Below are 55,266 nucleotides of genomic sequence, written 5' to 3' on the forward strand. Positions count from 1 at the left end.
GACCACCCTCGACCTCGGCTACGCCCCGCCCTACTCGCCGGTCTGGGATCCGGTGCTGGTCGCCGCCCGCAAGGCGGTGGCCGCGGTCCGCGCCGCCGGGTGGTGAGGCGGGCCCTCAGCCGAACAGCTCGAGCAGCTCGGCCTGCCCGAACATGGTCGCCGCCGCGCGCGCCGACGGGCTCCCGGCGTCCGGGTCCGCCCCGCGGGCGACCAGCGCCCGCACCACCTCGGTTTCGCCTTTGAACACGGCTCCGGCCAGCGGCGTCTGCCCGCGATCGTTGGCCAGGTCCGGGTCGGCACCCCGCTCCAGCAGCACCCGGACCGCGTCGACGTGCCCGTGGTAGGCGGCCAGCATGACGAGGGTGTCCCCGCGATCGTTGCTGAGATCGACCGGCACCCCGGCATCCAGGTAGCCGGCGAGTCGCGCCGCCGCGCCGGTCCGGGCCAGGTCGAAGATCCGGCCGGCCAGCTCCACCACCTCGGGGTCGGGAGTCTCGCTCACCGGTTCATCGTGACAGAGCCTCCAGCGCCGTCCGTGCCCGGCCGAGGTCGGCGGTGAACTCGCGGTACGCGGCCGCCCGGTCCGGCGCGCGCAGCACCGCCGACGGGTGCACCGTGGCGAGCACCGCGTGCTCCGGCAGCTCGATGAGCTCGCCGCGCCGCTCGCTCACCCGGAACCCGGTGCCGAGCACCGCCTGCGCCGCGATGGCGCCGAGGCAGAGCACCAGCCGCGGCCGCACCGCGCGCAGCTCGGCGGCGAGCCAGGGCGCACAGGCCACGATCTCGGTGCGGCCCGGCTGTTTGTGGATCCGCCGCTTGCCGCGCTCGGTGAAGCGGAAGTGTTTGACCGCGTTGGTGAGGTAGCAGCCGTCCCGGTCGATGCCCGCCTCGTCCAGCGCCCGGTTCAGCAGCGCGCCCGCGGGCCCGACGAACGGGTGCCCGCTCCGGTCCTCCTGATCGCCCGGCTGCTCGCCGATCAGCAACACCGCGGCATGCGCCGGCCCCTCGCCGAACACCGTCTGCGTGGCGTCCCGGTGGAGCTCGCACCCCCTGCACCCGGCCGCGGCCGCGCGCAGCTCCGGCAGCCCGGCGCCCTCGGGCACGAATTGCGCCGCACCCGGCGCCTTTCCGCGAGCGGCCATGGCCGGCCCCCTCTCGTCGAGTGTGCTCGCTGTACCCGGGCCCCCGAGCCGGAAACCGCGGCGCTCACCACCGGAATAGCAGGAATGAGCGGGCGCGGTGAAGGTATCCGCAGGTATGCGGTTACGACGGAGCGACCCCAGCGGGCCCGGCCTGCGACGGGTGCGTCGCGGCAAGGGCTTCTCGTACCACACCGCCGACGGCGGCCCGGCCGACCCGGAGGACGTCGAGCGCATCCGCGCGCTGGTGATCCCGCCCGCCTGGAAGAACGTGTGGATCAGCGCGCACCCGAACGGCCACATCCAGGCCGTCGGCACCGACGCGGCCGGGCGCAAGCAGTACCTCTACCACGAGCGCTGGCGCTCGGCGCGGGACGAGGAGAAGTTCGACCGGGTGCTCACGCTGGCCGCGAAGCTGCCGACGGTGCGCGAGCGGGTCCACGCCGACCTGGGGCTGAGCGGGCTGCCGCGGCGCCGGGTGGAGGCGGTCGCCGTCGACCTGCTCGACCGCGGGGTCTTCCGGGTCGGCGGCGAGGAGTACGCGGAGGAGAACGGCACCCGCGGCGTCGCCACCCTGCTGCGCGAGCAGGTGACGGTGAGCGGCGACGCCATGCTCTTCGACTACATCGCCAAGAGCGGGGTGCACCGCCGGGTCCGGGTCACCGACGCGCGGCTGGCGCGGGCGGTGCGCTCGCTGCGCCGCAGCCGCTCCGGCTCGGACCGGCTGCTCGTCTACCGGCAGGGCGACGCCTACCGCGAGCTGCACGCCGACGACATCAACGCCCGCTTCAAGGAGCTCGCCGACTGCGAGTGCAGCGCCAAGGACCTGCGCACCTGGCAGGGCACGGTGCTGGCCGCGGTTACCTTCGCCGCGCTCGGCCGCCCCGACTCCGAGCGCGGCCGCAAGCGGGTGCGCAAGGAGGTCTACGAGGCGGTCGCCGAGGCGCTCGGCAACACCCCGACCGTCGCCCGCGAGTCCTATGTCGACCCGCGCGTGGTGCGCGCCTGGGAGAACGGCGACACCATCGCCAACGCGCTGCCGCGTGCGGAGAAGCAGAAGGACGAGGACGCCCGCCGCGATGTCGTCGAACGGGCGGTGATCCGCCTCCTCCGCGACCGCGACCGGGCGCGCCGCGCGGCCTGACGCGCACCGCCGCCGCGCAGCCTGACGCGCACCGCCGGCCGGCGCGCTCGTGCCGCGGCCGCGGTCGGCACGGGCGGCTGCGGCAGCGCTCGTCAGAGCAGCCCCAGGTGCCGCGCCCGATCCAGCGCGCCGGTGCGCGAGTGCGCGTGCAGCTTGGTGTAGATGCCGCGCAGATGCGTCTTCACGGTGTTCACCGAGATGCCGAGGTCGGCGGCGATCTCACCCGCCGTCCGCCCGGAGGGCAGCCGGGCGAGCACCTGCCACTCGGTCTCGGTGAGGCCGTGCTCCGCCCGCCCGCGCCCACCGGCCGCGTGCCCGCGCACCGCCGCCACGAAGGGGTCCCGGTGCCCGAAACACCCCGCCGTCTCGTCCAGCATCCCGATCACCCCCGGCACCTCGAGGAACGGCCGGACCAGGTGCTCCGGCTCGGCGAGCTCGACCGCCGACTCCAGGCAGCCGCGGGCGCGCGCCTGCATCCCGGTGGCCCGGTGCGCGGCGGCGAGCAGCAGCAGCGCCGTCACCCCGGTCACCCGCGGCACGGCCGTCCCGGCGATCGGCTCCAGCAGCGACCGCACCGCCTTCGGCCGCCCGGCCGCGTGCGCGAGCGCCGCAGCCCCGACCGCCACGTCCGGCAGCTCCCCGAGCCGCTCGCGCGCGCGGTCGAGCAGGCCGCGCGCGGCCACCGGCTCGTGCACCGCGAGCAGCTCCCACACGGCGTGCCGCACCAGCCCGCTCACCACCGCCGGGCGCGGGTGCCGGTCGAGCAGCGCGAGCAGCTGCTCGCGCAGCGCGGTCACCGCCGCGTACCGATCGTCGGCCTGTCCGCAGCGCATCAGCAACCCCAGCACCAGCGCGTGGCTGCCCGCCACCGGATCCGCCACCCCGGCCGCGTCCGGCCGCATCGCGAGCACCCCGTCCAGCGCCGCCCCGCCCTGCTCCGCCCCGCGCAGGTACCCGGAGAAGGCGAGCATGGCGCGCGCCTGGGCGACGTCGGTCACCTCGGGGACGCCGTGCCGTGCCGCGCAGTCCAGCGCGTACCCGGCCCGCCGCCGCATCCCGCCGAGATCGTCGGCGAGCCCGGCGGCCATGGCGAGCCGGGTGGCCGCGCGCACCACCAGCCGCGGCTGCCCGGTGCTCTCGGCCAGGGTGAGCGCGCGGCGCAACAGCTCCTCGCCGCGCTCCCGGCCGCCGTCGAGCACCGCCAGCGTCGCCCACTGCACCGCCGCGTAGCCGTCGATGTCCGGGTGCGCGGTGCTCGGCGGCTCCGCGCCCGGGCTCCGCGCGCCCGCGTTGACCAGCGCCGCCTCCAGCCCGGCGGCCCCCGCCAGCGCGGCCACCCAGCCGGGCGGCGCGAACGACGGGGTCCCGCTCCTGGTGGCGAGCACGTCGAGGTAGGCGACGGCGTTCGCGTTCTCGCCGCGCACCAGCGCGTCCACCGCGCGCAGCGCCCAGACGAACGGGTCGTCGGCGAGCAGTGGCCGCTCCCTGGTCAGCGGGGTCAGCAGGCTCGGGCCGTCGCCGGCGAGCACCACCGCGGGGCCGCTGGTGCGCAGGTAGCCGCGGATCGGCTCGTCGTCCGGCTGGGCGAGCAGGTGCGGCAGCGCGGCCGAGCTCAGCCCGGCCGCCTGCAGCCACTGCGCGGTCACCAGGCGCAGCCCGGCCGCGCGCTCCCGGCCCAGCCGGTTCACCTCGGCCAGCAGGAAGGCGCGCAGCAGCGGGTGGTAGCGGTACCAGAGCGTGCCCGCCGCGCCGGTGCGGGTGAGCGGGAAGCCGAGCCGCTCCAGCCGGTCGAGCAGGTCGCCGGTGTCCGGCCCGGCCAGCAGCGCGGCCAGCGGCTCGGTGAACTCCTCCGGCACGCTGGTCAGCACCAGGAAGTCGCGCACCGCGGCGGGCAGCGAGTCGAGCAGCTCGCCGATCAGGAAGTCGGAGACCGCGGCGGCCGGCCTGGCCAGCACCGCCAGCGCGGCGCTCCGATCGCCGGGGTAGGCGTCCAGGTAGAGCGCGGCGATCCGGACCAGCGCGGGCCAGCCGCGGGTGAGCCGCATGATCGCGTCCAGCTCGGCGGGCTCCGGCGGGCAGCCCTGCGCCGCGCAGACCAGCGCCGCCTCGGCCTCGGTGAAGGCGAGCCGGTCCGCGCCGAAGCGGCGCATGCGCTGGTCCGGCATGGTGTGCCAGCGCAGCGGCGGGTCGAAGCGCCCGGAGAGCACGGTGACCAGGGTCGGCGGCGCCAGCCGGAGGAACTGCTCCAGCCCGGCCAGCACCAGCGGGTCGTCGATCAGGTGCACGTCGTCGATGACGAGCACGGTGTGCGGGGCATCGTCGGGCCTGGCGGCGAGCAGCGCGGTGAGCGCGCTCGCCGGGGTGCGCTGCCCGGCGGTGGGGTCGGGCAGGCCGAGCCGCGCCGCCAGCACACCGGCGAAGGCGGTCACCGCCGCGCGCTCCGGGGTGACGGTCAGCAGCGCGACCGCGAATCGGCTCTGCTCGGCCCACGCGGTGAGCACCGAGGTGCGGCCGCTGCCCGCGGGGGCGCTCAGCACCAGTACCCGCGCCGCGCCCGGCCGGACCGCCGCCTCGATCGCCGCGACCAGCGCGGGCCGCGCGATCGTGCGCGAACCGACCGTGCCGATCCGGGTCGAGAGCACCATGCCGCCTCCTCGGACGGTCCATCGAGCTACTTCCGGGCAAATCGTTCCTCGAAAAGTGAAGATACCCCGTTTCCGCTGGTAGCAATAGAACTCACCCGAATCGGGTGATGTGCCCGGCGGGTCGGGGGAGGAGATTCGGCGACACCGAACACCCACCCGACGAGAGGGGTCTCCCATGACACACGCAGGCGAAACCGGACACCCCGTCCGCCAGGGCTTCGCGGCGGCGACATCGATCGCGGCCTCGATACTGCTGCTCGCCGTCGCCGTGCTCTCGGTGCTGCAGGGCATCTCGGCGGTCGCGGACGATTCGCTGTTCGTGGTCGGCCCGGACTACGTGTACTCGCTCGACACCACCACCTGGGGCTGGATCCACATCGTGCTCGGCGTGCTGCTCGGCATCGCGGCGGTCGGGCTGATGACCGGCGCCACCTGGGCCAGGATCACCGCGATCGGGCTCGCGGCGCTCTCGATCGTGAGCAACTTCCTCTGGCTGCCGTACTACCCGGCGTGGTCGCTGCTGGTCATCGCGCTGGACGTGGTGGTCATCTGGGCCGTCGCCACCTGGCGCCCCGAAGCGGGCTGAGCCAGGACGCACGACCGGCGGGTACCGGGGCCTCGGCTCCGGTACCCGCTTCCCGTGTGCGGTGGCCGCCCGGCCCGAATGAACGCCGGGGAACGGGGTAGCACCGAAGGCGAGCACACGGGCAGGAGCAGTGACGGCCATGACCGGAAACGAGGGTGGTCCGCGACCACGCGGCGACCGGACCGGCGATCCCGAGGGCGACGCCTGGAACTGGCAGGCCCGCGGCGAGACCCCCACCGAGCGGCTGGACCGCAACTTCGGCCAGCTGCTCCAGGAGCTGCGGGTGCTGCAGACCGGCGTCCAGCTGCTCACCGGCCTGCTGCTGATCCTGCCCTTCCAGGACGGCTTCGAGGAGCTCGGCGCCGCCGAGCGCGGCATCTACCTGGCCGCGGTCACCTTCGCCATGACGGCGACGGTCGTGCTCGTCGCTCCGGTCGCCTGGCACCGCGTGCTGTTCCGGCGCAGGCGGCTGGAGGACGTCGTCTCGGCGGCGCACCGCTGCGCGCTGGTCGGGCTGGTCCTGCTCGGCCTCGCGCTCACCGCGGTGGTGGTGCTGATCGTCGCGGCCGTGATCGGCATGATCGCGGCGGTGCCCGCGGGCATCGGCACCGGGCTGCTCTTCCTCACCGTGTGGCTGCTGGTGCCGCTGCGACACCGGCGCACCCCGCTCGACCCGGACCGGCGGGAGCCGGCCCGCGGCCGCACCATCCGCCCCGACCCGCGCTCCGGCGACGACGCCGCGCACCCGGTCACCACCACCGTCGACGTCACCACCCCCGACACCGCATCGACCAGCAGGACCTCCCGCGCCAGGCGACGCTCGGGGCCGCTGCCCCCGCCCACCCGGCGGTCGGGCGGCCGCGACGGCCGCTCCGCCGACCGGAGCGGCAGCGCCCCGAACCCGGCCTGACCCCCAGCGCGAGGTCCGGAACAGGCAACCGCATGTCCCTGCGTCCGCACTTCCCCCGCGACCCCCGCGGCACCCGCCCCGCCGCGCGGCCGCGCCCCCGCTCCCGCCCGCCCGCCACCCCGGCCCGGGTCGAGCTCCGGGTCGCGCCCGACCTCTCCCAGCTCATGACGCTGCGCGCGCTCGCCGAGGCGGCGGGGCTGCAGGCCGGGCTGAACACCGCCGAGACCATCGATCTCGGCCTCGCCGTCGACGAGGTCGCCACCGCCCTGATGGCCGACCCGGCGCCCGGCTCCACCGTGTGCTGCGTGCTCGCCGTCGACGCCAGGCGGATCACGGTGCGGATCAGCGGCGTCACCCGCGCGGAGTCGCCGCTCGATCCCGGCCACTTCGGCTGGCACATCCTGTGCTCGCTCACCGACCGCGCCGCCGTCGACCAGGCGCCGTTCGACCCGCACCGCGGCGGCTACCCGACCGTCGTCGACTTCGGCCAGCAGCGGCAACGGCTGCTCCGCGCGGTCCGATAGTCGAGGTTTCATTTCGGGACTCACGGGAATATCGCGATCACCACCGGGTGCCCGGTGGCGGATCGATGCAGAGGAGAACGCCGTCATGACCCGTCAGTCCGGCACGAATCGAATCGGCTCGGAGCGCACCGACACCACCGACGACTCGGCTCCCACGGTCGAGTGGCCGGACCCGAGCCCGCTCTCCTCGTGGTGGCAGCAGGTAATGCGCGGGTCCGGCGCCGACGCCGCCGCGGCGGGCGCGTAGATGGAACCCCGCTCCGAGTGGCGCACCGGCACCGTCGCCTGGTTCGACGCCGCCAAGGGCTTCGGCTTCATCCGCGCCGACGACCACGCCGAGGTGTTCGTCGAGTTCGGCAGTATCGACCAGCCCGGCTACCGCACCCTCGCCGAGGGCCAGCAGGTGCGGTTCACCAGCGTGCAGGGGCGCACCGGCGCCGAGGCCGCCGTGGTCCGGCCGCTCGGCGCCGAGCACGAGCTCGCTGCCTAGTTTTTCAGGACAGCCCCGCCGCCAGCGCGGGCCAGGAGCGTTTCAGGTCGTCCTGCCAGTACCCCCAGGAGTGCGTGCCCTCCGGGGCGATCTCCACCGTCGCCGGGATGTCCAGCTCCGCCAGGCGGTTCGCCAGGTTCCTGGTGCAGTACGCGGTGCCCGCCTCGATGACGCCACCGATCACGATCTGGTTCGCGAGCTGCTCCGGATTGTTCGGGTCGCCCATCATGAAGGGGTCGCCGAGCCGGTCGTAGCGGCCGGGCAGCCCGGAGCCGCTGGAGATGTAGAGGGTGGTGCCGCGGAGCTTCTCGGCGTGCACGAGCGGATCGTTCGCCGCCCAGCCCGGCGCCTCCGGCGGGCCCCACAGATTCTCCACGTTCCCGCCGCCCCAGGTCTCCACCGACATCCGCACCAGCCGGTGGCCAACCGGATCGCTGGTCTGCGCGCAGCCGCTGTAGGCGCCGACGCTCCGGTACAGCCCCGGCTTGGTGATCGCGAGCAGCAGCACCGAGGTGCCCGCCATGGAGATCCCGGCGATCGCGTTGCTGCCGCTGGTGCCGAGCGCCGCGTCGATGATCGGCGGCAGCTCCTCGGTGAAGAAGGTCTGCCACCGGTTCACGCCGAGCACCGGGTCCGGCCGCTCCCAGTCCGCGTAGTAGCTCCAGCGGCCGCCGACGGCGGTGACCACGTTGACCTCCTTGTCGGCGAGGAAGCCGAGCGCGTCGGTCTTCCCGGCCCAGGTGGCGACGCCGTCCTCGCCGCCGCCGCCCCCGTTCAGCAGGTAGAGCACCGGGCGCGGCACCGAGGTGTCGGCCGGGCGCTGCACCTCGACCGGCACCGTCTTGCCCATGGCGGCGGAGTGGATGTGCAGCACCATGGTTCGCGCGTCCACCGGCTCCACCCGCTCGATCCGCGACCCGTTCGGCGCCGTCGCGCTCGCCGCGACGGCGGCCGGCTCCGCCGATGCCGTCGGCCCCGCCCCGGCCGCCGCGATCAGCACCAGCGCGATCGCCGCCACAACCCTGCCCCGCATGTGTCCTCGCTCCTCCCGGCCCGTCCGGTGACGTGCCCCCGCGCACACTCAACGCCGCGCGGTCGGGGGCGGCCAGCCCCCAAAGCCTCGTCCGGGGGAAGTGGGGGCACGGATTGGTGATCGCGCTCTCACTCATTGAGAACGCCATTTCCCTCCGTGCCCCGATGTGGTCTCATCGAACGGTGTTGAAGACCAGGTTCACCGAGGAATTCGGGATCGAGCACCCCGTCGTCTGCGGCGGGATGACCGCGATCGGCACCGCCGAGCTCATCGCCGCGGTGGCCGAGGCCGGTGCGCTCGGCTTCCTCACCGCGCTCACCCAGCCGACGCCGGAGGCGCTGCTGGCCGAGATCGGCCGGGTCAGGGAGCGGACCGACAAGCCGTTCGGCGTGAACCTGACCATCCTGCCCACCCGCAACCCGGTGCCCTACGACGAGTACCGCGACGCCATCGTGGCGGGCGGCGTGAAGATCGTGGAGACCGCGGGCGCCAACCCCGAGCCGCACCTGCCGATCTTCAAGGCCAACGGCGTGAAGGTGGTGCACAAGGCGGTCGCGGTGCGGCACGCGCTCAAGGCCGAGCGGCTCGGCGTCGACGCCATCAGCATCGACGGCTTCGAGTGCGCGGGCCACCCCGGCGAGGACGACGTCCCCGGGCTGGTGCTGATCAATGCCGCCGCCCGCAAGCTGAGCATCCCGATCATCGCCTCCGGCGGCATCGCCGACGGCGCCGGGCTGGTCGCCGCGCTCGCGCTCGGCGCCGACGCGGTCAACATGGGCACCCGCTTCGTCGCCACCACCGAGGCCCCGATCCACGAGAACGTCAAACGGCAGATCGTCGCCAACGACGAGCGCGCCACCCAGGTGATCTTCCGCGAGTTCCGCAACACCGCGCGGGTGGCGCGCAATGCCGTCTCCGCGGAGATCGTCGAGCTCTCCCGGCGTCCGGGCGCCACCTTCGCCGACGTCGCGCACCTGGCCTCCGGCGAGCGCGGCAGGCGCGAGGTGCTCGGCGCGGGCGACATGGACGGCGGGCTGTGGTGGGCCGGTCAGGCGCAGGGGCTGATCGACGAGGTGCTCTCCTGCCGCGAAGTGGTCGAGGGAATCGTCGGCGACGCCGAGCGGATCATTGCCGGGCGACTGGCGGGGATGCGGGGATAGTCCGGCGGAACAGCCCGTCCCAGCGCAGGTCGAGCCGCGCCCGCGCCGCCGCCGGCGGCAGCACCCCGAGCCCGCCGCGCTCGTCCTCGGTGAGCAGCTCCAGCTCGCGCAGCCTGCGCAGCCCGTCCCGGATCCGGAAGTCGAACCGCGCGCCCCACTGCTCGCGGAACCACTCCTCGACCCGCGCGTCCAGCTCCGCCCCGGAGAGCGGGGCGTCCGCCGTGAGCAGGAAGTAGTAGGCCAGCACCGCCTCCTTCACCTCGGACTCCTCCGCCGCCCCGAGCAGGTGGTGGAAGACCCCCTGGTCGTTGTCCAGGTTCCGGAAGTAGAGGTGCTCGGAGAGCGTCTTCATGAGCTGCAGCTTGCGGTTCTTGAACTTCGAGAACTGCCGCACCAGATACCCGCCGAACGCCGCGAGCCCCGCGCCCAGCGTGATCAGCGCGGCCTGATCCAGCCGCACCGGCTCCTCGCGCAGCCCCGCCCAGAACAGCAGGAGCAGCGCCACCGGCCCCAGCGAGGCGATCAGCTTGGTCGCGACGACGACGATCCCGGACACCGCCGCGGGCACCCCGATGAGCAGCTTGTCCAGCGGCCGCATCCGCACCCGCACCGTCGGGTAGAGCATCTCCAGATCGTTCTTCGGCACATTCTGGAAGAGCTTCAGCAGCACCCCGCCGTTCGGCCGACCCGCCCGCTCGGTGAACGCGATATAGACGAGAACCTTGGCGTAGCTGGTGAATTCGAGGTCGCGGCGGCGCAGCCCGAACAGCCACGGCACCCGCTCGGTTCGCTGCGACACCCCGCGCCGGAAGAACAGCGCCGTCTCGAACTCGCCCTCGTCCACCTCCAGCCGCACCTTCACCAGCGCGTGCTCGGTGAACGCCTGCCGCATCTCCGCGGCCGGGATCCGGGTGTAGTCGGCCGCCTCCGCCAGCGCGACCAGCTCGCGCTCCACCGTCACCCGCGCCGCGGCCCGCTCCGCCGACGTCGCTGGCCTGAGCACCCGCTCGTCCTCGGACGGGTCGACCACCTGGTAGGCGTCGAGCGCGGCCTCGCCGCGGTCGTGGAACTCGTGGTGCACCAGCGCGGCGAGCAGCCGGGCGAGGTCGGTGAACGGCCCGCGCTCGGCGTCGGGCAGCTCCGCGGCGCACAGCGCGATCACGGTGTTCTTACGGAAGGGAAGGAAGTGTTCGGCGAGCTCCACGGCGGAAAGCCTAGGGGTGCGCGGCGAACCGCTCCACCAGGCGGGTGACCGGATCCGGGCCGAAGAGCTCCGCCAGCCCGGCCGCCGATTCCCCGGCCGCCGCCGCGCCGCGCGGGAAGAGCCCCGCCTCGTACTCCGCCAGCGCGAGCTCGGTGGCGCCCGGGTGCGCGGCCAGCGCGCGGCCGAGTTCGGCGCCGTCCAGCAGGGCCAGGTTGGCGCCCTCGCCCGCGAACGGCGACATGAGGTGCGCGGCGTCGCCGAGCAGCGTCACCCCCGGCACCCGCGCCCAGCGGTGGCCCACCGGGAGCGCGCTGATCCGGCGCGGCACGAGCGCGCCGTCGGCCTCGGTGATCAGCGCGTGGAAGCACGCCGCCCAGCCGGGGAACTGCTCGAGCAGCGCCGTTTTCGCGGCCGTGGTATCGGCGAAGTCGATGCCGTCCAGCCAGTCTTCGGCGGCTCGGACCGCCGCGTAGACGTGCAGGCTGCCATCGGTCTCGCGGTGCGCGAGAAAGCCCTGGTCACCGCCGAGCGCGAGGAAGAATCCGCCGCCGACGAGTTCGGCGCTCGCCGGGTGCGCGGTGTCGGCGTCACGCAGGTCGAGTTCGACGAAGGAGACCCCGGTGTAGGCCGGGGTCGCGGGGGAGACCAGCGGCCGGATCACCGACCAGGCGCCGTCCGCGCCGACCAGCAGTTCCGTGGTGACGGTCGTGCCGTCCGCCAGGCGCAGCTCGTGGCTGCCGCCGCCGAGCGCCAGCGCCCCGGTGACCTTCGCGCCCCAGCGCACGGTACCCGCGGGCAGCGCGGCGAGCAGCAGGTCGCGCAGCTGCCCACGATCCACCTCCGGCCGCCCGCCGTCGGTGTCCGGCTCCGCCAGCGCGACCCGCCCGTCCCGGTCCAGCACGCGCATGGCCTGCCCGCCGGGGTGCACGATGGCGCGGAACTCCGCCTCCAGCCCCGCCGCCCGCAGCGCCGCCTGCCCGGACTCCTCGTGCAGGTCGAGCATGCCGCCCTGCCCCCGCGCCGCCGGCTCCGCCTCGCCCTCGAGGACAACCGCCGGAATGCCGGCGGAATGCAGGACCCGGGCCAGCAGGAGCCCGCCGAGCCCCGCACCAACGATGACCACCATGACAACTCCTCAGAACGTGTAGTGACTATGAATCTATAGTGACTCTACTTTCATAGCCGATGCAACCCCGGCCCTAGAATGCGAGGCATGACACACGCCGGGCGCCGGGAGCGCAAGAAGGCCGCGACCCGGCAGGCGCTGGCCGATGCCGCGCTGCGGTTGTTCCTGGAGCACGGCTACGACGGCGTGACCGTCACCCGGATCGCCGACGCGGCCGACGTCTCGCTCGCGACGCTCTTCAAGCACGTGCCGGACGGCAAGCAGGCGGTGATCTTCGATGACGGCGCCGAGCGCCGCGATGGCATCCTCGCCGCGCTCCGCGACCGCCCGGCCGGGCAGCCGCCGCTGCGCGCGCTGCTCGCCTTCTTCGCGCACCGCGGCCCGTTCGCCGCCGACATTCCGGCCGCCGTTCGCCGCCGCCGCGACCTGATCCTGGCCACCCCCGAGCTCGCCCGCTACCAGCGGACGCTCTGGCTGCGCGCCGAGATTCCGCTGGCCGAGGCGCTCGCCGCCGAGTCGGGCCGCGCCGAACCGGCCGCCGCGGACCGCGCCCTGGCCCGCTACCTCCTCGAGGCGCCGGAACTGGCCGCCGCCGAGCGGAATCCGCGCGCGGCGCTGCGCGAGATCTTCGAGCACCTCGAGTCCGGTTGGGCCACCGGAGAGGATTCCGCCACATCCCGGTAACCGGGGCCCGATCCGGACACAGACCCGTAACCGCGCGCCGTTGTCGAGGAAACATCAGGTCGCGAACGTATACAGCCATGAGTACAGAGCTGAATACGGCGCCACCGGATACGGCGTCGGTACTGAGCGACGAGTACGAGAGCGTCCCGGTGCCCGCCGCCGCGCGCCGCGGCCTGGCATCGGTGTCGGCCGTCTGGCTCGGCTTCCCGATGATCCTCACCTGCGCCGTCTTCGGCGGGCTCATCGTGTACTCGCTCGGCTTCTGGCGCGGAATGCTCGCCATACTGCTCGGCAACCTCGTGCTCATGGGCTACGTCGGCGCGCTCAGCTATCTGGCAGGGAAAACCGGGAAGAGCTTCGCGCTCATCGCCGTGGACACGTTCGGCCGCCGCGGCTATCGGCTGGTCTCCGGCTTCCTGGCCACGGTCGTCATCGGCTGGTTCGCCTTCCAGACCGGGCTCACCGGCTCCATCCTCGCCACCAGCCTCGGCTGGGACGAGCGGTTGACCTCGCTCGGTGCGGGCATCGGCTACGTCCTGGTCACCCTGCTCGGCATCCGCGCGCTCTCCGCCATCGGCGTCATCGCCGCGCCGCTTTACCTGGCGCTCGGGATCACCGCCGTGGTGCTCGCGCTCGGCGACTCGAGCTGGAGTTCGGCGCTCGGGTACGCCGGGGCGGGCTCCGCGCTGAGCCTCGGCGCCGCCGTCACCCTGGTGATCGCCTGCTTCATCGACTCCGGCACCATGACCGCCGACTTCACCCGGTGGTCGAGGAACGGCCGCGAAGGGTTCCTCGCCGCCTTCTCCGCGTTCCCCGTCGGCAACACCATCGCCCTGGTGATCGGCGGGCTCATCGTCGCGCTCGGCGCCGCCGCGAACCCCGCCGCCGACGGCGGCAACTTCCTGTCGATCCTCATCGACCAGGGCGGCTGGCTCGTCCCGGTGGCCGTGATCTTCGTCTTCGTGAACCTCGGCTCCGTCTGCGCGCACTGCCTGTACAACGGCGCCGTCGGGTGGAGTCAGCTCACCGGGCAGCGCATGCGGGCGCTGAGCGTCGTGCTCGGCGCGATCGGCGTGTTGCTCGCGGTCGCCGGCGTGTGGTCGCACTTCGAGACCTGGCTGAACCTGCTCGGCGTCATCGTCCCGCCCATTGGCATCGTGCTGATCCTCGACCAGCTGGTCCTTCGCCGTCGCGTCGATCGCGAGACAGCCTGGCGCTGGGAAGCCTTCGCCGCCTGGGCCGTCGGCGCCGGCGCCGCGCTCGCCGCCCACGAATGGGCGCCCGGGCTCTCCGATGCCGTCGTCGGCATGATCGTCGGCACCGCCGTCTTCTCCGCCCTGTCCCTGCGCAATCGAGAGGCTGTCACCGCATGACCAAGCAAGTGGACGCCCGCCCCTACACCTGGCCCTACGACGGGCCGATCGACCCGGCCGTCACCGCCGTGATCTGCATCGACTGGCAGGTCGACTTCTGCGGGCCGGGCGGGTACGTCGATGCCATGGGCTACGACCTCGCCCTCACCCGCGCCGGTCTCGCCCCCACCGCGCGGCTGCTGTCCGCCGCCCGCGCCGCCGGCCTGACCGTCATCCATACCCGTGAGGGGCACCGGCCCGATCTCGCCGATCTGCCCGCGAACAAGCGGTGGCGTTCCGCGCAGATCGGGGCGGAGATCGGGAGCGCGGGCCCGCAGGGGCGGATCCTGGTGCAGGGGGAGCCGGGGTGGGAGATCGTGCCCGAGGTCGCCCCGCTGCCGGGCGAGCCGATCATCGACAAGCCCGGCAAGGGCGCCTTCTACGCCACCGATCTGGATCTGGTGCTGCGCACCAGGGGAATTCGCAATATCGTGCTCACCGGGATCACCACCGATGTCTGCGTCCACACGACCATGCGCGAGGCCAACGACCGCGGCTACGAGTGCCTGATCCTCTCCGACTGCACCGGCGCCACCGATCCCGGCAACCACGAGGCCGCCCTGCACATGGTGACCATGCAGGGCGGAGTATTCGGCGCGGTGTCGGACTCCGCGGCGCTGATCGCGGCGCTGGAGGCGTGATCGACGAGCTCAGCCGCCGCCGAGAATCACCGCCCGGCCGTTGCTCGCCTGGACCGGGCGATTGGTGTGCGGGAATCGCGTCAGATAGCGCTCCACCTCGTCCCGGCCGACCGGGACCGGGTGCCGAAGCACCGTCCAGGCGACCCCCTCGGTGCACGGCGGCGTGGTGAGCGAGCCGGTGTAGCGGAACTGGGCGAGGTCGGCGGGTAGCACCTCGCGCAGGTCGAGCGGTCCCGCGGTGCGCACCCCGCCCGCCGGCGGCAACTCCCCGAGCACCGGACCGAAGGCCGATCGCTGCTCACCCGCCTCCAGGAGCACGCCGAGCACAGCGACGGCCCCGTCCTCGGCGACGTGCACCAGATGCAACTCCATCGCGGCGCCCACGCCCTCGACGGTGTGCTCGCTCGGAGCGTGGAAGTGGAACTGGGCCAGCGTGAACCGCCGCCCGTCCACGACGACGTACTGCCCGGCGTCCGGCGGTACGTTCGCCTGGATGGTGTGCCCGTTGTCGACCACCGGCAGCGCTCGCACCGGCCCGTACCCGATGTCGATGTGGTCGGCGGGCGCCACCCGCGTCGGATGGCCGAGGTCGATCGGCGACTGTCCGCCCCCCGTTCCGCAGACGCCGTAGCGGCCGTCGAGTTCCGCCCAGTGTCCGGGGCCCTCCGCATCGTAATCCCAGTGCGGGGGAGGGGATTCCCCGTGCTCGGGCCGCGCGCTCGTCGCGCCGCAACCCGGAAGGATCAGCAGGGTGGCGGCAGCGGCGAGCGCCCGGCGGCGGGTGATCGCGGGGCGGGGAACGGCGGCGGAATCGTCGAACCGTCGTGACATCGGGGGCTCCTCACGAGACGACCTTCGCCGCCCCGAGCACCCGGACGGCGCTTCGCGGCGGGGCTCGCGGTGCTGCTCCGTGCGCGTGAACCGTTCTGCGGAGCAGTGTGATTCGCGATTCCGCCGAAGTCAGGGTAGCCCGGCCCCGGCCGTCTCCGACAGTAGGTAGTAGAGCGACCTGTGTCACTGATCCGGTGCCGGTGACCCGGGATTCGGTGACCGAGACGGCGCCTTCCGCCGGTGCGGCCGACAGCCGGACGACCCTTCCGTCCGGGGTTCGCCCACGAAACGGAGCCGAATGTCGGGGTGCGTCAGTCCGAGTGGTCGAATCGCTGGCGTTGCCGGGCCCCGTAGGTCGCCGCCTTGACAGCCTCGTCGTCTTCCATGCCCGACCCGAGCGCACCGCCGAGGGTGGCGACGGCGGCGACCAGCCAGGCCATCAGCAACAGGGTCACCAGGCCCACGGGTCGTCCGGTGTTCTCGGTGACCATCTGCGGCGGAATCGTCCACCAGGCGGTCAGCAGCAGCAGGACGAACAGCGCGGCGTGGAAGACGACGACGCCGATCGTCAGGGAAATGACCGTCGAGGCGTTGTAGAGCACCGCGCGTTCCCGTTCGGTGCCCGAACGCGGGCGTTCCCACAGGCGGTGTTCGACGATGAGCCAGGCGATCATCGCCGCGGTGGCCAGGACGGTGACCGCGCTCAGTCGCCACGGCCCCATCGTGGCGGAGAGTTGCCACATCGTCGGGTAGGCCAGGCTCACGGCTCCGGTGGCGAAGGCCGCCATCATCACCTTCGACATGCCGGTCACCAGCCGCCACGGCCGGTTGGCGTAGACCATGCCCGCGAGCAGCCGTAGCCGGGACAGGGCCGAGGGTGCGAGGTAGTGGACGACGTCGTCGTCCTGGACGCGCCGCAGTGGCTTTGCCGGAGTCTGCTGTTTCCCAGGGCGGTTCGTCACCTCGGCCAGGACGGTGTGCGCCACGTCCCGCACCCGGCGCTGGATGAACGCGCCGCCCATGCCGGGAAGGGAGATCACCGCGAAGCGGTCCGGCACGCTGATGTCGGCCAGGACCGGTGTCGTTCCCTGGCGCCGGGGCAGATCGGTGAGGTAGATGACGACGTCCTCGGTCTCGCCACCCGGGTCGATGGTGTCGACGACCTCCGCGAACTCGGTGTGCTCGTCGATCGGGTACGCCTGGCACCGCACCGATACGTCCCAGTTGTCGGAGGCGGGGGTGTCCGAGAGCGAATCGGACAGATGTCCGGCGATCACCTCCGGGGCACCAGGATCGGCGACCAACAGAATTGTCGACTTTTGCCCAGCCATGGTGGGCTCCTACCCGCGCCCCGGGCCGCCAAACGGCCTCCGGTTCACGCCTGCACCGCGGAGAAGGCCGGGCGCCGAAGCGCTCCGCGCGCTATCGCTCGGAGTGCTCCGGGCGGTCGAGCAGCGCGGCTCGGCGGGTGAGGTCGGCGATCCGCTCGTCCGCCTGGCGTTTCTCCGCTTCGGCGGCAACCCTGGCCGCCTCGATCTCCGGGAGGACAACGCGGACGTAGTCGTCGTTCGTCGCCTCGATGGCCAGGTCGATCGAGGCCACGATCGTCTCCAGGGCGTGCTCCGGGACGCGGGCGTAGATGCTGTACCGCCCGCCACCGGAGGTGTCGATACCGACGCCGCTCGCCTCGTCCTGCTGCGTCCGCAGGTGGCCGGTGAAGCGGTTCTTCCACTCACCTGTCCGATCGGTTCCCGCGACCTTCACCCGGACCAGGATCTGATCGCCCGGCTCAGCTTTCACGTCCACGGCCCCGGCACGTTCGAACCTCTGCCATTCAGCCATTGTCAACTCGCTCCTGTGCTGGCCGGCTCGGAATGGGTGGCGGTTCTCGTCTGCCACCCGAGCGCGGCGGTCGCTGTCACAGCCCTGAGCGGGCCGGATCGTCGAATCCGGCGACGACGGGTTGCCACCGGATGGTTCCGAGCCTACGCCGTGCGCCCGATATCAGCCCTCTCGATGTTGTTGGAGTTTCTGCCGCACCCAGTCCACGACCGGTCGTTGCCGGGGCAGGGTGGAGTGCTCGAACGCGGAGCCGGGCCAGAGTTCGTCGGCGTAGCGATTCTCGACACCGGGCTCGTCGATGAACGATGCCGTCCCGCCGGGGGAGACGACAGCGTCGTGGCGTAGGGCGAGGATGTGGTAGTTCACGCCGGTGGCCGCGAGCGGGGGTCGGCTGTTCCGCTGCCTGTATGCCGATTCGGGCGCGGACATGTCCGCGCAGGCCGGGCAGACGGTGGCACGGAGCATATCGTCGACGGCGCCCGCGATACCCATGTCGTGAAGCAGGGCGGTTGTTCCGCTGAGGGTAGCGCCGTGGGTGGCCGGTGCGAGCATGACCACCGTGTGTACGTCGCTGGAACCCAGTCGCCGGGACAGGGCACCGGCCAGCAGGCCCCCTTCGGAGTGCCCGACGAGGTCCACTCGGGCGGATGCGGTGCGAGCGCGGACTTCCTCGACGAACAGTGCCAGCTCGTCCTCGGACTGCGCCAAGGGTGCCAGCCCGTTGAGTGCGTATCCGGTCGCGGCGTGCGCACCGTAGTTCTCGGCGAACAGGCAGGCGCCCTGTGCGGTGAGGTCGTCGATCTCCGCCCGCCAGTCCTCGATGTCGCCGACGATGCCGTGGATGAGGACGATCGGCCTCGGAAAAGCGCTGTCGGGCAGCGGTTTACAGTTCCAGTCGTTGACAGCGGGGATCGGCTCCGCCGCCGCGGTGGCCGAGACCGGACCGGCGAGTATCAGGGCCGAGCAGGCCAGCGCGACCAGGGATCCATGCTTCATCGGGAATTCTCCTGCTTGGTAGAACGCATGTCCCGACTCGTCAGCGTGGCTCGACCGACACCGGATCGCCGCAACTGTCGGGCAGCGCGATCAGTGAGCACGGCGCCGGTTGGCGCGTCGGCCGGTAGGTCGCGGGCACCCCGTGGTGTTCGGTGATCTCGCGGTAGGCCGCCACCGCGGGTGTCGGCCGGCGGGTCAGGGCGGGGTCGTGGACGGCATCGACGCTGTAGAGGCCGAATCGGGGAGCGTATTCACCCCACTCGTAGTTGTCGGTGAGGCTCCAGTAGTTGTAGGAGACGATGTCGATGCCGTCTCGGCGTGCGCGCTGAATCCAATAGACGGTGTCGCGGAGATGGTCGGCACGGCGGTACCCGTCGGCACGGTTCTGATCCGCGTCGGTCGCCAATCCGTTCTCGATGACCCGCAGCGGCTTGTTCGGATATTTGGCGGCGAAGTAGCGCAGCACGTAATACATGCTCTCCGGTGATTGCGGCAGATTCCAGAACGAGCCGCCCGAGGTGATGAACGACGGCAGTTCCGACGGCGCGATCGAGTAGTACTGGTCGACGCCGATGAAGTCGAAGGAATCGACCATGCGGTCGGAGAACGCGGCTTCCAGCGCCGGTTCCACGCCGGGAAGTGGAATGTAGGCGATGTTCGAGGAGACCTGGCCACCGGGCTGCACGGTATGGATGTAGGTGGTGATCGCCCGATGAGCCGCGATGATCCCGTCGACCATGAGCCCGGTGTTCGCCGGCGCCAGACCGCCGTAGGTCAATTCCCGCCGGACGTATTCGCTCGGCTCGTTGAAGGTGATCCAGATCGGCTCGGCCCAGGAGTAGCGATCGACGACTCGCCGCCCGAAGGCGGTCAGCTCCGCGGCCATCTCCGGGTTGTTCCACCCCCCGCGATCGACTGCCCAGCCCGGATGGACCCAGTGATTCAACGTGATCATCGGGCGCATGCCCGCGGCGACGATGCGCCCGATCACGGCATCGTAGAACGCCCAGCCTGCCGGGTCGTCGATACCGGGCCGCGGTTCGATGCGCGACCACTCCACCGACAGCCGGTAGTTGTCGACACCGATCGAGGCCGCCCTGGCGACATCTCCCTCGTACTGATGGAAGAAGTCCACGGCGTTTCCTACCGGCTCGTGCAACTTCCCTTCGTTGCCGTAGCGCAGGTAGTTCGAGTCCTGGTTGGAACCTTCGGACTGGAAACCGGATTGAGCGACCCCGAATTCGAAGTCCGCGGGTAACGCGGGAAGGTCTTCGGCCGCGGCGGGCGCCGCGAGGGCGGTGAGCGCGAGCACCGCGACCACGACAGACTGCACGACGGTGCCAACGGCCGATCGACGCATAACTTCCTTCGTCCGAATTCACGGATCCGCGTCGGGCACTCGGATTCGTTCACGTATCCAGATACGCTGATGTCGTCGGGTATTGTTCTGGACGGACCGAGCAGTGTCAAGGAGGCACCCGTCGGAGAGGGCCGAACATGCCCAGGTTGACCCGCGCCGAGAGCGTGCGGCGCACCCGCGCGATGCTGCTCACCGCCGCCGAGGAGGTGTTCACCGAGAAGGGCTTCACGCAGGCCTCCCTCGAAGACATCGCGGACCGGGCCGGGTACAGCCGAGGTGCGGTCTATGCGAACTTCACCAACAAGGAAGATCTGTTCCTCGCACTTCTCGGCGAGTGGCTCGATCGCGACATCGAAGAGAGCGAGGAGATCCTCGCCCCCGGTGGTGACGCGATGCAGACGGTCGACACCCTGCGCGGCCGAGGCGGCAATCGCTTCGCCGACCGCAAACGGTTCGTACTCATGCTCGAATTCCGGCTCTACGCCATGCGGAATCCGCTTGCGGCACAGGCCCTACGCGACTACGACCGGGTATCCCGGGACTGGTACGCGCGGTCGACCCGGCGGGTGATCGAGGGAATGGGGCTGAGCCTGCCCGCCCCCGCCGAGCACATGGCGCTGGTGGCACTCGCCCTCGAGCACGGTATGGCTCTGCTCGCCCACACCGACCCGGACGGGATTCCGCAAGAATCCTTCCTGGACGCGGCGACGCTGCTGGGCACGGCGCTGATCAGCGCCGCCGAGACCGAACGCCGGGCGCGGTAGGCAACCGGACCCGATCCTGTGGGGTGGTGGTCGGTGCGGCGTTTCGGTGGTCGCGTCGATGGGTTCCGGTCGGGATACTCGATGGTGTGATCGAACGTGCGGATGTCCCGCAGTCGGAACTGGACCTCGTCGAGCAGGTGGTCGGGGTGGGGGATCCGCTGGTTGTCGGCCGGTTCCGGTATTGGTTCGGTCAGCGGCGCTGGACGTGGTCGAGCGAGCTCGCTCGGATGCACGGTTACGCACCCGGCGAGGTGGAGCCGACGACGGAGCTGCTGCTGTCGCACAAGCATCCCGATGATCGCGGCCGTCTGGAAGCGCTGATCGTGTCGGTGGAGGACGGGGGCGCGTTCTCGAGCCGCCATCGCATCATCGATGTCGCCGGCAAGGTGCGCGAGGTGCTGGTGGTGTCCGAGCCGATGCGCGAGGAGGACGGCGAGATCGTCGGAACGCAGGGCTACTACATCGATCTGTCGAAGACCGCAGCGGAGTATCAGCGCGCCGCCCTGGATGAAACCCTGCCGCGAGTGCTGGACGCGCGCGCGGTGATCGAGCAGGCCAAGGGTGTGTTGATGCTGGCCTACGGGGTCAGCGCCGAGCAGGCGTTTGCGGTGCTGCGGTGGCGCTCGCAGGAGACCAACATCAAACTGCGCCGGGTCGCCGAACTGGTGATCGCCGAACTACCCGCGGTGGCCGGTGACGAGGTCAAACTGCGGGCCCGGCTCGATCATGTCCTGCTGACCATGCGCGACCCGGACACCACCCCCGCCACCTGAACGCGCCGCTCCGGGTCCGCATCGGCGAACTCGCGGACCGGCCCCGCGCCTTCCCGTGCTGGAATGCGGACGCGGGCGACCGTGTCGAAGGAGCCGGATCGGGGCAGCACGAACGTAGAGTGCGGGAACGACGGATGGAGTCGGTGTGTATGACTCTCGGCAGGGCGATCCCGCCGGACAGCCGGATCCGGCCGGTCGCGGCGGGGACGAATTGCGGCGGGGAATCGGTGCGGTGTGTACCTCGGCGGCACGGTTGACCGGCACCGATGGTGCCGCGGTCGCGGTCCTCAGCGCTACCTCGCAGGCGCGCGAGCTGGTGTACGCGACCGATGCCATGGCCCAGCAGATCGACGAGCTGCAGTTCACCGTCGGTGAGGGCCCCTGTGTGGACACCTACCGCCACGACCGGAGCGAACTGTGGCCCGACCTCGCTGCCGTGGCGGCCGGAGCCCGCTGGCCTGCGTTCAGCGCCGACGCGCTCGGGCTCGGAGTGCGAGCGGTTTTCGCGTTTCCGGTGCCCGGCGACCGGGGTGCGATCGGGGTCATGGAGCTCTACCGCTCCACCCCGGGCGCGCTCTCGGCGAGGGAGCGGCAATCGGCCGGGGCGTGCGCGGAAGTCGTCGGCGCGACGCTGCGCGAGGAATGGGAACGCCGCATCCGGGTGGCCGGTGGAGTACGGGGTGCGGTGGATGCCGCGGTGGAACGGGAGGAGGGAGCCGCCGACGGGTTCTCCAGGTCGGTGGTGTTCAATGCCGCGGGGATGGTGGCGGTGCAGCTGGCGATCGGCCCGGACGAGGCGCTGTCCAGGTTGCGGGCCTATGCCTATGCCCGCGGCCGTTCGATCAGCGGAGTCGCCGCCGATATCGTCGCCCGCAGGTTGTCGCTGCGCGCGCAGCGGGACAGCACTGAAGGGCAGGATCGATGAACACCGCGCAGATCAGGCTGGCGGTGGCCGAGCTCACCGCGGCCCTGACGGGTGACTTCGACGTGCCAACGGTGCTGCACTCGGTGGCCGGTCATGCCCGGGAGTGCTTCCAGGCGGTCTCGGCGGCGGTGATCCTGACCGATCAGCGCTCCGGCGGGTCCGGGGTGCAGATCGTCGCCGAGGCGATGCGGGACGGCTCGATGATCGCCGACCCGCGCCTGCACGTGGCCGGGCCGGGAATGGACAGCGCCCGCGACGGCGCGGTGGCGATGATCGGTGACCTGGACGAAGGTGGTGCGGAGCCGCACGCGGACGGATCCGCTACCCGGTGGGCGGACTACCGGGCACGGGCCCGAAGCGCCGGTCTGCGGTCGGTGCGCGCGTTCCCCATCACGGCCCTGACCCTGCCGCTCGGCTCGGTCGTGGTGCACGCCGACGAGCCGTGGGGAACCCTGCGCCCCAACGACTTCGGCCAGATCCTTGCCGACCTGACCGCGATCGCGCTTTCCACCGGCCGCCAGGACGGCCGGCTCGTGGCAGTGGCCGACACCATCGACGATGTCCTGGCCGGTACCGCCGTCATCGCCACCGCGACCGGAATCATCGCCGAGCACTTCGGTCTCGAGGTGGAATCCGCGCGCGCCCGGCTGCTGCGGCTGGCCCGCGCCCACGGCCGCACCCCCACCGCCCAGGCCGAAGCGCTCGTCGCCGCCCACATCCGGGCACCCGCGAACCCCGCCGCGAACCCGGCCCTGCGCCCGCCGCCCGATCTCCCGCCGCCGACCAGCATCCACCGCTGATCCAGCGGTGCGCACAGCCGGACCTCGAAGCTGCTGCGTGCTCGTGGAGCGGAGCGTGCGCCCGCACGGGCTGTATCCGGGCCAGGATCTGGTGCTCGGCGTGCTCTGGCACCACGATGGCCGGACGCCGGGCGAGGTGGCCGCGGCGCTGCATGTCACCACTCCCACGATCGTCAAGATGGCCGATCGGAAGGGGCGGCAAGGAACTGGAGGCGTTGTCGCCGCCCGCTCAGAAGAGCCGGAGATCGCCGAGGTAGAGCCGCCCGGCCACCGCGACCGCCGGCTGCTCGCTCGGGATCTGCCAGACCTCCCCGTCGCTGCTCCACACCGCGAGCGCCGGTGGCCCGCCGCTGTCGGTGGCCACGGCGACGCGGCTGCCGTCGGTGCCGAGCACGGTGCCCTCGGCCACCGTCCCTGGGATCACGTAGTCACCGGTGTAGGCGTCGACCACGCGGCCCGAATCGCTGGTGAGCAGCAGGGTGCCGACGCCGCGCAGGGGGAGCCGGCCCGGGGTGCCGTCGCCCGCGCCGAAGGAGCGGTGCTCCCACAGCACGATTCCGTTGCGCGGGCTGATGCCCGCGTAGGTCGTCTTGTCGCCGGAGGTCTGGATGGCGGTGGGCACCGAGGTCTCGGTGGGCCCCGAGCCGATGCCGGGGTGCTCGCTGGGCCGCCAGCCCTTCGGGAGCCCGGCCGTCCTGCCGCCGTCGCGATCGTAGATGCCGTCCTCGACGACGAAGCCGTCGAGGAAGACGTTCCAGTCGGTGTCGGCGATGCTCTCGGGGGTGTCGCGGCGGTAGATCTCCCGGCCGTCCTCCAGCCGGACGACCTGGAATCGCCAGGTGGACAACGGTTGCGCGGGGTCGGGGGCGGTGTTGAGCACCGCGAGGCGGGCCAGCTCGAAGATCTCGATCGTCCGGCTCGGTGCCGAGGGGACGAGCGGGGGGAGCTCGTGGCCCGCGGTGTCGAAGGCGCGCAGCGCCGGGGGCTGGGACCGGTCGCGTGGCTCGTCCCGCAGCGCGAAGCGGTCGCCCGCCGCGGTGAGGCCGTCGATCCGGCCTGCCGCGAGCACGGTGTCGAGGACTCGGCCGGTGGTGAGGTCGAGGAACAGCAGGGCGTCGGTGGGGACGGATGTGCCCCGCAACCGGCAGGCGGCCCGCTCCGCGACGACGACGCAGCGCTCCGGGCGTCGTTCGGTGCCCTGCAGCGGGATCGGCGCGGTCCCCGGGCGGCGCTGCCCGGTCTCGGCGTCGATGATGTCGAGCTGGGTGACGGTCTCGGCGGGGCCGGTGGGCCGGAATTCGCGGTGGAAGATGACGATGTCGGCGTTGCCGCCGAGCGCCGCGACCGTTCCCGGCCGGGAGCCGGGCGGGCCGTCGGCGGGCAGCGTCCAGATCGGGGTGGCCGGGCGCTGCGCGAGCGGGGGCAGCAGCGGGGTCACCGGGCGCCGGGGAAGCTGAGCGGCTTCCCGCTCGCCTGCGTGGGCCTGCCAGGCCCAGACGCCGAGCGCGGCGGCGGCCACCAGCGCCACCGCGAGGACGATCCAGCCTGCGCGGCGGAAGGGGTGGCGCCGCGGCGGTCCGCTCGGGGTGAAGGTGTTCCCCGGCTGATCCCAGCGCGTCGGGGCGGGGGCCCCCGGACCGGCAGCGGTCACGGCGTGCCGGTCCGAGCGCGCCGGACCGGGCGATCCCGGATCGGCGATGGTCGGCGCGTGCCGGTCCGAGCGCACCGGACCGGGATTGACCGTGGTGCCCGCGTGCCGGTCCGAGCGCGCGGGCGGCGGGGCCGATCCGGCGAGCGCCGCGGCGAGCGCGGCCGCGAACTGCGCGCTGGTCGGGTAGCGCTGCTCCGGAAGCTTCGCCATGGCCCGCGCGAACACCGCGTCCACGGCCGGATCGAGCTCCGGCCGCTGCGCGCGCACGCTCGGCACCGGCTGCTGCGCGTGCGCCATGATCACCGCGACCGGGTTCGTCCCGGTGAACGGCTGCACCCCGGTGAGCAGGTGGTAGGCGGTGACGGCCAGCGAGTACTGGTCGGACCGGGGATCGACGGGATGCCCCAGCATCTGCTCCGGCGAGGCGTAGGCGACGGTGCCGAGCGTCATGCCGGTCCCGGTGAGCTCCGAGTTCTCCGGCCCCATCCTGGCGATCCCGAAATCGGTGAGCAGGTAGTGGCCGGTCCGGGCCAGCAGGATATTGGCGGGCTTCACGTCGCGGTGGATCAGCCCGCGCGCACCCGCGTAGTCGAGCGCGCCGGCCACCTCGGTCACCGCCCGCGCCGCCTCACCGCTTGCCAGCCCCCGCGGCGCCGTCCGCAGCACCGCGGCGAGATCCACCCCGTCGATCAGCTCCAGCGCGATCCACAGCCGTCCGTCCGCCTCCCCGCGGTCGTGCACGCTGACGATGCCGGGGTGCGAGAGCGACGCGGCCAGATCGGCCTCGCGCTCGAACCGGCGCCGGTAGTTGTCGTCGGTGAGCTCGGCGCCGAGCACCTTGATCGCCTCGGAGCGGGGCAGGCGGGGATGCCGGGCCGCGTAGACCTCGCCCATGCCGCCCGCGCCGAGCGGTCGTTCGATCGTGTAGCCGGCGAATACCGACCCCGGCTCCAGTGCGGGCACCGCGCGTTTCCTCCCCGATCGGCGTGCTGTCGGTTCACACCGTATCGAGCGGCGGGAAAGGCGCGGGCCCGGGTCGGCTGTTGCGCGGAACCGGGCCGAGCAGCTCGAGCCCGTCGAAGAACCCGGGCCGCGGGGGCGTGGTCGGCTGCGGCGTCAGGAGGGGCCCGCCCGTAGCGCGGCCTCCACCGCGGCGGTCACCCCGCCGGTCCACGGCTCGCCGTGCCCGGGCAGTACGGTGCTCGCTCCGGTCTCGGCGAGCGCGGTGAGCGAGCGCAGCGCGACCTCGCTGTCGGCGGTGGCCGCGCCGGAGACGATCTGCGGGCCGGTGCGGCCGGTGTAGGGGTCGAGGGTGACCAGCGCGTCCCCGGCGAGCACGGCATCCCGGCCGGGCAGGTGCAGCGCGCAGTGCCCCGAGGTGTGGCCGGGGGTCGCGATCACCCGCGGCCGGCCGGGCACCGGAAGCTCCGCACCCGGCTCGAACGTGCGCACCGCACGCACCCCGCGCACGGCGAGCGCCCCGGCCGCCGCCATCCGGGCCAGCACCGGCACCGCGCGGGGGTAGCGCAGCGGATACCACAGCCGCGCGCGCTCGTGCCGGTAGCGATACGGGTGCGCGGTCAGGTAGCGCTCCGCGCTGTGCACGTAGATCGGTGTGCCCCAGCGCTGCTGGATCCGGCGCGCGGAGCCGACATGGTCGAAGTGCGCGTGGGTGAGCACCACCGCGCGCAGCTCACCCGGGTTGCGCCCCACCGCCCGCACCGCCGCGGCGATCCGCCCGAAGGTAGCGGGCAGCCCGGTGTCGACCAGGGTCAGCCCGTCCTCGTCCTCGATCAGATACAGGTTCACGGCCGCGTGCTCGAGCAGGTGCACGCCCTCGGCCACGGTGCGGTAGGTCATGGCGCCGCGCTACCCGCGCCTCCGCGGCGGCAAACCGGCGAGCGGGTTCCCCGGAACGGGACGAGGGCGGCCGGTGCGGTGTGGTGAATTCCCGCTGCCCCTGTGCAACGCCTCGAGTCATGGCTCGTCGTGGGTCAGGTAGCGCTGAACGGTCGGGCCGAGCCAGTCCACGATCTCCTGCCGGCCCATTCCGGCCAGCGGCGGAAAGCGGAGCACGAACCGGCACAGCGCCATGCCGAGGATCTGAGCGGCGACCAGCGCCGCGCGCTCCGCGCCCGCCTCCGGATCCGGACAGCTGCGGGTGACCACCGGCGCGAGTTGCGCGGCGAAGATCGCGCGCATCCGCTCGGCGGCGACCTCGTTGGTGACGCCGGTGCGGAGCAGGATCAGCAGCGTCTCGTCGCGTTCCCAGCGCTCCAGGAAGTGCGCCACCACCGCCGAGCCGATCTCGGCGCGGGGGATGGCGGTCAGCTCCGGCAGCTCCAGGTCGAACTCGGCCGCGGCGGCGAACAGCCGCTCCTTGCTGCCGAAGTAGCGCATGACCATGGCCGGGTCGATGCCCGCGTCGGCGGCGATGGCGCGGATGGTGGCGCGGTCGTAGCCGTCGGCCGCGAACCGCTCCCTGGCCGCGGCCAGGATGGCGGTCTTGGTCTCGGCGGATGAGCGTTTCACGTCAACGAGTGTAGGCCAACAGCTGTTGACTCAGTGGTCCGGTCGCTCTACCGTCAATGCCAACAAGCGTTGACCAAGGGGAGTGACCGTGAACGACATCGTGGACGTGCTGATCGTGGGCGCCGGGCCGACCGGGCTGAGCGCCGCCCTCGCACTGCGGCAGCGGGGCCGGAGCGTGACCGTGCTGGACGACAAGAACGCCGGGGAGAACACCTCGCGCGCGGCGGTGGTGCACTCGCGCACCCTGGAAATGCTCGAGCCCTACGGCGTCACCGGCGACCTGGTGCGCCGCGGCCTGCACACGCCGCGGTTCACCATCCGCGATCGGGACCGCGTGCTGATGGAGGTGCCCTTCGCCGGGCTGCCGACCGCCTACCCGTACACGCTGATGATCTCGCAGGCCGACACCGAGCGATACCTGCTGGAGCGGCTGCACGCGGCCGGCGGCACCGTGCGGCGCCCGGCCGCCGTCACCACGATCGGGCAGGAGGCCGACGGTGTCACCGCCACCCTCGCCGACCGCTCGACCCTGCGGGGCCGCTACCTGATCGGCGCCGACGGCATGCACAGCACGGTGCGCGAGCAGGCCGGGATCGGCTTCACCGGCGGCACCTACGCCGAGTCGTTCACCCTGGCCGATGTGAAGCTGGCTGGCGGGGTGCCCGCCGAGCAGGTGATGCTCTACTTCTCCCCGGCCGGGCTGGTCGTGGTCGCGCCGCTGCCGGACGGGTGGCACCGGATCGTCGCCACCGTCGCCGAGGCTCCGCCCGAGCCGGACATCGCCTTCGTGCAGCGGCTGCTGGACGAGCGCGGCCAACGCCGCGACCCGCTGCGGGTGCGGGAAGTGCTGTGGGGCTCCCGGTTCCGCGTGCACCACCGGATCGCCGACTCGTTCCGCAGCGGGCGCGTGCTGCTCGCGGGCGACGCCGCGCACGTGCACTCACCGGCAGGCGGGCAGGGCATGAACCTCGGCATCCAGGACGCGGTCGCCACCGCCGAGACCCTGAACCGGGTGCTCGCAGGCGAACCGGGCACCCTGCTCGACGACCTGGCCGCCTCCCGCCGCGAGGCCGCGCGCGCCGTCGTCGCCACCGCCGACCGGCTCACCGGCCTCGCCACCCTGCCCGCCCGGCTGCGCCCGCTGCGCAATGCCGTGCTCGGGGTCGCGGGCCGCACCCCGGCGGTGCGCAACCGGCTGGCGTGGCGGCTGTCCGGGCTCGACCGGCGTTAGACCACACCCGCTGATACTCGCCGGGCACCGCGAGCGGACATACCGGGACTTTCCGACCGGGAGCCGCAGTCCGATGCACGAGCTTCGGATGTCGGTCCTGGACACCGCGCCAGCACGCTCGCCGGCGAGCACCCGGCCTCCCGAGTCTCAGTGCTCCAGGGGGAGTTGGTCGCCGGTGGCGCCGGTTTCCAGGCGGGGGTAGTCGGGGTGGTCGAGGCGGTGGTGGACGTAGATCTGGTCGGCCCAGGGCGGGTCGAGGGGAGTGAAGGCGCGCAGCCCGAGGACCTGGCCGATGGGCCGGTCGGGGTTGGCGGTGTTGAAATCGGCGATCGCGGCGGCTTCGCCGATGTGGCGGGTGGTGCCGGGCAGGTCATCGAGGTAGCAGGTGACCCGGGGCAGCATGGGTTCGTGGGCGGGGCCGCGGAAGAGGTCGAGGGCGGCGGTGGTGGAGGAGTAGTAGTCAAGGTCGAGGCTGACGAAGCCGATGGGATGCTCGCGGAGCAGGGCTGCGCGGGTGCGGAGGTAGTCGGGCAGGGTTTCGGCGACTTCGCCGATGACCAGCTCGGCGGTGCCGAGGCGGGCACGCAGCCGGTCGTGGTCCATGGCGTAGAAGCCGGGGCCGAAGAGGTAGGGCAGATCGCGGCGGTCGGTGGCGGCGGGCATGCCCGCGCCGCCGTCGAAGCCGACCACCCGCACCGCGACGCCGGTGACACCCGAGTAGTAGCGGGCATGCTCGGCCAAGGCCAGCAACCCGTTGCCCCCGGCCACCCCGAACTCCACCACGGTGACACCCCGGTGGCCGAGCCGCGCGGCCAGCTCTGTTGCCCGGCGGACGCCGTAGGCGTAGTGCGGCCGCTCGACCAGCCCGAACCGGTAGGCCGCGCCCGCGCTGACGCCGGGCAGCCGCCGCAGCAGCCGGTTGCGGGCGGCGTGGCGGGTGCCGGATTTCGACCACTCCCACACCACATCGGCCAGCCCGCCGTCCGGCCGCCGACCGAACGGGTGCCCCTTTTGCGCAGTCGTGCGTGAACTCGCCATAACGCTCCATCTCCCCGACGAAACGATCAGCACCAGCCTCGCACACCGGCGACCCCGCCGCTCGCTGACGGTTCTACGGCGGGTGGCGAACTGCTCACGCCGAACTCAGGCGGGTGGCTCGACCAGTACGCCCATGGCCTGGTCGAGGAGTCCGGCCAGGGGTGTGGCTCCACCGGTAGCGGTCCAGGCGTCGGTCGCGGCGTCCAGGCAGGAGATCGCCGAGCCGACGAGGGCGTGCGCGCGCAGGTCGTCGGTGGCCGCACCGCCGAGCCGGCGGCGGATCTCCGGGACCAGGAGGCTGTGCCAGCCCTGCGTCTTCTCCCACTGGCGGGTCATCAGGGCGCAGGCGTCGTCGAGCAGCCGCATGAGATTCAAGAAGGGCTGGGGCTCATCGGCCGTCGGCTCGGTGATCACGTCGAAGCAGCGGCGCAGCGCTTCCCAGGGGGGCTCGTCGGCGGGGCGGCCGGCCAGCGCGGCGGCGATCCGGGGGCCGAACTCGCTCATTCGGCCGAGGACGAGCTCCTCCTTGGAGCCGAAGTACCGGAAGAAGGTGGTGCGCGACAGCCCCGCCTCGGCGGCGATCTGCTCGACCGTTGTGCTGTCGAAGCCCTGCTCAGCGAAGAGCCGGAACGCGATCTCGACGACCTCCTCGCGCATCGCGGCTCGCGTCCGCTCCCGCAGCGTGGGGCGCGCGGCCCTGGATATCTCGGCCATCCGACGAGTGTAAGACACCAACCCCAAGTGGTACTGAGTACCAGATAGGTATACAGTTCCGTTTGTTGCCTGAGTTTCCCCATCGAGGAGTGCCTCCCATGAGCAAGATCTGGTTCATCACCGGTTCATCCCGCGGCTTGGGCCGCAGGTTCACCGAGGCCGCGCTCTCGCGCGGTGACAAGGTCGCGGCGACCGCCCGCGACACCGACGCCCTGGCCGATCTGGTCGCCGCCCACGGCGACGCGATCCTGCCGCTGAGCCTGGATGTCACGGACAAGACCGCCGTGAGCGAGTCCGTCGCGCGGGCCCACGAACACTTCGGTCGCCTCGACGTCGTGGTCAACAACGCCGGTTACGGCCTGTTCGGCATGGTCGAAGAGCTGACCGAAGGCGACGTCCGCGCCCAGTTCGAGACGAACGTGTTCGGCACCCTGTGGGTGGTCCAGGCGGCACTGCCCTACCTCCGCGCCCGGGGCAGCGGCCACATCGTGAACGTGAGCAGTCTGCTCGCCCTCGCCGCCTACCCCACCACGGGCGGCTACAGCGCGGCCAAGGCGGCCGTCGAGGGACTCTCGGACTCGCTGGCCCAGGAAGTCGCCACCTTCGGCATCAAGGTCACCGTTGTCGAGCCCGGCCCCTTCGCCACCGAGTTCAACACCTCGTCCGCCCACTCCGTACCGCTGCCCGCCTACGACGACTTCCGGAAGACGGTCGAGGCCGGCTTCGCCGCCACCCCGAATCCCGACCCGGCCGGCGTCGGCGCGGCCTTGCTGAAAATCGTCGACGCCGAGACCCCGCCGTCCCGAATCTTCCTCGGCACCTTCCCGCTCCAGGTCGTCCCTCAGCTCTACGCCGACCGGATCAAGGGCTGGCAGGACTGGGCCGAGGTGTCCGCCGAGGCCGAAGCCGCCCCGGCGTAACCGGTCGCCAGGCGCGGTGGGGAGTGTGGGTTCGAACGCGTCGGAACGGCCCTCGCGGATCAGTCGCGGATCGTGACGGCGGGAAGCCGGTAGCTCCGGTCCAGGACAGCGGTTTCGGGGCCGTAGAGGCGCATGGTGAGGGTGAACGCACCCGTGGGGGCGGGCAGCCAGTTCGCTACCCCGATCGGGGTGGTGGGCTCGGTGTGCTGGATGTGGAGGGTCAGCGATCCGTCGGGGCCGGGTGTGAGGCCGTCGGTGGTGCTGCCGATGCTGAAGCGGTTGTGGTCGTTGGCTACGAACAGCATGTCCGCGTCGTAGAGCGCGAGGTTCCAGAGCACCGTCACCGGGGGGAGTTGCCCGGCGGGGAAGTGCAGCACGTAGTCGCGGCTGCCGTCGAGCGGGCGACCGTCTTCGTCGACCGAGCACGGCGGGTAGACGGCTTCGCTGGCCCAGTGGGATCCGAGCACGTATTTGGCCAGCGCGGCTCGCAACGCGAAGTCGTGGCCGGCGCGTCCTCCGGCGAAGTAGTAGCGCCACCCGTTCACGGTCTCGCCGACCGATGCCCAGCGCGCGTCGATGATCGCCTCGGCGGCCTCGCCCGCCCGGGCCAGGCCCCGCTCGGTCGCCTCGTCGAGCGGTGCGGGGTCGAACCCGCCGCCCGTGGTCAATCCGATCCGGCGGAACGATCCGATGAGCGCGTCGTCACGGTCTCCGGTGGTGGGCAGGAACCAGCGCATCGCTTGCCCGAGATGGTCGAACGGCCGCAACCGTTCGTCGGTGGTGTCGACGAGTTTCGGCACCACCGCGGGCTGCGGGTCCCGGGCGCCGAGGCCCTCGCTGAGGAACGCGGACAGGGGCAGCAGCCGGAATTGGCGTTGCACGGCGACCGCGGCCGGGGTGTCGGCCTCGCCGGCGACGAATACTCGCAACGCCGCGATCCCGGTGCGCGTGCGTAACCGGATCGCGGTGATGCCCGCGGGCAGCTCACCGTGGAAGTCGGGCCCGACCAGCGCGTAGGTGCCGGGCCGCGGGCCACGTGCGCCGCCGATACCGGCGAGGTACTCGTCGAAGGTGTCGCCGATCTGGACGATGTACCAGCGCGGTTCGCTCAGCACTGGAACGTGCAACACGATCGGTTCGCCGGCCAGTTGCAGATTGGCGTAACCGTCGAGGGTGACGTTGTTCGGGCTGACGACATAGCGGTCCGCAGCGGTCTTGACCTGCTCGAACAGACGGAACCGGTTGACACCGGCGGCGTGGGCTTCGACGCTGCCATAGTTGGTGCGGGCATAGCAGATCAGGGGATATCCCCAGGTCAGCGCTTGGATGCCGAGCGCGTAAGCGTGTTCTTCGACCGGATCCATGCCGGACGCCCTTCCTGTCGCCGCTACACCGTGCTGCCATTGCCGCACACCTGAGGCAGCGACCGCCTCACCCACACCGGATGAAATCCCGGCCCCGATCCAGCCCTGGCGCCCGCTCACCAGACGATCGCCGCGCGTCCCACCGGCGCCGGGCAGTGTTGCGAGTGTCATCGGTCTCGGAGCCAATGGTCGATGGCGTTACGCATTGGAGCCTTGCGATCGATGAAACGGACCGGGTCGGCGAAGCGTCAGAATTTACCCGTGTGATGTTCGATTTGGTGCCCGAGTTGCGTGCGGAACTCGGTGACGAATTTCTCCGTGAGCGGCGGCCACCCCCAGAAGTCGAAAGCGAGCGCGCCGAGCGCGAAGCCCGACGGCCACCCCCACTCGGTGACTCCGGCGGCCTCGCCGCACCCGGTACAGGTGACGCTGCCCGAGCCGGTCTGCTTCCACGCTTCGATGCCGTCGTGGAACGGCCGCCAGACCTCGGGGTCGGCCACCCACTGCTGCGGATAATCGATGATGGTGGTCGTCGCGTGACAACGCGGGCACCGTGCGGACTCCGGTTCGATCTCGCCCTGGCCGCCGTGGTGATCGTCGCGCCCGACAAGTACCGCGACCGGACCGGGAATCCAATCCGCGCCCCACTCCCCGGTGACCCGCTGCCAATCAGGCCCCGCCACATAGCCTTTGCCGACACCGAGGCTGTACATCCCCTCGCCGGACATCTCCCGCGTGAGCAACCGCCGCGCGATCATCCAGTCCACCATCCGCGCACCGAGCGCGGCGGCCTGCTCCGCCGTCACCTCGAGGTCGACGATCCGTTCGAAGAAATCACCCACGTTGTCTACCCAGACTCCTTGGCGCCACCGCTGAGAGTTTCCGCGAATCCGCACGCACGCGCAACGTGCGAGTCCTCAACGGCGACACTCCCTCGCGCACACCTGTTCGGTGAATTCGCTCGTCGAGGCCGGCGGTGGCGATGCCCGATTCGAAGGTCGCCGCGAGCGCGCGATTGCCCCGTTCCGGCATCCGTCGAGGAGACCAGCGTCGTGACCGCGTCGAGGACGAGGCTTCGGCGTTGAGGTCCGGGTACCAATCGCGCGACGTCTGGCGCGGGTTGGTGCTACATGTTCGCGAGCGTCGACACCAGAGCCAGGATGTGCGCGGCAGGTTGTGACCGTCCCGCGCCGCTGTGCCTGTTCGATCGCCTCGACCTCGGCTCGCATCGACTCGGCCACCGAGGTGCGCTGGGCGGAGTCGCCACGCAGCAGGTGGTACCACATCAGGAACCGCATGACCTGGGGATGGGCTCGACCGGCGTCGTAGAGGTGACCTGCGTACTCGGGCAGCCGATCGGCATCCAGCGGCACGGCCGCCACCGTCGTGTCCACGATCATGTCGAAGACGGCGTCGAACAGTTCGTCCTTGCCCCTGTAGAACGAGTACACGAACCCGCGCTGATTCCCGCGCGCCTGGCCAGACGGCCGATGCGCGCTCCGGCCAGGCCGAACTCGGCCAGCGCGGCATCGAAGAGTTGCTGCCGTTTCGCTTCGGGGTTCCTCGTGGACACATTCCCGACCAGACCGGACGCACCGCCCTGGTCACGGGCGCCACCAGCGGGATCGGCCTGGGCACGGCCCGCGTTCTGGCCGCCCGCGGTGCGCGGGTCATCGTCGCCGGTCGCGACCGGGCCAAGCTGGACGAGGCGGTCGAGGTCGTGCGCGCCGCGGCGGATCGCGGAAACCGAGACCATCGACCTGTTGTTCAACAACGCCGGGGTGATGAACCTGCACACCCGCCGCACCACCCGCGACGGGTTCGAGCCGACCGTGGGTACCAACCACCTCGGGCACTTCGCCTGCAACGCCGCGGTCTGGCCCACGCTGCGCCGCTCGGCCGGAGCTTGCGGGCGGTCCAGCATTCTGAGCGCCGTACTGCGCGCCGCGATGAGGTTACGTTCAGGAGCCGCTGAGTGATCGGTAGGCGAGCCGATCCGCGTAGAACGATCCGAGCCACAGTTCACCACCGACCTGTACGGCGCTCGCGGTACCGGGGAAGTCCGGCGTTGCCGGTCCGCTCGCCAGTTCCGTGACGGCCATCGTCGTCGGATCGATCGTGTCGACTTTGTATCCGCGCGAGCACTCGAGCAGCGTCCCTGCACAGGAGGGCTCAGCGTCGAGCATTCCCGCGGTGATCAAACGATTGTCGGCAGTCCAGTGCAGATTGTCGGGTACGAATCCTGCAAGCTGCACGGAGCGAAGCGGTGTGCCGGGATTGTCCCGCGCGAACTCGACAATGCGTCGTTCACCGACCGACACGACGTAGAATTTGCTGTCGTCCGGGGAAGTCTCGATTCCGTTGTTCCCCGCGAGTTCAGTACCCGGGAGCGCCTGGAATCCCGCCGACCCCGGGGTCCACATGTACACCGCGCCGGTGGTCTCGCCGGCGAGCACGTCGTCGAATGTCGTGCCCGGCATTTGGGGCACCGTGGCCAAGATGGTGCCGTCATTGAATGCGGCGACACCGTTTCCCTGCAGACCATTCGGCATGAGTACGCACCCTGTCCAGGTTGCGGACGGCGCGGGTCCGCGGGCGTCGAGATCGAAGACCTCGACCGACTCACGGCCGCCGTGGTTGATCGCATAGACGGTGTATCGGCCACTGTCGGTTTGCCGAAGGCTCAGCCCGTGCAGGTCGGCCTCCGCGGGATCCAAGGGGCCCGGACAGCCCGCGTACTTCGTCTGGTCCGCTTCGGCTTTCGGGGCGTCAGCCATGTACAGGTTGCTCACGGTCTTCCCGCGCGTGTCGATGAGGTGCAGACCGCTGCCCGGCTTCATCCCGCTGGCGAGTGCCCATTCGCTGTTCGGCACCAGCACAACGTCTTCCGGATTCGCGACATCGCAGATGAAGGTCAGCCCGCCTGACGGCGCACAGGAGTCGGTCGGCGCCGAATCGGACGAGTTCGATCCGCAGCCTACGACGGCGACCCCCAGCAGGGCGCCGATGAGAATGGTGAACATGCGTTTCAATTGCCTGGTCCTTTCATTGGACCTCGGTCGACGGATATCCGGCGGACTTCGCGCGGGCCGTCGACGTCACGGGCCGACGCCGGGTCTACCCGAGGCCTTCGATGCCGCCTCCGTACCGAGCCGGCAGTCAACGGAGGCGGCACTTGTGCGCACGGGCAGGAAGATCTATCGGAATATCGCACGGTTCACGACGACGGCGTGGTCGGGCGTCGCCCGCAATTCCTCGATGCGCTCGAAGATGACGGCCGCCGCCAGGTCGCGGCGCTTCGGCAGCCGCGCGGCCTCGGCCGACGCCAGCGCGGTGCCCAGCTCGTCACTGGTGAGGTCGGTGCAGTAGCAGGGGGCGCCGGGCTGCTGACGCCACGACTGCAACAGCGATCCGGCATCGAATCCGTCGAACCCGGTGTCGTCGACCAAGGCCATGCCCACCGCGCGCGCCTGCTCGTCATCGGCTGCGACCGGAATGGCGATACGTCCGTCGGATCCCGTTGGCGTGCCCTTCTCGGCGAACGAGTGTGACCCGATGGCGTTCCACGCCTTGACGATCGGCCTGCCGAGCTGTTCCGCGACCCAGAGGCTCTCGACCTGCCCGCCCTCGATGGCCTCGATGACGGAATCGCGCGAGGGGTAGTAGTTCGACGTGTCGATCACGACCGTCTCGGCGGGCACGTTTGCGAGCAACGGCGCCATCTCCGGAAGCCGGTTCAGCGGGATGGACAGGATCACCACGTCCACCTCCCGCACCGCCTCGGCCGCGGTCACGGCGCGCGCACCCGAGACGAGCAGGTCGGCACCGATCGTCTCCGGCCCCCGCGAGTTGGCCACCTTCACCTCGTGTCCGGCCGCGCTCAATTTCACAGCCAGGGTCTTGCCGATGAATCCGGTGCCGATGATGCCTATCCACATGTGGAACTCCTTGTAGTGGTGATGATTTCATCAACGGAAGACGTTCGTTCGACATGTCCGGTCGCGTGGGACACGCACGCACTCCACGATCGGGTCGGCCTGCTTCACCCGCACGAGTTACCTCCTGCACCGCGCCGCAGATAAAACGGAGGCGTCGTCCGTATTGGGTCAGCCTAGAACGGAGGCAGCCTCCGGTCAAGTCTCCATTTCGATCGCGCCGCGCTGAGCGCCACTTGACTGGATTCCGCCTCCCTTTTAAGCTCGGGTTATTCGGAGGCGGCATCCGCTTTCTTCGGCCGCGGGCCGACGGGAGTATCGGGAGTATCGGGAGGTTGAGTGGACGGGAGTGAACCGCAGGTCCGCAAGCCCCGCGCGGATGTCAAGCGCAACCGGGCGGCGCTGCTCGCGACCGCTCAGCGGCACTTCCGGCAGTACGGGGTCGGCACCTCGCTCGAGGCGGTAGCCAAGGAGGCGGGCGTCGGTCCGGGCACCCTGTATCGGCACTTTCCCACCCGGGATGCCCTGCTGGCAGCCGTGCTGCAAACACGCTCCGAGGAGCTTGCGGCCCGCAGGGCGGATATCGAGCAGTTGGGCGATGCCGGTGCGGCATTGGAGCAATGGCTGCGAGCCATGGTGGAGTACTTCAGCGCTTTCAGCGGGCTCCCGGAGCCGCTCATGAGCGCCGCCAGAGCGCAAGACCCGGACAATCCGCTCACGATTCCCTGCGACATCTTCACCGCCGCCACCGACAAGTACGTGGCGGCCGCGCAGCGCGCGGGATATGTACGCGCGTCGGTACGGGGGACCGACTTGTTCCTCGCGGCCTGTTCGTTTGCCTGGATCAAGGGCAACGGCGCCGAGGACGAGTCGCTCGACCGGCTTCGCGAGCTCCTCGCGAGCGGCTACCGCGAACCCGACGGGAAGGCGCAGAACGCCTAGCGCACAGTACATTCGGTAGTCATCCGCAGGGCCACCACCGACTGGAGGGAATCGGTGCCGAGGTGGCCACACCTATGCGTCCCGGTCGTGGACCAGCTTCGTCGGCGCGTCGGCTGCGAGCCTTCGCGGCTCGCCGTGCGTGTGCGGGTCAGCAACCACGATTTGACCTCAACATTTATTGATGTTGAAGGCTGTGTGCATGCGAGAATTCAGAGTGAGTCGTTTCGGTGGTCCCGAAGTCCTGGAATTGGTCGAGGACCTGCCACGTCCGGTGCCGGGCGCGGGTGAACTCCTGGTGGATGTGACAGCGGTGGGCGTCAATTGGCTCGACACCCGGATCCGGTCGGGCCGAGCTCCGTCGGTGTTCGAGGTGACGTTGCCCTTTGTTCCGGGTGGCGCGGCGGCGGGAAGAGTCAGCGCCGTCGGCGCTGGTGTCGACCGCGACTGGCTGGACACGATGGTTGTCACGCACGCGATCGGCGGCTATGGCGGCGGATACTCCGACACCGTGGTCGCCGCGGCGGAGGAGACCATCCCGATCCCTCAGGATCTCGATCCCCGTGTCGCCCTCGCCGTACTCGATGACGGCAGCACGGCCTTGGCGCTGCTGGAGAACACTCCGGTCGAGCCGGACGACCTGGTATTGGTGCAGCCCGGCCTGGGTGGTCTGGGCAACCTGCTGGTGCAGCTCATCGCTCCGACGGGAGCGCGGGTGATCGCGGCCGTTCGGGGAGCCGAGAAAGCGGCTCGCGCAGCACAGTTCGGCATCGAGGTGGTGGACTACTCGGCGCACGACTTCACCGAGCGAGTGCTGGCGATCACCGGTGGGCGAGGACCGGATGTGGTGTTCGACGGGATCGGCGGGACGGTAGGAGCGGCCTCGTTGGCGCTGCTCGGAGACGGGGGCCGGTTCTCCGCTTACGGCATGTCCAGCGGAACGGAAACCGTTGTGACAGAGAGCGACCGGCAGCGGCTGAAGGTCGCCGACATGTCCCAGCTCCCGACGTTCTGGGCCGACGCGCCTCGCAGGGTCAGGGAGGTACTGGGCCACGCCGCTTCCGGCCGGTTGGTTCCGATCGTCGGCCAAACCTATGCGTTTGCCGACGCCGCGAAGGCACACGCCGACATCGAGACCCGGTCGGTCGTCGGCAAGAGCCTGCTACTGCTGTAGCACGCCGGAGCCGCCGCGCACCCCGCGCCGAGCGCCTCGACCAGCATCGTCGGATTACCAGACTCGAGGGCGGGGGCGCAGGGGCGGTGGCGCGGCGAGCATGACCTGCCCGCCGACGACAGCCGCCGCCCGAGCACTGCGTCGGGCGGCACCGACTTCGCCGCGAGCACGACGTAGTGCTCGGCCCGGACGGTCCGAGACGCACAGGCCGTCTCATCGGCGGGCTGCCCGCTCGGTAGCCACCGGCTCGCAGCGAGCTGTCCGGGTTGGCGTCGGTGGTCTGCGGGCGGCCGTCGGAGGTGGTGGCGTCGTCCTCGGGGATCGGGTGGCCTGACAGCGACGGACCCCCTCCCATCAGGGAAAGCGGTCCGTCATCAGCTTCGGCGCGGACCTACCGGTCACCACCGAACATCAGCTTGCCGAGCAACTGGCCGAACTCGTAGCCCGACCCGCTGGCGCTGCCGGTGTCGTCTTCCCGGTCGCAGTACCGCTGGCCCAGCGTGTCGTCGCCACTCCATTCGCAGCGGACCGGCACCGGCTTTTCGCGAAAGTGGTCGCCAGCCGGAACATTTCGGGGCAGGCTTCGCTCCCACCGGACTGGCCATAATCGGGCGATGCCCGCTTCCCCCATCGAGGATTCCTTGCGCCGGATCGACGCGTGGCTCGCCGCCCACGCGCCGCGGACCTTCGCCTCCCTGCGCATGCCCGCCGACCGGGAGGCCATCGACGGCGCGGCGGCCGAACTCGGCGTCGAGTTCCCCGCCGACCTGGTCGCGTATCTACGCCACCACGACGGAGTCGCAGCCGGAGAGTGCGCTTTCGGCTTCCCCGGCTTCCAGCCCTACGGCCTCGCCGAGATCGTCCGCGCCACCCGGATGATGCGGGAGATTTCGGCGCGCTTCGAGGATGATCTGTTCGAGGGCTTCTGGCACCACGATTTCGTCTCGATTGCCCGCAACGTCAGCGCGGACGGGCTGGTCGTGGACTGTCGTTGTGGCGCGGTGGGCGAGCAGGTGGAAGGCGCGGCCACGAGGTTCGGGACATGGGGGAGTCTCGCGGCGTTCCTGGAACAGCTCGCCGACTGCCTGGAGAGCGGGGCCGCCATGACGCTCGGGATGTCGTACGTGCCCGTCGCCGACGACGGCGTGCTGCTCTGGGCGCTCGAACCCGAGCCGCCACCCGACCCCCGATCCCTGCTCGACACCGCACCCGCCGTAGCCGAACCGCGCGCCAGGATTCCCTACGGCGGGCCTGGAAAGAAGTGGCCGGACGTGCGCGAGAGTTTCTGCCTGACCTTCGCGCAGCGGCTGGACGAGGTCGAATTCCTGCATCGGTTCGGCGCGCTGCCCGAGCTCGGGCAGCCGGTGCCGGATGGTCCGGGCCCGCGGGCGGACCGGGCGCTGTTGCCGGAGGTGCGCGCCGGGGTGCACGGCGAGTGGTCGTTCGGCATCGAGGACGCTCGCTTCGGCGCGGAGGGGGAGCGGAACGAGGTGCTGCGTCGGGTGTCGCGGGGCACCAGGGCGGTGTCGCTGCTGTTCTGGAGCGGGAACGGCGCGATCAGGGTGTCGATGTTCGACGACGGGGAGCTGGTGACGAGGTACGACACGCACTCGGCTGTGCTGCCCGACGGTGCGCGCGACCCGTTCGATGTCTTCCCCGGCCTGCCGCCCCACGACGCGGGCGCGGCGCGTCGGGACCCGGACAGTCAGTGCATCGTCAGCATCCTGCCTGCTCGGGAACTCGCCCCCGAGCAGCAGCGTGCACGGTTGCTCGCGGTGTGCGCGGCCGTTGTCCGCCGCTGCGGAGTGCCGCTGCCACCGCCCGGCCTCGACCGGGGACTCGCGAGCGCGGTGATCCTGCCTGTGCTCCCGGACGACGACCAGGCGATACCCGTACCCGCCACCTTCGCCGCCCTGATCGACGCCGCACCTCCCGAGCGGCTGCGTCGCGTCCTCGCCCGGCAGATGTCGTCCCTGGCCGTCGAGACCGGACTCGACAGCTACGGCGAGGTCACCGCGGCGCTCGCGCTGCTGAGCGCACAGGACCGGCCGGGCGTCACCGACGATTCCACGCTCGGTGTGCGATTGCGGCGGGTGCACGCCGAGACCCGCGCGACGTACGTCGCCCCGGACGATCAGTACGGCTGGCAGGATCGCGCCTCGGCCGCCCGCGCACTGACCAGCGCGCTGCGCGAGCCGACGCGGGACGCGCTCGGGCTGGTTGTGGCCCTGCGCCGGAACCCGCAGTGGCGACGGGAATTTCGTGGTCAGCTCTCCGGCGACTGATGCAGGCACCGGCTGCGGACTCCGGTCCGGCTCGTGAAGATCCGCTGGCGCATCGAGCGCGACCCTCACGCACCATCACCGCTGTGATCACCACCGCTCAGCTCCGAATTCAGCAGGTCACCGCGACCGCAACCGCTGCTCCGAACCGTCTGCGTGGCAGAGCCGTCATTGCCGATCGGACCCGCCCGCGGTGAGTTGTCGCAGGAGGCGGATGAGCTCACGCAGATCGGCCAGCGGCCAGTCGTGAGTGCGTGCGCGGAGTTCGGTTCCCCGGTCTTCGAGCGTGCTCGCGACGCGTTCTTTTCCCAGCTCGGTGAGCTCCACGATCACCCCCCGGCGGTCGTTGGAGTCCGGGGTGGCGTGCAGCAGGCCGAGCGTGCGCATTCGTTTGATGAGCGTGCTGGTGGAGCTGCGGTCCATGCCGACGGCCTCGGCGATGACGCTCGGTCTGGCCGGCCCGAACGCGTGCAGCCACCGCGCGATATGGAAGGCGGCTGGCTGCAGGCCGTCGTGGAAGTGCGCGGCACTGCGCTCGCTGAGGGCTCGTGTCGAGCTCAACAGCGCATTGATCTCCGCACCCACGGCGAGTTCGAGGTCGCGGCGGAGCCCGTCGTCGCTCGATTTGGTTTGCATATACCCACCATACTCGGCATATAGTGGGTATATGCAAACTACTAGTGTGCGGAAGTTACCCGCATGAACGAGGCCCCGAGGATCGTCCTGACCGGCGCAACGAGCGGCTTGGGTCGTCTGGCAGCCTGCGAACTCGCCCGGCGCGGAGCCGAACTGATCCTCACCGCTCGCAGCGCCGACAAGGCCGAACAGACCCGGCTCGGCATCCTCGCTGCCGCACCCGACGCCCAGATCGATTTCTTCTTCGGCGACTTCACCCGCCTCGACGACGTCCGCCGCGTGGGAGAGCAGATCACTGCCCGCTACCGCCGCGTCGACGTGTTGATCAACAATGCCGGGTTGCACGCCTTCGCCGCCCGCGTCACACCCGACGGCTACCCCGAGATGGTCGCGGTGAACTACCTCGCACCTTTCGTGCTGACGAACGCGCTGCTGCCGATCCTGCGCGAATCCCCCTGCGCCCGGGTGGTCAACGTCGCCTCCGAAGCCTCTCGGCATCACGGCACCTTCCAGCTGCCGGCCGACCTCACCGACATCACACCGTTCACCGCCCGCGAGTCATCGCGGCGATACGGGAAAACCAAGCTCATGAACGTTCTGTTCACCAAGGAACTCGCACGCCGCACCCGTGACACCCCCCTCACCTCGAACTGCCTCGACCCCGGATTCAACGTCACCGGCCTCGGCCGCGAACTCCGCTTCGCGGGACCGCTGCGACGCATCCTCGAACTATCGGGTATCGGCGATCCGCGTCGGGGCGCCGACCTCATCGTGGCGCTCGCAACCGATGCTCGCTACGCCACCACCACCGGCCGCTACATCACGCTGAAGGGACACAGGGAGATCGCCGCGGCCGCTCCGGGTGAGGACCCGCATGTTCAAGCGGCACTCTGGGCGGCTACCGAGCATCTACTCGAACGCGGACGCCGGTCCGGCTGATCCGCGTTGTCACAGACGATGACGCGCTGGTCGTCGTGCGGACGCTTGATCCGGCCGTGATCCGGCGTGCAGCGAGGGGAGGTCGTAGGTGTCGAGTTCGGGTTCGGTCAGCTCGGCGATGAACAGGGTGGGTACCCCGTACGCCGATGTACAGCGTTCGGCGGCAACGGTTCCAGGGTGCCGCGGGCGTCGAAGGTGGTGTGGCCACTTTGGGGAATCCCATTGAGGTGTACTGGATGTTGATCGGGTCGTCCGGTGAGAGCATCGCCTGCGCGGTGACCAGCGCGGTCGCACCTGCTCGATCATCTTCGCGTATTCGGAGGTCTTGAACTGCCGGGCCGCGATCAACATCCGGATCCCGGCCTGGTTGAGGACGTATTCCAGTTCATGGGCCCGATAGGCGGGGTTGATCGTCACCAGCACCGCCCCGATCTTGGCGGTCGCGTATCGGGTCAGCACCCCCTCGGCCCGGTTGAGTGCCCAGATGTCGACTCTGTCTCCCATGGCGAGCAAGCCCAGGGCCACCGCGTCGCCCTCGGCGGCGAATTCGCGGTAGGTCCAGCGGACTCCGGTTACCCGGCCGGTCAGCGCCACGCGGTCCCCGTGCGCCGAAACGGTCCGATCGCGATCAGCGCCGATAGCCGGGCTTCGGGGCCGGTCGGGGATGGTTCCGTGCTCGCGTCACCACACTCCCGGTTCGGGACTATTGACGCCCTAATAGTTCTGCAGAACTATTAGGCGGGTGGTAGTCCCATTGTGTCAAGATTGGACGGTGACCAGACCTGGTGCTCCGCTGTCCCACCTGCTGACCCGCGCCGTCGGCGCCATCGCGCACGCGGCGCCGAGCAGTGACGAGACCGAGACCCGCGTCCTGGACGCGGCCATCGTGGTACTGGCCCGCAAGGGCACCCGGGAGGCGACCATGGACGACGTCGCCGCCGAATCGGGGGTGAGCCGTACCACGCTGTTCCGCCGCTTCGCCGGCAAGGACCCGTTGTTCGAGCGTGCTCTGGCTCGTGAGTTCAGCGTCATGCTCGACGGGCTGACCGAGCGAATCGCGCTGCTCACCGACCCCACCGAACAACTCGTCGAAGGCTTCGCCGCCTTCCTGCACCTGGTCCACCACCACCCCCTGTTCGGCGGTGGTGACCCCGAGCGCCGCGCCGAGCTCGTGCAGGCACTCGATCACGGTGACCCGTCTCCGATGCGGTGGGGTCACACCGCGGTCCGGGCCCACCTCGCCGCCGCCCAAGCCGCCGGTTCGCTGCCCCCCGGTGACCCCGGCCGCCAAGCCGACGCCGTGGTCCACCTGACCCTCGGCTACGTCGCGGCCCCCAGCCTCGTCGACGACCTCGCCGACCTCGCAACCACCCAGCACCTCGCGCGTATCGCCATCACGCCGATCCTCACCGGCACAGCACCAGCGCCGTCGCGCACCCGTGCCGATCCGGACTGACCGGCCACAGTTCTCCGGCCCGGCCCCGGCGAGGAGCGCATCGCCGACAGGCCAGTCGGGGAGCGCGCGGATACGCGCCTATTGCCATCACTGAACCAAAGGAGCGACAGTGAGCAGAAACCCGTCCAGCACAGGGGTCCTTCGACTCGGCCGCCTGGCCGCCGCCGCGGTGCTGACCGCGGTCCTGGGTGGCGCGATCGTGGCGCCCGCACACGCCGATGCACCCCCCGCGCAACCGTATCCGGTGTCGAACCAGTTCCTGATCGACGCGATCAGGGCGTCGCTGCAGGGCGGCGGAACGGCCAGTCCGCCGGGAACCAATGACTGGACGTGCAAACCCACAGCTCAGCACCCGGAACCGGTCGTCCTGGTCCACGGAATCCTGGCCAACCGCAACAACAATTGGCAGACCTACGGCCCCCTGCTGGCCAATGCCGGTTACTGCGTCTACGCGCTGACCTACGGCGGCCCGGGCGGTGATCCCGACGGCTTCATCGGTGGCCTGGGATCGATGCGCGACGGTGCCGCGGAACTCGACGCCTTCGTCGATCGCGTCCGGGAGGCCACCGGTGCGCCCGAGGTCGCCATCGTCGGGCACTCGCTCGGCGCGACCATGCCCTACTGGTATCTCAAAGCCGGTGGCGGGGCGGGGAAAGTGTCGAAGATGATCGGGCTCGCCGGCGCGGTGCACGGCTTCGAGCGCAGCGGCATCACCACCGGCTCGGCCGACATCGTCCAAGGGGAGGGGCAACCGAATTCGACGTTCATGCAGGAACTGCACGACGGCGGAATCGCGGTGCCCGGAATCGCCTACACCCAGATCGTCACCATCTACGACGAAATCCTCCCCTACCGAGCGGGACTGATCGAGGAACCCGGCGTCACGAATTACATCCTGCAGGACCTGTGCCCCCAGGACTACGCCGACCACCTGTCCATCAACTCCGACCCCGTCACTGCCCGGCTGGTCCTCAACGCCCTCGACCCCGAACAGCCGCAACCGGTGGAATGCACCCTGGTCCTGCCCGCGATCGGAGTTCCCCCCACCGCCCCCGGGCGATAGACCCGCCGGGCCGACGCCGGACCCCGCTGACCGCTGAGTACGCCCGCCGGGCAACGCGGCCTCCACGCCATATTCCCGCAGATGGGTGGAGACTCGCCGCCGTGCTCAACGGCTTCGGCGGCGACGACCTGCTCGACAGCTACGAAGCCGAACGCCGCCCGGTCGCCCTGCTGGTCGGGGACTGGTCCTTCCGCCATCTCAACGTGCACGTCGAGGCCCAGCAGCTGATCGACCCCGACCTGATCGAGGTCGACAGTGCCGAAGGCGAGGCGCACCGGGCGACGCTGGCCGGCTACTTCGCGGCCAACACCGGCGAACACGAGAGCTACGGCGTCGAGATGGGCTACCGCTACCACTCCGCGGTGCTCGCCGACGGCGACGCGGGCAGTGCCGATCCGGACGTGTCGACCTACACCCCGCTCACTCGAGCGTCGTCACACAGGAAGGAGCGCAGCGATGCCGGGTGCACCCCGGTCGTCCGGGAGCGAGCCGCGTCGGCGGTGGCCGAGCCGAGACCGTGCCCGGCGCCGCGCCCGCGCGGTCCGGAAATCGGCGGTGGACCTGGCCCGCGCCGGGGCCGGTGCCGCGAATGCTCGAGCTACACGCGGGTGATCGTCGTCGTCGGGACAGCCGCCAACGGCGTCCCGGCCACCGCCGTGAGCAGAATCTGCGGGCGTGGCTGCGGATGGCACGAACTCTGATCAGCTCTTCCATCACGGAAAGAACACACGAACCCCTCGAAATGAACCTTGTGGGTGTTGTCAGTCCAGCCCACCGGTAACCGATTCGGCGGCAGTGGTCAGAACGCCGGAACGTGCGAGGCTCAGTACCGCATCGATCTCACGCGATACCCAGCGGTCGGCGCCGGGACCGTCCACCTGAGTGCGGACGGCGGCGATCACCGCAGACGTAGCGGGTGCGGGTGCGAGCGGCATGCGGAGCTCGATTCCCGCCGCCGCTACCAGAATCTCGATGGCCACCACCCGGGTCAGCCCGTCGAGTGCCGTCCGGAGTTTGCGTGCGGCCGACCACCCCATCGAAACGTGGTCCTCCTGCATCGCCGAGGTCGGAATCGAGTCGACGCTCGCCGGGCACGCCAGCCGCTTGAGTTCGGTGACAATGGCTGCCTGGGTGTATTGGGCGATCATGTATCCGCTGTCCAGCCCGGGATTCTCGGCAAGGAAGGCCGGGAGTCCGACGCTGCGGCCGGGATCCAGGAATCGATCTGTGCGCCGTTCGCTGATGCTCGCCAGATCCGCCACCACGATCGCGAGGAAGTCCAGCACATAGGCGAGCGGCGCGCCGTGGATGTTTCCGTTCGAGGCGACCCGCCCATCCAGGGTGACTACCGGATTGTCGATGGCACTCGCCAATTCGCGTTCGGCAACCATGCGGGCGTGGGTGACGGTGTCGCGCACGGCGCCCGCGACCTGTGGGGCGCATCGTAGCGAGTACGCGTCCTGCGCCGATTTCGTTTCCGGTCGGTGCGCCACGATTTCCGATGCCGCGAGCAGGCGGGTCAGATTGGCCGCGGAGGCCGCTTGGCCGGGATGCGGGCGCAATTGCTGTAGATCGGCCGCGAATACCGCGTCGGTTCCGAACAATCCCTCCACGCTCATCGCGGCTGCGATATCGGCCAACGTCAGTAGTTCACCGAGGTCATGCAGAGCGAGGACCAGTTGACCGAGCATTCCGTCGGTGCCGTTGATCAGCGCCAGTCCCTCCTTCTCCGCCAGCACCACCGGTGCCAGCCCGCAATCGGCCAGCGCCGCGGCGGCGGGCTGTATCCGGCCGTCGACGGTGCGCACCTGGCCTTCGCCGATGAGGGCGAGCGCGACGTGCGACAGCGGCGCGAGATCGCCCGAGCAACCCAGGCTGCCGTACTCGTATACGACGGGGGTCAGCCCTTCGCTCAGCAGTGCCGCATAGGCTTGCGCGAGTTCGACGCGAACGCCGGTACGCCCGGTAGCGAGCGTCGCCAACCGCAGCAACATCAGCGCGCGAACTACTTCACGTTCCACTTCGGCGCCGGTGCCGGCCGCATGCGAAAGAATTAGATTGCGCTGCAACAGCATTCGCGAACTTTCCGGAATAGTGCGGGTTGCCAGCGCGCCGAATCCCGTCGACAGGCCGTAGAGGGGTGTGGGGTCTTTCGCGAGCTTCTCGACGCGGGCCCGTCCCGCCGCGATCGCCGTCAGAGCCGCCTCGGCCAGAATCACCGTGGCGCCGCCGCGGGCGACTCGAACTACGTCGTCGGTGCTCACCCCGTCGGCACCGACGACTACGGGGCCCGTCGCATTCTTGATTCTCTCAGAGCGCATCGGCTCCCCGTTCCCTCGGGCGCGAGTGACCGTGAGTCGGTCTCATCGCGGTGTGGGCGGCCGGGCCACCGGCAGGCAGCGGATTCCGGGACCGGCCTGGAATGACCGCCGCGATCATTGCGGCTGCCATCGTCGAACGTCGATCCGTGCCGGGGTAATGCCGTCCAAGGCGACAGCCGCGTGGTATCCAGCCGCCACGGTGAGGTCGAAAACGAGCCACGGGCCCGGTGTGGTACCCGCCGGATCGTGCACGACGCCTCCATGGACGGCATCGAACGCTTCCGCTGCCGGAATCCGCAGACCACGGCCCAGCATTCGAGTTCCCGCCGCTTTGGTGCAGGCTTCTTTTCTGGTCCACAGGCGTGTGAAGATGTCGGCTCGGTCGAGATCGTGCGCGGCGGCGACGAGCATGCTTTCCTCCGGCAGAAAATACCTGCGGCTCAGCCTCAGGTGGTCGATGTCGAGGCGTCGCCGTTCGACGTCGACTCCGATATCGCGGGGCCCGGTCACGGCCAGCAGTGCCCGATCTGCGGAATGGGACAAGCTGAACCGCAGGACGCCCTCGTGGCCTGCGATCGCTGGTTTGCCCCAGCGACCTGGTCGCCAGATCAGTTGCGTCGGTGCAACCGCTAGACGCCGTCCGAGGATCAGACGTGTTGCCGCGTGGGCTGTTACGAATCGGCCGCGCGCGGCCGGATCGGCGATCGAGTCCGCACGGCGTCTGTCGTCATCGCTCAGCACCGACCGCAGGCTGCGTGATGGTGGTTCAACCAAATCGATCTGCCAGATTGCGACGGCGGTTTCCGTCGCGCTATCCGTACTGTCGGGCAACATAGGCGGACAGCGAGCCCACAGTGTCGAAGTCGTTCGGTTCCAGGGTCTCGGGATCGAATTCGAATCCGATGGCGTTCTCGAGTCTGAGCAGGAGTTCGAGGATGCTGGTGGACTCCATTCCCAGCTCATCCAGGAGTCGGGTGTCCGCCGACAGCCCGGCCTCGGGCTGTTCGGTCATGGCGACCAGTGTCGCGATGACCGCGCTGGTGATCGTCGTGACATCGACCGATGGTTCCACGTCGCCGCTCATATCAACTCCTTTGCGTGGTTGACCGCGAGAACCACGTCGGATCCTCGAGGAAGTCAGGGGTCCGCTGGCGGGCCAGCAGGTCGTCTGGGCGATCGCGTTCCCGTACCAGGTGCGGACGCCCGTTATGGACGAGCACTTCGGCGGGGTGGCCGTGCCCGAGGAACAGCACCGGCGAGGCGCTGGGACCGTATGCTCCGGACCGGTGCACACCGATCAGGTCCCCCCGTTCCAGAGTGGGCAGGGATACGTTTCTGCCGAGAGTGTCTTGGGGTGTGCAGAGGGGGCCGGCGATATTCCACAATCCGTCCGTTTCGGCGTCCGTTCTGCTCAGCAACGCGATGGGGAAGTTCCGTTTCACGAACGAACCGACGCCCACAGCGGCCATATGGTGGTGGGTGCCTCCGTCGACGATCGCGAATCGCTGCCCACGTGATTCCTTGATGTATTGGACTCGACTCACATAGATCCCCGCGGGGGCGGTGAGATATCGGCCCAACTCCATGACGATTCGCGTGTGCGGGTGATCGGTCGCGAAGGTCTCGATGATCGGGTTGAGCAAGTCGGTCAGTTCGTCGGGGTCGAGGTCCTGCTCGCCGTCGAAGTACGCGACGCCGAGTCCACCGCCGATATCCACAACTTCGAGCGGGAACCTCGAGGTCGTGGCAATCAGCTCGGCTAGCTGGAGGATGCGCCGTGCGTGTTCGGCTATGACGGGGGCGTGCAGGACACGCGTCCCGAGGTAGACGTGGACGCCGATCAGCTCGATCGAGGAGAAGCGGGTGGCTACGGCGGGGTCCGCGAGGAGTACCTCCTCGTCGATGCCGAACTGGCGGCTCGTGCCGCCCATCGCGAGTTTCGCCCCCTTGACCGAGAAGGCGGGATTGACGCGCAAAGCCACTTGCGCTTTCATCGCACGCTCGCGTGCGAGCCGGTCGATCAGAGCGAGCTCTTCCAGGGACTCGCACACGACAATCCCGATGTTCTGGTCGAGGCATGCCGCCAGTTCCTCTATGCGTTTACCGGGGCCGAGAAACACGATGTCTTCAGCGGTGACGCCGGCACGACGCGCCGTGAGCAGCTCGGCGAGCGATGACACCTCGGCCCGGGCTCCGAGCGTGCGCAACAACGCGCAGATAGCGATATTGGGATTGGCCTTGAGCGAGTAGAAGATGTCAACACGAGGGTGCAGGCGGCTTCGGAGCCCGTGATATTGTCTCGCGATCACCTCGGCGTCGTAGATGTAGAGCGGAGTCCCGTATTCGGCCGCCAGTGTCGAGATCGCAACGTCCTGGACGTGGAATTCAGTGGTCATGGCTGCCTCCTGTCGTCGAGCCGGGCCACTCGCTGCGCGATCTGGTGATCGAGTTCGTCCACCTGTCGTCGAGTGTCGGCCACGACGATTCCGTACAAGCGACCCGCGTAAGTCTTGTGCTCGTCGCGCCGGATACGTTGTGCGGCCGCGTTGACGGTGGCGTAGTTCGCAACGATCAGCCCCGAGCCGGCAGCCGGTTCGAACATCAATTCCTCGAGGTGTTCGTGTAGCCGTGCGAACGGCAGCGGTCGGCTCAGCGTGACCGGGTAGGAGGTGGCCAGCGCGGACTTGTCCGGCGGGATGTACCGGTCGCGGACGGATTCCTGATATGTCGACATATTGTTGCGAGCGTTTATCTCTACGATCGGGTAGACCTCGCTCTCCGGATCGATCATCGCGTCGACCCCCACAACGCCGAAATAGCCGTCACGATGGAGACACTCGCCGATTCGCGTACCCGCCTCCCGGAGTTCGGACTGCTGGGACGGGGTCAGCTGCGCGGGAATGCGGTGGCCCTTGTGCACGCCGTTTCTCGTGAGAGCTTCGCGCACGAAGTCGAAGCAGATTTCACCGCTGCGCCCGATCGTGAACTGGTAGTTCAGGTCCGAGGACTTGGCTACCCAGGTCTCCAGCACCATGTTGATCCGATCGGGGCCCCCGCGCTCGGTGCGCGCCACGATCTTCTTGGCGACTCTGGCAAGAATTTCGCGCTCGGACACCACCAGCATTCCCTTGCCGGATACCCCGTAGGAATCCTTGAGGACTACTGCCCCGCCCGCGGCGAGCAGACGGTCGGCTTGCTCGACCGCCGCTCGGAGCTCCGCGACAGTCCGGCATGTCCAACCGCGGGGCTGACGCAGGCCAAGGGTAGACGCCAACCCACGGCTGTAGGCTTTGCTGTTCACCATCTTGCAGATTCGCGCGGGTGGCGGGCCGAGCTGCACACCACTCAGCCGCGCCAGTTCTTCCTCCCGGGGGCCGACGCCGTGCGGCCAGAACGTCGCTGACTTCGCGAGGCCGGATAGCACCCGCATCAGATCCGGATCGGCCAGCGCGTCTTCGGTCACCGTGCGATGTGGCGCGGCAGTGCGGGGTATCAGAATGCGGGGGAGCTCGAAACTCAAACTTCTCAGGTAGTCGAGGAAGTCCGCATCCGGCGCGGCCTTGAGGACTACGTGGTCGGCCGCGCCTGCCAGCAGCAGGCAGAACTCGTCCATGCGGTGAACGATCTCCGACGTGCTGCCTCCGGTGGTTCTGGGCAGACCCGGCTCGAGTGCGCCCCAGCTCCGCTCGACCTCGAAGTTTCCCAGCAACACCAGTGCGGCGTCCGGCGCCCCCGCGAGTACGGTCCGGATCCGGCGCGGCCAGGTCGATGTTCCGGGTTCGCATCCGTTTATCGCATGTCGGCCGACCGGCGCTGGTGCCGCGTTGCGGTGCGGGGGTGTCTCCGGCGGCAGCGCTGCACATGTTCGCACCAGAGCACTGAGTTCGATCTTTCCCATGGGGGTGCGAGGCAACACCGGCAGGACGTGAATCCGGTAGGGCACCTCGTAGTTCGCCAGATTCGCTCGGCAATGCGCGACGACCTCAGCGACATCCAGGAGAGGATCGCGGAAGACCACAGCCGCATGCACCGCCTCCTCGTTCCTGGTCTCTCGACCGAAAACGCTGGCGTCGAGCACATTCGAGTGCTGGAGTAGCACCGATTCGACACGGCCGGGGTCGACCTTGCGTCCGCCGACATTGACGAACCTGTTCTGTCTGCCGAGCACCGTGAGGACTCCAGCAGGATCGACGGTGGCCAGGTCGCCGGTGTCGTACATGCCGTCCGCGCCGGTGACTGCTGCGCTGCTTCCCACGTAGCCCGAGAACAGGGTCGAGGTGTCGACGTGAAGTCGCCCCGTACGCGGATCCCCGTTCGAGTCCGTCGGCTCGAGTCGCCACCGAACGGAGGGGTGCAGTTCGCCTGTGGATTCGGGCGGCCACGGCACCTCTCGGTCGCATTGGAACGCGATCGGACCCGCTTCGGTGCTGCCGTAGATTTGGTGGATCGGCAGCCCCAAAGCACGCTCAGCTCGTGCGCGCGTATCGCGCGACAAGGGGCCGCCCGAGGAAAGCAGTGCGCGTAGCCGTCCTGCGCCTGCGCCCGCAACGCCGTCGGCCATACCCAGAAGCTGGTAGGCCATCGGTGTGCCGAGCAGAACGGTCGCCCCCCGATGGAGCCCGGTGTGTACTCCGCTGACGCTGAATCGGGGCATGGTCATGATCTCGGCACCCGAGGTCATCGCCCCGGCCAACAGCCCCATCATTCCGAAGGAGTGAGCCAGCGGAATCGCTCCGAACAGCCTGTCGTCGTCGGTGAGTCCGTAGACCTGGCGATAGATCTGGCCACCGCGCTCGATGCCGCTCGAGGGTTGCCGCACGATGCGGGGCTCGCCCGTGGATCCCGAGGTCATCGCGAGAATCTCCGGAACTCGCTGTGCGACAACGCCGATTGCCGACGCGGAGGTATTCTCGAGCAGATCTGTGTAGGTTGTCTCGATTCCGGAGATGGCGGGTATATCAGGTCCGATCACCAGGTGCGCGCCGATCCGCCGGCGGATGGACGAGAGATCTCGGAGGTGGGAGTTGTCGGGCTCCAGACACATGACATCGAGAGACGCCATCGTCAGCCCGAGCAGTGTCGCGACGCCTGCAGCGCTGTTGTCCAGCACCAGCACCGCGGCCCTGTCTCCAGCGCCGAGATCGTGGGCCCGGTTTGCTACCGCAGCCGCCATTGCCCGGAGGGTGCTCCAGGTCGTCGTTCGCCATTGCCGGCCACCGAGATACTCACTGACCGCGCTCCGCTCCGGGTGGAGCGCTGCGTGCCGCTCCACGTGCTGATACATCACGTGGACTCCCCGATGACGACAATTCGTGGGCCGCTCATGTTCGCGAACCCGACATCGCCGCGGCGGGAGACCGCAATACTGGAGTAATGCGCGAATCTGGTGAACGGCCTGCTCCAAAACCCCTCATGGCCAACGTATCCGACTCTGCGCGCTGGGTAGCGGCCTACCGGGCGGTGGAGTCCGCCCGGCCTGATGCCGTGTTCCGCGATCAATACGCGGACAGGCTCGCAGGCCCTCAGGGCAGGATGATCGCTCGCGCCGCGCCGCACAGCAAGCGTTCGGGCTGGTCGGTGGTAGCTCGAACCAAGGTCATCGACGATCTGGTGATGCTGGCCCTCGGTGAGGGCTGTGACCGGGTGCTCAACCTGGCCGCGGGTTTCGACACCCGCCCCTATCGGCTCGACCTTCCCCCCGAACTCGTCTGGATCGAGGCCGACCTGCCTGCGTTGCTCGAGGACAAGGAGCAATTGCTCGATGGCGAGACAGCGCGCTGCACGGTGACCAGATACGCGGTCGATCTGGTGGACCCGCAAGCTCGCCGCGTGTTTCTCGATGCCGCGCTTGCCGGCGCGAGCAAGGCGCTGGTGTTGACGGAAGGCTTGGTCGGCTATCTCGACCAGAGCGAGGTCGTCGCTCTGTCCGATGCCTTTCGGAGACCGGAAATCGCCTGGTGGACAGTCGATATCGTGAACCCGAGAATCGTTGCGGACATGGTGAAGAAGAGCAACGCCGAGCTGCAACGCGCACCGTTCGCACCGATCGACGGAGTGGGCTTTTTCGAGGCGCGTGGCTGGCGAGTGCTCGAGGTGGAGTCGGTGTACCACGCAGCGCGCAGGTTGCGGCGGCTGCCGTTGACTCGCAGGCTGTACGCGTACCTGCCCGGCCGGAGGCCCACACCGCGCAATCCCGGTGGCAGGCCGTGGATGATGATTGCGCGCCTGAGCCCTGCGGGCGCCGACACCTGAGAGGTCGACCCGCATCATGGCGCCGTGTCCGGTCCGGCCGCTGTCACTTCGATTCGGCACAGGCCCAGATAGCCGAGTCGCTCTTCGTAGTCGGTGAGCACCACGGTCCTGCCGGTGCGCCTCAATTCCGGCATCAGCCCGGCCAGCGTCGACCAGACTCCGACGCAGGGCATTCCGGCAGGCGCACGGACCAGATCGACGTCGGTGGTCGACACATTCCAGTGGTCGGTGACCCCTGATCCCGCGATGACCAGAGGACGGTGCGGGCTACCCGGGGCGGGTATCAGCCACTGTTCCAGCAGCGAGGACACCTGCTCCGGTGCCACTCCCGGATGCTGGTCGGCAGTGAGCGAGCCCAGCCTTCCCGACTCGTCGAGGACCAGCAGCACCGCCGCATCGTGTCTCGCACGCAACTGCTCGGGCACCGGAAGACGATGGAACAGGATGCTCTGGTCGGCGATGACGACGAGTGCGCGCCGGCTCCCCGGCACGACGATGCGCCGGCCTGCCAGCCGCAGCGCGGTGAACGGTGCGGTGATGCCCTGCTCGGAGATCCCGAAAACCGGACCGGCGTCCGGTACGGCCGCGGCCAACCTGCTCGTCGGTCGACCGGGTTCGGCGTCCGGGGTAGCGTGCGCCAGCAAGGCCAGGTCGAATCGGTCATCGTAGGGTGCGAGCGCCGGTAGCATCTCGGAGATCATTTCTGCGAAGGTCACGCGCCCGCCTACGAAACTCTGTTCGTCGACGGCGACTCCCTGCGATCGCAGCAGGTCCTCTGTATAGGTGCGTCCCAATGCGGTAAAGGGTTCGCGGCGTTCGAAAACCTGCCAGTGCAGGTGTGCCAGTGGTAGCGCGGGTAGTCGGCACGACATTGTTGTGGAAGGGGGCACCGTCGCATGGATCATGTGGTGATCGCTTCTCTCGCGCGGAAGGGCTCAGTGTTCGAAAACCATCGCCGAATACATCTCGACATCGCCCACGGACGTCATCACGTACCGCATGCCGCGCTGCAGTGCTCCGCTTTCGACGGCGGCAAGGTAGTTGAGGAAGGTGTCGGCTCCGAAGCAGTGCCCTGCCGACGCCATCGTGGGGGTGTGGACCCGATCCATACCGATGTCGAGCCGGGCGATGACCTGTCCCCATGACATTCGGTTGATGTTGTGGGGCAGGATCATGTCGATATCGTCCATCGCCAGACCGGCCCGGTGCACGGCAGCGAGCACTACCGTGGCCAGCAGCTGCGGATAGGACTGCGCGACAGCATCGCCGAGGTCGCCGCGGATCTCACTCACGTAGCTGAGTACACGGTCATTCGGCCCGTTCAGACCGACCAGCAGCGCTACGGTGCACTCGCCCATGACTCCGACATCCGGGATCACCCTCGCACTCGTAGTGAACACCTTCTCCCCGGTGACGACCAGGGCCAATGCCTCGGTGTCGCCGTCCGCGGCGAGCAGCCGGCCCGCGAGGTCGACGGCGAGCAGGGCGGACGCGCACGCGTGCGCGTGCATGCAGAACGCCGCGGCATGGTTCAGACCCAATGCGTTCCGGACATCCTGCACTGTGTCGACCGGATAGGGGGTGGCTGTCGGTGTGGCACGTGCTTGCAGCAGATGCCGTACTCGATGTCTGTTGTCGTGCCAACCCTCCAACCGCTCGACGGCGCGCACCAGGTGCTCCGCCGGATCGATCTGTTCCGCTTCGCGGATCTCCCTGAACCCCAGAAACTTTTCGTAGACCTTGATACGAAAGTCGTTGAGCCCCTGTTCGCGCAGATAGTGGCTCACTGGCCGGACCTGCGGCGGCCAATAAGTCGACACCGCCCGAAGC

The 55,266-nt window shown here is 70.2% G+C and carries 56 protein-coding genes and 1 pseudogene (1 of these 57 cut by a window edge); 26 read left to right on the forward strand and 31 right to left on the reverse strand.

Annotation, left to right across the window (positions count from 1 at the left end; all coding sequences use genetic code 11):
• A protein-coding gene (locus tag LTT61_RS28185; RefSeq protein WP_233017033.1) for an FAD-dependent oxidoreductase crosses the window boundary here: on the forward strand, positions 1-106 show its final stretch. The gene continues 1,268 nt to the left of window position 1, outside the view; only the last 106 of its 1,374 coding nucleotides appear in the window; its start codon lies beyond the left edge, outside the window; it ends in the stop codon at positions 104-106.
• Positions 107-115: 9 nt separating this feature from the next.
• On the opposite strand, the gene LTT61_RS28190 is transcribed toward LTT61_RS28185, so the two are convergent.
• Both LTT61_RS28190 and LTT61_RS28195 read right to left on the reverse strand, forming a co-directional pair.
• The gene (locus LTT61_RS28190; RefSeq protein WP_233017034.1) at positions 116-502 is read right to left on the reverse strand and encodes an ankyrin repeat domain-containing protein; all 387 of its coding nucleotides are present in this window, start codon (positions 500-502) and stop codon (positions 116-118) included.
• A gap of 4 nt (positions 503-506) precedes the next feature.
• A complete protein-coding gene (locus tag LTT61_RS28195; RefSeq protein ID WP_233017035.1) occupies positions 507-1,142 on the reverse strand; it encodes a UdgX family uracil-DNA binding protein in 636 nt (211 codons plus the stop codon).
• 115 nt (positions 1,143-1,257) lie between these two features.
• On the opposite strand from LTT61_RS28195, the gene LTT61_RS28200 reads away from it, so the two are divergent.
• A complete protein-coding gene (locus tag LTT61_RS28200) occupies positions 1,258-2,283 on the forward strand; it encodes a DNA topoisomerase IB (protein ID WP_233017036.1) in 1,026 nt (341 codons plus the stop codon).
• A 92-nt stretch (positions 2,284-2,375) separates the two neighbouring features.
• Here LTT61_RS28200 and LTT61_RS28205 read toward each other — a convergent pair whose 3' ends face one another.
• Positions 2,376-4,928 carry a LuxR C-terminal-related transcriptional regulator gene (locus LTT61_RS28205; RefSeq protein ID WP_233017037.1) on the reverse strand — a complete coding sequence of 851 codons (2,553 nt, stop codon included), beginning with the start codon at positions 4,926-4,928 and terminating at the stop codon, positions 2,376-2,378.
• A 175-nt stretch (positions 4,929-5,103) separates the two neighbouring features.
• Between LTT61_RS28205 and LTT61_RS28210 the strand changes: the two genes are divergently transcribed.
• The 5 genes from LTT61_RS28210 (at position 5,104) to LTT61_RS28230 (ending at position 7,438) form a co-directional block, all read left to right on the forward strand.
• The gene (locus tag LTT61_RS28210; RefSeq protein ID WP_233017038.1) at positions 5,104-5,514 is read left to right on the forward strand and encodes a DUF7144 family membrane protein; all 411 of its coding nucleotides are present in this window, start codon (positions 5,104-5,106) and stop codon (positions 5,512-5,514) included.
• Positions 5,515-5,653: 139 nt separating this feature from the next.
• Positions 5,654-6,424 (forward strand): DUF6328 family protein, encoded by a 771-nt coding sequence (locus LTT61_RS28215; RefSeq protein ID WP_332909211.1) that lies wholly within the window; start codon positions 5,654-5,656, stop codon positions 6,422-6,424.
• 32 nt (positions 6,425-6,456) lie between these two features.
• The gene (locus LTT61_RS28220; protein ID WP_233017039.1) at positions 6,457-6,948 is read left to right on the forward strand and encodes an ATP-binding protein; all 492 of its coding nucleotides are present in this window, start codon (positions 6,457-6,459) and stop codon (positions 6,946-6,948) included.
• 85 nt (positions 6,949-7,033) lie between these two features.
• On the forward strand, positions 7,034-7,195 hold the full coding sequence (locus tag LTT61_RS28225; protein ID WP_233017040.1) for a hypothetical protein: 162 nt from the start codon (positions 7,034-7,036) through the stop codon (positions 7,193-7,195).
• The gene (locus LTT61_RS28230) at positions 7,196-7,438 is read left to right on the forward strand and encodes a cold-shock protein (protein WP_233017041.1); all 243 of its coding nucleotides are present in this window, start codon (positions 7,196-7,198) and stop codon (positions 7,436-7,438) included.
• 4 nt (positions 7,439-7,442) lie between these two features.
• Here the strand turns inward: LTT61_RS28230 and LTT61_RS28235 are convergent, their stop codons facing one another.
• Positions 7,443-8,471, reverse strand: a complete 1,029-nt coding sequence (locus LTT61_RS28235) for an alpha/beta hydrolase (protein ID WP_233017042.1) — start codon at positions 8,469-8,471, stop codon at positions 7,443-7,445.
• Positions 8,472-8,653: 182 nt separating this feature from the next.
• Between LTT61_RS28235 and LTT61_RS28240 the strand changes: the two genes are divergently transcribed.
• Positions 8,654-9,631: an NAD(P)H-dependent flavin oxidoreductase gene (locus tag LTT61_RS28240; RefSeq protein WP_269821808.1), complete on the forward strand. Its 978-nt coding sequence runs from the start codon at positions 8,654-8,656 to the stop codon at positions 9,629-9,631.
• Here the strand turns inward: LTT61_RS28240 and LTT61_RS32745 are convergent.
• The gene (locus LTT61_RS32745; protein ID WP_269821809.1) at positions 9,597-10,835 is read right to left on the reverse strand and encodes a TMEM143 family protein; all 1,239 of its coding nucleotides are present in this window, start codon (positions 10,833-10,835) and stop codon (positions 9,597-9,599) included. The genes LTT61_RS28240 and LTT61_RS32745 overlap by 35 nt on opposite strands.
• A gap of 10 nt (positions 10,836-10,845) precedes the next feature.
• A complete protein-coding gene (locus tag LTT61_RS28250) occupies positions 10,846-11,961 on the reverse strand; it encodes an FAD-dependent oxidoreductase (RefSeq protein ID WP_233017044.1) in 1,116 nt (371 codons plus the stop codon).
• Between the two features lie 87 nt (positions 11,962-12,048).
• Here LTT61_RS28250 and LTT61_RS28255 point away from each other — a divergent pair, with 87 nt between their 5' ends.
• From LTT61_RS28255 to LTT61_RS28265, 3 genes are all read left to right on the forward strand, one after another.
• The gene (locus LTT61_RS28255) at positions 12,049-12,645 is read left to right on the forward strand and encodes a TetR/AcrR family transcriptional regulator (protein WP_233017045.1); all 597 of its coding nucleotides are present in this window, start codon (positions 12,049-12,051) and stop codon (positions 12,643-12,645) included.
• A gap of 77 nt (positions 12,646-12,722) precedes the next feature.
• Entirely contained in the window at positions 12,723-14,018 is a 1,296-nt protein-coding gene (locus tag LTT61_RS28260) for a cytosine permease (protein ID WP_233017046.1), read from the forward strand.
• Entirely contained in the window at positions 14,015-14,698 is a 684-nt protein-coding gene (locus LTT61_RS28265) for a cysteine hydrolase family protein (protein WP_233017047.1), read from the forward strand. The genes LTT61_RS28260 and LTT61_RS28265 overlap by 4 nt, the downstream gene beginning before the upstream one ends.
• A gap of 9 nt (positions 14,699-14,707) precedes the next feature.
• On the opposite strand, the gene LTT61_RS28270 is transcribed toward LTT61_RS28265, so the two are convergent.
• The 5 genes from LTT61_RS28270 to LTT61_RS28290 form a co-directional block, all read right to left on the reverse strand.
• On the reverse strand, positions 14,708-15,529 hold the full coding sequence (locus LTT61_RS28270; protein ID WP_233017048.1) for a carbonic anhydrase: 822 nt from the start codon (positions 15,527-15,529) through the stop codon (positions 14,708-14,710).
• Positions 15,530-15,840: 311 nt separating this feature from the next.
• Positions 15,841-16,860 (reverse strand): hypothetical protein, encoded by a 1,020-nt coding sequence (locus tag LTT61_RS28275; RefSeq protein WP_233017049.1) that lies wholly within the window; start codon positions 16,858-16,860, stop codon positions 15,841-15,843.
• Between the two features lie 91 nt (positions 16,861-16,951).
• Complete coding sequence (locus tag LTT61_RS28280; RefSeq protein ID WP_233017050.1) at positions 16,952-17,335, reverse strand: hypothetical protein; 384 nt, start codon at positions 17,333-17,335, stop codon at positions 16,952-16,954.
• Positions 17,336-17,533: 198 nt separating this feature from the next.
• Positions 17,534-18,367, reverse strand: a complete 834-nt coding sequence (locus LTT61_RS28285; RefSeq protein WP_233017051.1) for an esterase/lipase family protein — start codon at positions 18,365-18,367, stop codon at positions 17,534-17,536.
• 40 nt (positions 18,368-18,407) lie between these two features.
• Positions 18,408-19,727 (reverse strand): family 1 glycosylhydrolase, encoded by a 1,320-nt coding sequence (locus tag LTT61_RS28290; protein ID WP_233017052.1) that lies wholly within the window; start codon positions 19,725-19,727, stop codon positions 18,408-18,410.
• Between the two features lie 182 nt (positions 19,728-19,909).
• On the opposite strand from LTT61_RS28290, the gene LTT61_RS28295 reads away from it, so the two are divergent.
• The 4 genes from LTT61_RS28295 to LTT61_RS28310 all read left to right on the forward strand — a co-directional run bounded on the left by LTT61_RS28295 (position 19,910) and on the right by LTT61_RS28310 (position 22,989).
• The gene (locus LTT61_RS28295; RefSeq protein WP_233017053.1) at positions 19,910-20,491 is read left to right on the forward strand and encodes a TetR/AcrR family transcriptional regulator; all 582 of its coding nucleotides are present in this window, start codon (positions 19,910-19,912) and stop codon (positions 20,489-20,491) included.
• An 86-nt stretch (positions 20,492-20,577) separates the two neighbouring features.
• Positions 20,578-21,264, forward strand: coding sequence for a PAS and ANTAR domain-containing protein (locus LTT61_RS28300; protein WP_233017054.1), 687 nt, complete (start codon positions 20,578-20,580; stop codon positions 21,262-21,264).
• A 232-nt stretch (positions 21,265-21,496) separates the two neighbouring features.
• Entirely contained in the window at positions 21,497-22,189 is a 693-nt protein-coding gene (locus LTT61_RS28305) for a GAF and ANTAR domain-containing protein (protein ID WP_269821810.1), read from the forward strand.
• A complete protein-coding gene (locus LTT61_RS28310) occupies positions 22,186-22,989 on the forward strand; it encodes a hypothetical protein (RefSeq protein ID WP_233017056.1) in 804 nt (267 codons plus the stop codon). The genes LTT61_RS28305 and LTT61_RS28310 overlap by 4 nt, the downstream gene beginning before the upstream one ends.
• Positions 22,990-23,218: 229 nt before the next feature.
• On the opposite strand, the gene LTT61_RS28315 is transcribed toward LTT61_RS28310, so the two are convergent.
• The 3 genes from LTT61_RS28315 to LTT61_RS28325 form a co-directional block, all read right to left on the reverse strand.
• On the reverse strand, positions 23,219-25,603 hold the full coding sequence (locus LTT61_RS28315; RefSeq protein WP_233017057.1) for a serine/threonine-protein kinase: 2,385 nt from the start codon (positions 25,601-25,603) through the stop codon (positions 23,219-23,221).
• A 153-nt stretch (positions 25,604-25,756) separates the two neighbouring features.
• A complete protein-coding gene (locus tag LTT61_RS28320; RefSeq protein WP_233017058.1) occupies positions 25,757-26,500 on the reverse strand; it encodes an MBL fold metallo-hydrolase in 744 nt (247 codons plus the stop codon).
• 117 nt (positions 26,501-26,617) lie between these two features.
• Positions 26,618-27,172, reverse strand: coding sequence for a TetR family transcriptional regulator (locus tag LTT61_RS28325; protein WP_233017059.1), 555 nt, complete (start codon positions 27,170-27,172; stop codon positions 26,618-26,620).
• Between the two features lie 88 nt (positions 27,173-27,260).
• Between LTT61_RS28325 and LTT61_RS28330 the strand changes: the two genes are divergently transcribed.
• Positions 27,261-28,403 carry an FAD-dependent oxidoreductase gene (locus LTT61_RS28330; RefSeq protein ID WP_233017060.1) on the forward strand — a complete coding sequence of 381 codons (1,143 nt, stop codon included), beginning with the start codon at positions 27,261-27,263 and terminating at the stop codon, positions 28,401-28,403.
• A 147-nt stretch (positions 28,404-28,550) separates the two neighbouring features.
• Here LTT61_RS28330 and LTT61_RS28335 read toward each other — a convergent pair whose 3' ends face one another.
• Together LTT61_RS28335 and LTT61_RS28340 are read right to left on the reverse strand one after the other, a co-directional pair.
• Entirely contained in the window at positions 28,551-29,441 is an 891-nt protein-coding gene (locus LTT61_RS28335; protein ID WP_233017061.1) for a hypothetical protein, read from the reverse strand.
• A 105-nt stretch (positions 29,442-29,546) separates the two neighbouring features.
• On the reverse strand, positions 29,547-30,155 hold the full coding sequence (locus LTT61_RS28340; protein ID WP_233017062.1) for a TetR family transcriptional regulator: 609 nt from the start codon (positions 30,153-30,155) through the stop codon (positions 29,547-29,549).
• Positions 30,156-30,253: 98 nt separating this feature from the next.
• On the opposite strand from LTT61_RS28340, the gene LTT61_RS28345 reads away from it, so the two are divergent.
• Complete coding sequence (locus LTT61_RS28345) at positions 30,254-31,075, forward strand: SDR family NAD(P)-dependent oxidoreductase (protein ID WP_233017063.1); 822 nt, start codon at positions 30,254-30,256, stop codon at positions 31,073-31,075.
• Positions 31,076-31,134: 59 nt separating this feature from the next.
• On the opposite strand, the gene LTT61_RS28350 is transcribed toward LTT61_RS28345, so the two are convergent.
• The 3 genes from LTT61_RS28350 to LTT61_RS28360 form a co-directional block, all read right to left on the reverse strand.
• A complete protein-coding gene (locus LTT61_RS28350; protein WP_233017064.1) occupies positions 31,135-32,439 on the reverse strand; it encodes a DUF1254 domain-containing protein in 1,305 nt (434 codons plus the stop codon).
• 248 nt (positions 32,440-32,687) lie between these two features.
• Complete coding sequence (locus LTT61_RS28355; protein ID WP_233017065.1) at positions 32,688-33,335, reverse strand: hypothetical protein; 648 nt, start codon at positions 33,333-33,335, stop codon at positions 32,688-32,690.
• A gap of 21 nt (positions 33,336-33,356) precedes the next feature.
• Positions 33,357-33,839, reverse strand: coding sequence for a hypothetical protein (locus LTT61_RS28360; protein ID WP_420094838.1), 483 nt, complete (start codon positions 33,837-33,839; stop codon positions 33,357-33,359).
• A gap of 137 nt (positions 33,840-33,976) precedes the next feature.
• Between LTT61_RS28360 and LTT61_RS28365 the strand changes: the two genes are divergently transcribed.
• Positions 33,977-34,414: an SDR family NAD(P)-dependent oxidoreductase gene (locus tag LTT61_RS28365; protein WP_233017067.1), complete on the forward strand. Its 438-nt coding sequence runs from the start codon at positions 33,977-33,979 to the stop codon at positions 34,412-34,414.
• On the opposite strand, the gene LTT61_RS28370 is transcribed toward LTT61_RS28365, so the two are convergent.
• Complete coding sequence (locus LTT61_RS28370) at positions 34,401-35,462, reverse strand: SMP-30/gluconolactonase/LRE family protein (protein WP_233021238.1); 1,062 nt, start codon at positions 35,460-35,462, stop codon at positions 34,401-34,403. The two genes, LTT61_RS28365 and LTT61_RS28370, sit on opposite strands and share 14 nt — an antisense overlap.
• Positions 35,463-35,636: 174 nt before the next feature.
• Positions 35,637-36,377: an NADPH-dependent F420 reductase gene (locus LTT61_RS28375; protein ID WP_233017068.1), complete on the reverse strand. Its 741-nt coding sequence runs from the start codon at positions 36,375-36,377 to the stop codon at positions 35,637-35,639.
• A 336-nt stretch (positions 36,378-36,713) separates the two neighbouring features.
• Between LTT61_RS28375 and LTT61_RS28380 the strand changes: the two genes are divergently transcribed.
• Positions 36,714-37,316, forward strand: coding sequence for a TetR/AcrR family transcriptional regulator (locus tag LTT61_RS28380; protein WP_233017069.1), 603 nt, complete (start codon positions 36,714-36,716; stop codon positions 37,314-37,316).
• A gap of 214 nt (positions 37,317-37,530) precedes the next feature.
• Positions 37,531-38,487 (forward strand): zinc-binding dehydrogenase, encoded by a 957-nt coding sequence (locus LTT61_RS28385; protein ID WP_233017070.1) that lies wholly within the window; start codon positions 37,531-37,533, stop codon positions 38,485-38,487.
• A gap of 391 nt (positions 38,488-38,878) precedes the next feature.
• On the opposite strand, the gene LTT61_RS28390 is transcribed toward LTT61_RS28385, so the two are convergent.
• The gene (locus LTT61_RS28390) at positions 38,879-39,118 is read right to left on the reverse strand and encodes a hypothetical protein (RefSeq protein ID WP_233017071.1); all 240 of its coding nucleotides are present in this window, start codon (positions 39,116-39,118) and stop codon (positions 38,879-38,881) included.
• On the opposite strand from LTT61_RS28390, the gene LTT61_RS28395 reads away from it, so the two are divergent.
• Positions 39,102-40,772 carry an SMI1/KNR4 family protein gene (locus tag LTT61_RS28395; RefSeq protein WP_233017072.1) on the forward strand — a complete coding sequence of 557 codons (1,671 nt, stop codon included), beginning with the start codon at positions 39,102-39,104 and terminating at the stop codon, positions 40,770-40,772. The genes LTT61_RS28390 and LTT61_RS28395 overlap by 17 nt on opposite strands.
• A gap of 165 nt (positions 40,773-40,937) precedes the next feature.
• Here LTT61_RS28395 and LTT61_RS28400 read toward each other — a convergent pair whose 3' ends face one another.
• Positions 40,938-41,405 carry a MarR family winged helix-turn-helix transcriptional regulator gene (locus tag LTT61_RS28400; RefSeq protein ID WP_233017073.1) on the reverse strand — a complete coding sequence of 156 codons (468 nt, stop codon included), beginning with the start codon at positions 41,403-41,405 and terminating at the stop codon, positions 40,938-40,940.
• A gap of 63 nt (positions 41,406-41,468) precedes the next feature.
• On the opposite strand from LTT61_RS28400, the gene LTT61_RS28405 reads away from it, so the two are divergent.
• Positions 41,469-42,344 carry an SDR family NAD(P)-dependent oxidoreductase gene (locus LTT61_RS28405; protein ID WP_233017074.1) on the forward strand — a complete coding sequence of 292 codons (876 nt, stop codon included), beginning with the start codon at positions 41,469-41,471 and terminating at the stop codon, positions 42,342-42,344.
• A gap of 60 nt (positions 42,345-42,404) precedes the next feature.
• Here the strand turns inward: LTT61_RS28405 and LTT61_RS28410 are convergent.
• Positions 42,405-43,010, reverse strand: a pseudogene (locus LTT61_RS28410) (AMP-binding protein); the annotation flags it as partial.
• Positions 43,011-43,116: 106 nt separating this feature from the next.
• On the opposite strand from LTT61_RS28410, the gene LTT61_RS28415 reads away from it, so the two are divergent.
• The 3 genes from LTT61_RS28415 to LTT61_RS28425 all read left to right on the forward strand — a co-directional run bounded on the left by LTT61_RS28415 (position 43,117) and on the right by LTT61_RS28425 (position 45,564).
• A complete protein-coding gene (locus LTT61_RS28415; RefSeq protein ID WP_233017075.1) occupies positions 43,117-43,800 on the forward strand; it encodes a TetR/AcrR family transcriptional regulator in 684 nt (227 codons plus the stop codon).
• A 109-nt stretch (positions 43,801-43,909) separates the two neighbouring features.
• Positions 43,910-44,863 (forward strand): esterase/lipase family protein, encoded by a 954-nt coding sequence (locus LTT61_RS28420; protein WP_233017076.1) that lies wholly within the window; start codon positions 43,910-43,912, stop codon positions 44,861-44,863.
• Positions 44,809-45,564: an FAD-dependent monooxygenase gene (locus tag LTT61_RS28425; protein ID WP_269821811.1), complete on the forward strand. Its 756-nt coding sequence runs from the start codon at positions 44,809-44,811 to the stop codon at positions 45,562-45,564. Before LTT61_RS28420 ends, LTT61_RS28425 begins: the two co-directional genes overlap by 55 nt.
• A gap of 60 nt (positions 45,565-45,624) precedes the next feature.
• Here the strand turns inward: LTT61_RS28425 and hutH are convergent, their stop codons facing one another.
• The 5 genes from hutH to LTT61_RS28450 form a co-directional block, all read right to left on the reverse strand.
• Positions 45,625-47,184, reverse strand: coding sequence for a histidine ammonia-lyase (hutH, locus tag LTT61_RS28430; RefSeq protein ID WP_233017078.1), 1,560 nt, complete (start codon positions 47,182-47,184; stop codon positions 45,625-45,627).
• 114 nt (positions 47,185-47,298) lie between these two features.
• The gene (locus LTT61_RS28435; protein ID WP_233017079.1) at positions 47,299-47,925 is read right to left on the reverse strand and encodes a 4'-phosphopantetheinyl transferase family protein; all 627 of its coding nucleotides are present in this window, start codon (positions 47,923-47,925) and stop codon (positions 47,299-47,301) included.
• A gap of 70 nt (positions 47,926-47,995) precedes the next feature.
• Complete coding sequence (locus LTT61_RS28440) at positions 47,996-48,268, reverse strand: acyl carrier protein (protein ID WP_233017080.1); 273 nt, start codon at positions 48,266-48,268, stop codon at positions 47,996-47,998.
• 1 nt (position 48,269) lies between these two features.
• A complete protein-coding gene (lysA, locus tag LTT61_RS28445; protein ID WP_233017081.1) occupies positions 48,270-49,580 on the reverse strand; it encodes a diaminopimelate decarboxylase in 1,311 nt (436 codons plus the stop codon).
• The gene (locus LTT61_RS28450; protein ID WP_233017082.1) at positions 49,577-52,468 is read right to left on the reverse strand and encodes an AMP-binding protein; all 2,892 of its coding nucleotides are present in this window, start codon (positions 52,466-52,468) and stop codon (positions 49,577-49,579) included. Before LTT61_RS28450 ends, lysA begins: the two co-directional genes overlap by 4 nt.
• A gap of 128 nt (positions 52,469-52,596) precedes the next feature.
• Between LTT61_RS28450 and LTT61_RS28455 the strand changes: the two genes are divergently transcribed.
• Entirely contained in the window at positions 52,597-53,436 is an 840-nt protein-coding gene (locus tag LTT61_RS28455; protein WP_233017083.1) for a class I SAM-dependent methyltransferase, read from the forward strand.
• Positions 53,437-53,450: 14 nt separating this feature from the next.
• On the opposite strand, the gene LTT61_RS28460 is transcribed toward LTT61_RS28455, so the two are convergent.
• Together LTT61_RS28460 and LTT61_RS28465 are read right to left on the reverse strand one after the other, a co-directional pair.
• Positions 53,451-54,341, reverse strand: coding sequence for a hypothetical protein (locus LTT61_RS28460; RefSeq protein ID WP_233017084.1), 891 nt, complete (start codon positions 54,339-54,341; stop codon positions 53,451-53,453).
• A 30-nt stretch (positions 54,342-54,371) separates the two neighbouring features.
• Entirely contained in the window at positions 54,372-55,223 is an 852-nt protein-coding gene (locus LTT61_RS28465; RefSeq protein ID WP_233017085.1) for a 3-oxoacyl-[acyl-carrier-protein] synthase III C-terminal domain-containing protein, read from the reverse strand.
• Between the last annotated feature and the right edge of the window lie 43 nt (positions 55,224-55,266).

The organism is Nocardia asteroides, assembly GCF_021183625.1.
GTDB classification, from domain to species: Bacteria; Actinomycetota; Actinomycetes; order Mycobacteriales; family Mycobacteriaceae; genus Nocardia; species Nocardia asteroides_A.

What these genes read in the sequence shown, in the direction of transcription:
- LTT61_RS28200 (WP_233017036.1), top strand. Translation starts at nt 1,258, where the DNA reads ATGCGGTTACGACGGAGCGACCCCAGCGGGCCCGGCCTGCGACGGGTG.
- LTT61_RS28370 (WP_233021238.1), bottom strand. Translation starts at nt 35,462, where the DNA reads ATGTTCACCATTCTCATCGGCGCCCTGCTGGGGGTCGCCGTCGTAGGC.
- LTT61_RS28405 (WP_233017074.1), top strand. Translation starts at nt 41,469, where the DNA reads ATGAACGAGGCCCCGAGGATCGTCCTGACCGGCGCAACGAGCGGCTTG.
- LTT61_RS28230 (WP_233017041.1), top strand. Translation starts at nt 7,196, where the DNA reads ATGGAACCCCGCTCCGAGTGGCGCACCGGCACCGTCGCCTGGTTCGAC.
- LTT61_RS28320 (WP_233017058.1), bottom strand. Translation starts at nt 26,500, where the DNA reads ATGACCTACCGCACCGTGGCCGAGGGCGTGCACCTGCTCGAGCACGCG.
- LTT61_RS28375 (WP_233017068.1), bottom strand. Translation starts at nt 36,377, where the DNA reads ATGTGGATAGGCATCATCGGCACCGGATTCATCGGCAAGACCCTGGCT.
- LTT61_RS28440 (WP_233017080.1), bottom strand. Translation starts at nt 48,268, where the DNA reads ATGAGCGGCGACGTGGAACCATCGGTCGATGTCACGACGATCACCAGC.
- LTT61_RS28215 (WP_332909211.1), top strand. Translation starts at nt 5,654, where the DNA reads ATGACCGGAAACGAGGGTGGTCCGCGACCACGCGGCGACCGGACCGGC.
- LTT61_RS28340 (WP_233017062.1), bottom strand. Translation starts at nt 30,155, where the DNA reads ATGGCCGAGATATCCAGGGCCGCGCGCCCCACGCTGCGGGAGCGGACG.
- LTT61_RS28460 (WP_233017084.1), bottom strand. Translation starts at nt 54,341, where the DNA reads ATGATCCATGCGACGGTGCCCCCTTCCACAACAATGTCGTGCCGACTA.
- LTT61_RS28345 (WP_233017063.1), top strand. Translation starts at nt 30,254, where the DNA reads ATGAGCAAGATCTGGTTCATCACCGGTTCATCCCGCGGCTTGGGCCGC.
- LTT61_RS28455 (WP_233017083.1), top strand. Translation starts at nt 52,597, where the DNA reads ATGGCCAACGTATCCGACTCTGCGCGCTGGGTAGCGGCCTACCGGGCG.
- lysA (WP_233017081.1), bottom strand. Translation starts at nt 49,580, where the DNA reads ATGACCACTGAATTCCACGTCCAGGACGTTGCGATCTCGACACTGGCG.
- LTT61_RS28360 (WP_420094838.1), bottom strand. Translation starts at nt 33,839, where the DNA reads ATGATCGTGGACACGACGGTGGCGGCCGTGCCGCTGGATGCCGATCGG.
- LTT61_RS28220 (WP_233017039.1), top strand. Translation starts at nt 6,457, where the DNA reads ATGTCCCTGCGTCCGCACTTCCCCCGCGACCCCCGCGGCACCCGCCCC.
- LTT61_RS28225 (WP_233017040.1), top strand. Translation starts at nt 7,034, where the DNA reads ATGACCCGTCAGTCCGGCACGAATCGAATCGGCTCGGAGCGCACCGAC.
- LTT61_RS28235 (WP_233017042.1), bottom strand. Translation starts at nt 8,471, where the DNA reads ATGCGGGGCAGGGTTGTGGCGGCGATCGCGCTGGTGCTGATCGCGGCG.
- LTT61_RS28425 (WP_269821811.1), top strand. Translation starts at nt 44,809, where the DNA reads ATGCACCCTGGTCCTGCCCGCGATCGGAGTTCCCCCCACCGCCCCCGG.
- LTT61_RS28195 (WP_233017035.1), bottom strand. Translation starts at nt 1,142, where the DNA reads ATGGCCGCTCGCGGAAAGGCGCCGGGTGCGGCGCAATTCGTGCCCGAG.
- LTT61_RS28310 (WP_233017056.1), top strand. Translation starts at nt 22,186, where the DNA reads ATGAACACCGCGCAGATCAGGCTGGCGGTGGCCGAGCTCACCGCGGCC.
- LTT61_RS28285 (WP_233017051.1), bottom strand. Translation starts at nt 18,367, where the DNA reads ATGAAGCATGGATCCCTGGTCGCGCTGGCCTGCTCGGCCCTGATACTC.
- LTT61_RS28335 (WP_233017061.1), bottom strand. Translation starts at nt 29,441, where the DNA reads ATGGCGAGTTCACGCACGACTGCGCAAAAGGGGCACCCGTTCGGTCGG.
- LTT61_RS28265 (WP_233017047.1), top strand. Translation starts at nt 14,015, where the DNA reads ATGACCAAGCAAGTGGACGCCCGCCCCTACACCTGGCCCTACGACGGG.
- LTT61_RS28390 (WP_233017071.1), bottom strand. Translation starts at nt 39,118, where the DNA reads ATGGGGGAAGCGGGCATCGCCCGATTATGGCCAGTCCGGTGGGAGCGA.
- LTT61_RS28255 (WP_233017045.1), top strand. Translation starts at nt 12,049, where the DNA reads ATGACACACGCCGGGCGCCGGGAGCGCAAGAAGGCCGCGACCCGGCAG.
- LTT61_RS28395 (WP_233017072.1), top strand. Translation starts at nt 39,102, where the DNA reads ATGCCCGCTTCCCCCATCGAGGATTCCTTGCGCCGGATCGACGCGTGG.
- LTT61_RS28270 (WP_233017048.1), bottom strand. Translation starts at nt 15,529, where the DNA reads ATGTCACGACGGTTCGACGATTCCGCCGCCGTTCCCCGCCCCGCGATC.
- hutH (WP_233017078.1), bottom strand. Translation starts at nt 47,184, where the DNA reads ATGCGCTCTGAGAGAATCAAGAATGCGACGGGCCCCGTAGTCGTCGGT.
- LTT61_RS28450 (WP_233017082.1), bottom strand. Translation starts at nt 52,468, where the DNA reads ATGTATCAGCACGTGGAGCGGCACGCAGCGCTCCACCCGGAGCGGAGC.
- LTT61_RS28250 (WP_233017044.1), bottom strand. Translation starts at nt 11,961, where the DNA reads ATGGTGGTCATCGTTGGTGCGGGGCTCGGCGGGCTCCTGCTGGCCCGG.
- LTT61_RS28210 (WP_233017038.1), top strand. Translation starts at nt 5,104, where the DNA reads ATGACACACGCAGGCGAAACCGGACACCCCGTCCGCCAGGGCTTCGCG.
- LTT61_RS28290 (WP_233017052.1), bottom strand. Translation starts at nt 19,727, where the DNA reads ATGCGTCGATCGGCCGTTGGCACCGTCGTGCAGTCTGTCGTGGTCGCG.
- LTT61_RS28350 (WP_233017064.1), bottom strand. Translation starts at nt 32,439, where the DNA reads ATGGATCCGGTCGAAGAACACGCTTACGCGCTCGGCATCCAAGCGCTG.
- LTT61_RS28295 (WP_233017053.1), top strand. Translation starts at nt 19,910, where the DNA reads ATGCTGCTCACCGCCGCCGAGGAGGTGTTCACCGAGAAGGGCTTCACG.
- LTT61_RS28260 (WP_233017046.1), top strand. Translation starts at nt 12,723, where the DNA reads ATGAGTACAGAGCTGAATACGGCGCCACCGGATACGGCGTCGGTACTG.
- LTT61_RS28400 (WP_233017073.1), bottom strand. Translation starts at nt 41,405, where the DNA reads ATGCAAACCAAATCGAGCGACGACGGGCTCCGCCGCGACCTCGAACTC.
- LTT61_RS28205 (WP_233017037.1), bottom strand. Translation starts at nt 4,928, where the DNA reads ATGGTGCTCTCGACCCGGATCGGCACGGTCGGTTCGCGCACGATCGCG.
- LTT61_RS28275 (WP_233017049.1), bottom strand. Translation starts at nt 16,860, where the DNA reads ATGGCTGGGCAAAAGTCGACAATTCTGTTGGTCGCCGATCCTGGTGCC.